The 57,671-nt window shown below is 71.4% G+C and carries 46 protein-coding genes, 2 pseudogenes and 1 riboswitch (1 of these 49 only partly in view); of the genes and pseudogenes, 26 read left to right on the top strand and 22 right to left on the bottom strand.

Annotated elements, in window-relative coordinates; genetic code table 11:
- Nucleotides 1-71 carry the final stretch of a hypothetical protein gene (locus tag OG2516_RS13535; protein ID WP_007256263.1) on the top strand. It extends 181 nt beyond the left edge of the window, so the window shows 71 of its 252 coding nt (coding positions 182-252); its start codon lies off the left edge, out of view; its stop codon occupies nucleotides 69-71.
- A 43-nt stretch (nucleotides 72-114) separates the two neighbouring features.
- Here the strand turns inward: OG2516_RS13535 and OG2516_RS13530 are convergent, their stop codons facing one another.
- The 15 genes from OG2516_RS13530 to OG2516_RS13460 all read right to left on the bottom strand — a co-directional run bounded on the left by OG2516_RS13530 (nucleotide 115) and on the right by OG2516_RS13460 (nucleotide 15,859).
- Nucleotides 115-654, bottom strand: a complete 540-nt coding sequence (locus OG2516_RS13530; protein ID WP_007256262.1) for a hypothetical protein — start codon at nucleotides 652-654, stop codon at nucleotides 115-117.
- 101 nt (nucleotides 655-755) lie between these two features.
- Nucleotides 756-2,783, bottom strand: coding sequence for a M3 family metallopeptidase (locus tag OG2516_RS13525; protein ID WP_007256261.1), 2,028 nt, complete (start codon nucleotides 2,781-2,783; stop codon nucleotides 756-758).
- Between the two features lie 57 nt (nucleotides 2,784-2,840).
- Entirely contained in the window at nucleotides 2,841-3,635 is a 795-nt protein-coding gene (locus OG2516_RS13520; protein ID WP_007256260.1) for an amino acid ABC transporter permease, read from the bottom strand.
- Between the two features lie 100 nt (nucleotides 3,636-3,735).
- Complete coding sequence (locus tag OG2516_RS13515) at nucleotides 3,736-4,539, bottom strand: transporter substrate-binding domain-containing protein (RefSeq protein WP_007256259.1); 804 nt, start codon at nucleotides 4,537-4,539, stop codon at nucleotides 3,736-3,738.
- A gap of 29 nt (nucleotides 4,540-4,568) precedes the next feature.
- Nucleotides 4,569-5,642, bottom strand: coding sequence for a HesA/MoeB/ThiF family protein (locus tag OG2516_RS13510; RefSeq protein WP_007256258.1), 1,074 nt, complete (start codon nucleotides 5,640-5,642; stop codon nucleotides 4,569-4,571).
- On the bottom strand, nucleotides 5,639-6,100 hold the full coding sequence (gene dut, locus OG2516_RS13505) for a dUTP diphosphatase (protein WP_007256257.1): 462 nt from the start codon (nucleotides 6,098-6,100) through the stop codon (nucleotides 5,639-5,641). Before dut ends, OG2516_RS13510 begins: the two co-directional genes overlap by 4 nt.
- Nucleotides 6,101-6,136: 36 nt before the next feature.
- On the bottom strand, nucleotides 6,137-7,342 hold the full coding sequence (coaBC, locus tag OG2516_RS13500; RefSeq protein ID WP_007256256.1) for a bifunctional phosphopantothenoylcysteine decarboxylase/phosphopantothenate--cysteine ligase CoaBC: 1,206 nt from the start codon (nucleotides 7,340-7,342) through the stop codon (nucleotides 6,137-6,139).
- A gap of 70 nt (nucleotides 7,343-7,412) precedes the next feature.
- Nucleotides 7,413-8,453, bottom strand: a complete 1,041-nt coding sequence (locus OG2516_RS13495; RefSeq protein WP_007256255.1) for an ABC transporter ATP-binding protein — start codon at nucleotides 8,451-8,453, stop codon at nucleotides 7,413-7,415.
- A gap of 4 nt (nucleotides 8,454-8,457) precedes the next feature.
- Complete coding sequence (locus tag OG2516_RS13490; RefSeq protein ID WP_007256253.1) at nucleotides 8,458-9,297, bottom strand: carbohydrate ABC transporter permease; 840 nt, start codon at nucleotides 9,295-9,297, stop codon at nucleotides 8,458-8,460.
- Entirely contained in the window at nucleotides 9,297-10,232 is a 936-nt protein-coding gene (locus tag OG2516_RS13485; protein WP_040615862.1) for a carbohydrate ABC transporter permease, read from the bottom strand. Before OG2516_RS13485 ends, OG2516_RS13490 begins: the two co-directional genes overlap by 1 nt.
- Nucleotides 10,229-11,500, bottom strand: a complete 1,272-nt coding sequence (locus OG2516_RS13480) for an ABC transporter substrate-binding protein (protein WP_007256251.1) — start codon at nucleotides 11,498-11,500, stop codon at nucleotides 10,229-10,231. Before OG2516_RS13480 ends, OG2516_RS13485 begins: the two co-directional genes overlap by 4 nt.
- A gap of 68 nt (nucleotides 11,501-11,568) precedes the next feature.
- Complete coding sequence (locus OG2516_RS13475) at nucleotides 11,569-12,714, bottom strand: PLP-dependent transferase (RefSeq protein ID WP_007256250.1); 1,146 nt, start codon at nucleotides 12,712-12,714, stop codon at nucleotides 11,569-11,571.
- Entirely contained in the window at nucleotides 12,711-13,397 is a 687-nt protein-coding gene (locus OG2516_RS13470) for a FadR/GntR family transcriptional regulator (RefSeq protein ID WP_245544322.1), read from the bottom strand. Before OG2516_RS13470 ends, OG2516_RS13475 begins: the two co-directional genes overlap by 4 nt.
- Before the next feature lie 164 nt (nucleotides 13,398-13,561).
- Nucleotides 13,562-14,491 carry an NAD(P)H-dependent flavin oxidoreductase gene (locus OG2516_RS13465; RefSeq protein WP_007256248.1) on the bottom strand — a complete coding sequence of 310 codons (930 nt, stop codon included), beginning with the start codon at nucleotides 14,489-14,491 and terminating at the stop codon, nucleotides 13,562-13,564.
- Between the two features lie 147 nt (nucleotides 14,492-14,638).
- The gene (locus tag OG2516_RS13460; RefSeq protein WP_007256247.1) at nucleotides 14,639-15,859 is read right to left on the bottom strand and encodes a DEAD/DEAH box helicase; all 1,221 of its coding nucleotides are present in this window, start codon (nucleotides 15,857-15,859) and stop codon (nucleotides 14,639-14,641) included.
- Between the two features lie 356 nt (nucleotides 15,860-16,215).
- On the opposite strand from OG2516_RS13460, the gene OG2516_RS13455 reads away from it, so the two are divergent.
- From OG2516_RS13455 to OG2516_RS19075, 5 genes are all read left to right on the top strand, one after another.
- Nucleotides 16,216-17,331 (top strand): iron-containing alcohol dehydrogenase, encoded by a 1,116-nt coding sequence (locus OG2516_RS13455; protein ID WP_007256246.1) that lies wholly within the window; start codon nucleotides 16,216-16,218, stop codon nucleotides 17,329-17,331.
- 13 nt (nucleotides 17,332-17,344) lie between these two features.
- Nucleotides 17,345-17,764 (top strand): VOC family protein, encoded by a 420-nt coding sequence (locus OG2516_RS13450; protein ID WP_007256245.1) that lies wholly within the window; start codon nucleotides 17,345-17,347, stop codon nucleotides 17,762-17,764.
- Nucleotides 17,765-17,799: 35 nt separating this feature from the next.
- The gene (locus tag OG2516_RS13445) at nucleotides 17,800-18,090 is read left to right on the top strand and encodes a cupin domain-containing protein (RefSeq protein ID WP_007256244.1); all 291 of its coding nucleotides are present in this window, start codon (nucleotides 17,800-17,802) and stop codon (nucleotides 18,088-18,090) included.
- 85 nt (nucleotides 18,091-18,175) lie between these two features.
- Nucleotides 18,176-19,270: a Gfo/Idh/MocA family protein gene (locus tag OG2516_RS13440; protein WP_007256243.1), complete on the top strand. Its 1,095-nt coding sequence runs from the start codon at nucleotides 18,176-18,178 to the stop codon at nucleotides 19,268-19,270.
- Between the two features lie 85 nt (nucleotides 19,271-19,355).
- Nucleotides 19,356-19,877: an invasion associated locus B family protein gene (locus OG2516_RS19075; RefSeq protein ID WP_007256242.1), complete on the top strand. Its 522-nt coding sequence runs from the start codon at nucleotides 19,356-19,358 to the stop codon at nucleotides 19,875-19,877.
- Between the two features lie 87 nt (nucleotides 19,878-19,964).
- On the opposite strand, the gene OG2516_RS13430 is transcribed toward OG2516_RS19075, so the two are convergent.
- On the bottom strand, nucleotides 19,965-20,450 hold the full coding sequence (locus OG2516_RS13430; protein ID WP_007256241.1) for an invasion associated locus B family protein: 486 nt from the start codon (nucleotides 20,448-20,450) through the stop codon (nucleotides 19,965-19,967).
- A 216-nt stretch (nucleotides 20,451-20,666) separates the two neighbouring features.
- Between OG2516_RS13430 and OG2516_RS13425 the strand changes: the two genes are divergently transcribed.
- On the top strand, nucleotides 20,667-34,619 hold the full coding sequence (locus tag OG2516_RS13425) for an inverse autotransporter beta-barrel domain-containing protein (protein ID WP_040615857.1): 13,953 nt from the start codon (nucleotides 20,667-20,669) through the stop codon (nucleotides 34,617-34,619).
- On the opposite strand, the gene OG2516_RS13420 is transcribed toward OG2516_RS13425, so the two are convergent.
- The 3 genes from OG2516_RS13420 to OG2516_RS13410 form a co-directional block, all read right to left on the bottom strand.
- A complete protein-coding gene (locus OG2516_RS13420; RefSeq protein WP_007256239.1) occupies nucleotides 34,616-35,959 on the bottom strand; it encodes an MATE family efflux transporter in 1,344 nt (447 codons plus the stop codon). The two genes, OG2516_RS13425 and OG2516_RS13420, sit on opposite strands and share 4 nt — an antisense overlap.
- 87 nt (nucleotides 35,960-36,046) lie before the next feature.
- Nucleotides 36,047-36,544, bottom strand: coding sequence for a PaaI family thioesterase (locus OG2516_RS13415; RefSeq protein WP_156799382.1), 498 nt, complete (start codon nucleotides 36,542-36,544; stop codon nucleotides 36,047-36,049).
- Entirely contained in the window at nucleotides 36,541-36,987 is a 447-nt protein-coding gene (locus OG2516_RS13410) for a PaaI family thioesterase (protein WP_007256237.1), read from the bottom strand. Before OG2516_RS13410 ends, OG2516_RS13415 begins: the two co-directional genes overlap by 4 nt.
- Nucleotides 36,988-37,094: 107 nt before the next feature.
- On the opposite strand from OG2516_RS13410, the gene OG2516_RS13405 reads away from it, so the two are divergent.
- The 9 genes from OG2516_RS13405 (at nucleotide 37,095) to OG2516_RS13365 (ending at nucleotide 46,157) form a co-directional block, all read left to right on the top strand.
- A complete protein-coding gene (locus OG2516_RS13405) occupies nucleotides 37,095-38,240 on the top strand; it encodes a putative manganese transporter (protein WP_007256236.1) in 1,146 nt (381 codons plus the stop codon).
- 58 nt (nucleotides 38,241-38,298) lie between these two features.
- Nucleotides 38,299-38,664 (top strand): MerR family transcriptional regulator, encoded by a 366-nt coding sequence (locus tag OG2516_RS13400; RefSeq protein WP_040615855.1) that lies wholly within the window; start codon nucleotides 38,299-38,301, stop codon nucleotides 38,662-38,664.
- Between the two features lie 257 nt (nucleotides 38,665-38,921).
- Complete coding sequence (locus tag OG2516_RS13395) at nucleotides 38,922-39,317, top strand: MerR family transcriptional regulator (protein ID WP_007256234.1); 396 nt, start codon at nucleotides 38,922-38,924, stop codon at nucleotides 39,315-39,317.
- A 37-nt stretch (nucleotides 39,318-39,354) separates the two neighbouring features.
- Entirely contained in the window at nucleotides 39,355-41,133 is a 1,779-nt protein-coding gene (locus OG2516_RS13390; RefSeq protein ID WP_007256233.1) for an acyl-CoA dehydrogenase, read from the top strand.
- A gap of 31 nt (nucleotides 41,134-41,164) precedes the next feature.
- Nucleotides 41,165-41,377 carry a hypothetical protein gene (locus OG2516_RS13385; protein ID WP_007256232.1) on the top strand — a complete coding sequence of 71 codons (213 nt, stop codon included), beginning with the start codon at nucleotides 41,165-41,167 and terminating at the stop codon, nucleotides 41,375-41,377.
- Nucleotides 41,378-41,651: 274 nt separating this feature from the next.
- Nucleotides 41,652-42,287, top strand: a complete 636-nt coding sequence (locus OG2516_RS13380) for a glutathione S-transferase family protein (RefSeq protein ID WP_007256231.1) — start codon at nucleotides 41,652-41,654, stop codon at nucleotides 42,285-42,287.
- On the top strand, nucleotides 42,284-43,495 hold the full coding sequence (locus tag OG2516_RS13375; RefSeq protein ID WP_007256230.1) for an acetyl-CoA C-acetyltransferase: 1,212 nt from the start codon (nucleotides 42,284-42,286) through the stop codon (nucleotides 43,493-43,495). Before OG2516_RS13380 ends, OG2516_RS13375 begins: the two co-directional genes overlap by 4 nt.
- Nucleotides 43,495-43,965 carry a cupin domain-containing protein gene (locus OG2516_RS13370; RefSeq protein ID WP_007256229.1) on the top strand — a complete coding sequence of 157 codons (471 nt, stop codon included), beginning with the start codon at nucleotides 43,495-43,497 and terminating at the stop codon, nucleotides 43,963-43,965. Before OG2516_RS13375 ends, OG2516_RS13370 begins: the two co-directional genes overlap by 1 nt.
- Nucleotides 43,962-46,157 (top strand): 3-hydroxyacyl-CoA dehydrogenase NAD-binding domain-containing protein, encoded by a 2,196-nt coding sequence (locus OG2516_RS13365; protein ID WP_007256228.1) that lies wholly within the window; start codon nucleotides 43,962-43,964, stop codon nucleotides 46,155-46,157. The genes OG2516_RS13370 and OG2516_RS13365 overlap by 4 nt, the downstream gene beginning before the upstream one ends.
- Here the strand turns inward: OG2516_RS13365 and OG2516_RS13360 are convergent.
- Together OG2516_RS13360 and OG2516_RS13355 are read right to left on the bottom strand one after the other, a co-directional pair.
- Complete coding sequence (locus tag OG2516_RS13360; protein ID WP_007256227.1) at nucleotides 46,124-46,801, bottom strand: sulfotransferase family 2 domain-containing protein; 678 nt, start codon at nucleotides 46,799-46,801, stop codon at nucleotides 46,124-46,126. The two genes, OG2516_RS13365 and OG2516_RS13360, sit on opposite strands and share 34 nt — an antisense overlap.
- Nucleotide 46,802: 1 nt before the next feature.
- A complete protein-coding gene (locus tag OG2516_RS13355; RefSeq protein WP_007256226.1) occupies nucleotides 46,803-47,663 on the bottom strand; it encodes a hypothetical protein in 861 nt (286 codons plus the stop codon).
- 150 nt (nucleotides 47,664-47,813) lie between these two features.
- Here OG2516_RS13355 and miaB point away from each other — a divergent pair, with 150 nt between their 5' ends.
- The 10 genes and pseudogenes from miaB (at nucleotide 47,814) to OG2516_RS13310 (ending at nucleotide 56,894) form a co-directional block, all read left to right on the top strand.
- Entirely contained in the window at nucleotides 47,814-49,127 is a 1,314-nt protein-coding gene (miaB, locus tag OG2516_RS13350; protein ID WP_007256225.1) for a tRNA (N6-isopentenyl adenosine(37)-C2)-methylthiotransferase MiaB, read from the top strand.
- Nucleotides 49,128-49,366: 239 nt separating this feature from the next.
- A complete protein-coding gene (locus tag OG2516_RS13345) occupies nucleotides 49,367-49,924 on the top strand; it encodes an OmpA family protein (protein ID WP_425357552.1) in 558 nt (185 codons plus the stop codon).
- A gap of 13 nt (nucleotides 49,925-49,937) precedes the next feature.
- Nucleotides 49,938-50,237 (top strand): hypothetical protein, encoded by a 300-nt coding sequence (locus OG2516_RS13340; protein WP_007256223.1) that lies wholly within the window; start codon nucleotides 49,938-49,940, stop codon nucleotides 50,235-50,237.
- Between the two features lie 147 nt (nucleotides 50,238-50,384).
- Nucleotides 50,385-51,395, top strand: a complete 1,011-nt coding sequence (locus OG2516_RS13335) for a PhoH family protein (RefSeq protein ID WP_007256222.1) — start codon at nucleotides 50,385-50,387, stop codon at nucleotides 51,393-51,395.
- A 9-nt stretch (nucleotides 51,396-51,404) separates the two neighbouring features.
- Nucleotides 51,405-51,896: an rRNA maturation RNase YbeY gene (gene ybeY / locus OG2516_RS13330; RefSeq protein ID WP_007256221.1), complete on the top strand. Its 492-nt coding sequence runs from the start codon at nucleotides 51,405-51,407 to the stop codon at nucleotides 51,894-51,896.
- Between the two features lie 52 nt (nucleotides 51,897-51,948).
- Nucleotides 51,949-52,854, top strand: a complete 906-nt coding sequence (locus tag OG2516_RS13325; protein ID WP_040615851.1) for a hemolysin family protein — start codon at nucleotides 51,949-51,951, stop codon at nucleotides 52,852-52,854.
- Nucleotides 52,854-54,377: an apolipoprotein N-acyltransferase gene (gene lnt / locus OG2516_RS13320; protein WP_007256219.1), complete on the top strand. Its 1,524-nt coding sequence runs from the start codon at nucleotides 52,854-52,856 to the stop codon at nucleotides 54,375-54,377. Before OG2516_RS13325 ends, lnt begins: the two co-directional genes overlap by 1 nt.
- An 11-nt stretch (nucleotides 54,378-54,388) precedes the next feature.
- Nucleotides 54,389-54,437: riboswitch (SAM-SAH riboswitch) on the top strand.
- A gap of 4 nt (nucleotides 54,438-54,441) precedes the next feature.
- Nucleotides 54,442-55,608, top strand: coding sequence for a methionine adenosyltransferase (metK, locus tag OG2516_RS13315; RefSeq protein WP_007256218.1), 1,167 nt, complete (start codon nucleotides 54,442-54,444; stop codon nucleotides 55,606-55,608).
- Nucleotides 55,609-55,624: 16 nt separating this feature from the next.
- Nucleotides 55,625-55,720, top strand: a pseudogene (locus OG2516_RS19645) (AAA family ATPase); the annotation flags it as partial.
- Nucleotides 55,721-55,874: 154 nt separating this feature from the next.
- Nucleotides 55,875-56,894: a hypothetical protein gene (locus OG2516_RS13310; RefSeq protein WP_007256216.1), complete on the top strand. Its 1,020-nt coding sequence runs from the start codon at nucleotides 55,875-55,877 to the stop codon at nucleotides 56,892-56,894.
- Between the two features lie 28 nt (nucleotides 56,895-56,922).
- Here the strand turns inward: OG2516_RS13310 and OG2516_RS13305 are convergent.
- Nucleotides 56,923-57,671, bottom strand: a pseudogene (locus OG2516_RS13305) (hypothetical protein); the annotation flags it as partial.

Below are 57,671 nucleotides of genomic sequence, written 5' to 3'. Positions count from 1 at the left end.
CGCTGGCCGACGAGTTGCACCGCATCGACGAGGAAGCCGACCGCATCCGGCGCGAACACGCCGCCGGCTGACGCGTCCGGGCCCTCGGGGACGGCAAGGGCCCGGACCGATCCCTCACTCGCTGCCGGTGGTCGGGTCGGTGAGGAACAGGAAGTCTTCGCCGGGGGCCGCCGAGTGGCATGCGATGCAGCCGGCGTCGGCGCCCTTGCCGACGAGACCGGCCAGCGCCATGCCGGCCGGGTTCTGGTCGAGCGTGCCGTCTGGCAGGTACTTGGCGTAGAACCAGTTGTTGGTGTCCGGATCGTAGCCCGCCTCGCGCTGGAACATGATCGTGACCGCGCCGAGATGCTCCTCGGGCGCCGCGAGGACCTCGTCGGCGCTGACCCCTTCGGGTCCGTAGTTGCGCTTGATGATGAGCTGGCCGGTATGCCCGTCGACGGTCGCCTCGGTGTAGTAGGTCTCGAGCATCATGCCGTGCGGATCGGTGCCCGGGTAGGGATGCGACATCACGGCCCCCTCCCCGGCAAAGCCGCTATCGATCATCTGCGCCCAGATCTGGGCGGCGTAATCCTGGTCGGCCTCGGTGCCCGCTTGCTGGGCGATGGCGGTGGTGGCGAGCGCGCCGAGAGCGGCGGCGGCGATGAGCGTGCGCATGGTGATCCTCCCTGGGTGGCAAGACCATCACATGCCGCCCCCCGCCTCACGGTCCAGTCACGAGCCGGAGACCTCACGCAGACGTCGCTTGCTGTAGCAATTCACGCGGCGTCCGCCAGCCCCCGCCCCTTGAGCAACGCCTCGACGCCCGGCATCCGGCCGCGGAAGCGCTGGTAGAGCTCCGCCGCCTCCGCCGATCCGCCGGCCGAGAGCACGTGCGTCTCCAGCGCCTTCGCCATCTCCGGGTCGAACGGCCCGCCCGCCTCCTTGAACGCCTCGAACGCGTCGGCATCCATGACCTCCGACCACATGTAGCTGTAATAGCCGCAGGAATAGCCGTCGCCGGCGAAGACGTGGGCGAAGTGCGGCGTCGCGTGGCGCATCCCGATCGCGTGGGGCATGCCGAGCTCCTCGAGCACCTCCGCCTGCCGCTGCATCGGGTCGGCCGGCGCCTCGCCGTCGTGGAAGGCGAGATCGACGAGCGCCGAGGCGAGGTACTCGACCGTCTGGAAGCCCATGTCGTAGGTCGCCGCGCCGAGCACCTTCTGGAGCATCTCCCCGGGCATCGCCTCGCCCGTCTCGGCGTGGGTGGCGTACTCCGTCAGTACCTCGGGCACCTCGAGCCAGTGCTCGAAGAGCTGGCTCGGCAGCTCCACGAAGTCGCGCGCCACCGAGGTGCCCGAGACCGTGGCGTAGGTGACGTCCGACAGGAGCTGGTGCAGCGCGTGGCCGAACTCGTGAAACAGCGTGCGCGCGTCGTCCCAGGACAGCAGCGCCGGCGCGCCCTCGGCGGGCCTGGCGAAGTTGCACACGTTGAGCACCAGCGGGCGCACCTCTCCGTCGAGCCGCGACTGGTCGCGCATCGTGGTGCACCAGGCGCCCGAGCGCTTGCCGCTGCGCGCGAAGTAGTCGGCGATGAACAGGCCGACGTGCTCGCCGTCCCGCCGCACCTCCCAGGCGCGGCAATCGGGGTGGTAGTGCGGCACCTCGGCGGGCGCGAACTCCAGCCCGAACAGGCGGTTGGCACAGCCGAAGGCCGCCTCCACCATCCGGTCGAGCTGCAGGTAGGGCTTCAGCTCCGCCTCGTCGAGATCGTGCTCCTCGCGCCGCCGCTTCTCCGAGTAGTAGCGCCAGTCCCACGGCTCGAGCGGCCCCGCCTCGCCGTCGGCATGGAGCATCGCCGTCAGCCGCACCTCGTCGGCCAGGGCCGCCGCCCGCGCTGGCTGCCAGACCCGCATCAGCAGCTCGCGCACCGCCGCCGGGGTGCCGGCCATCTCGGTCTCGAGCTTGTAGTCGGCGAAGCTGTCGTAGCCGAGCAGCCCCGCCCGCTCCTCGCGCAGCGCGAGGATCTCGGCGGCCAGCGCCCGGTTGTCGGTCTCGCCGCCGTTGGCCCCGCGTGCGCTCCACGCCTCCCAGGCGCGCCGGCGCAAAGCGCGCAGCGGCGAGAATTGCAGGAACGGCACGATCAGCGAGCGCGACAGGGTGATGACCGGCCCGTCATGGCCGTTGTCGCGCCCCGCGGCCCGCGCGGCGGCGACGAGGAACGGCGGCAGCCCCTCGAGCTCGGCCTCGTCGAGCTCCATGTACCAGCCGCGCTCGTCGGCGAGCAGGTTCTGCGTGAACGCCGTGCCCAGCACTGACAGCCGCGCCTTCACCTCCGTCAGCCGCGCCTCCGTCGCCCCCTCAAGCCCGGCCCCGGCGCGCACGAAGCCGCGCCGCACCAGGTACAGCACCCGCGCCTGCTCGTCGCTCAGGCCGAGCTCCTCGCGGTCCTGCCACAGCGTCTCGATGCGCCGGAACAGCGCCTTGTCCGAATGGATCGCCGACGCGTGGGCCGAGAGCTTGGGCGACACCTCGCGCATCAGCGCCTCGCGCGCCTCGTTGCTGTCGGCCGAGGCGGCGGCGAAGAACGCGCCGAGCACCCGGTCGAGATCGCGCCCCGACCGCTCCAGCGCCTCGATCGTGTTGGCGAAGGTCGGCGCCGCGTCGCTCGCCGAGATCGCCGCCACCGCCGCCCGCGCCGCCTCCATGCCGGCATCGATCGCGGGCGCGAAGTCGGAATCGTCGATTTGCTCCCAGGGCGGCACCCCGAACGGCGTGTCCCAGGTCTCGAGCAGCGGGTTGGTCATGTGATCGGCCTCCGTTTCGGCGGCGAGCCTAGGCTCCCTGCCGCCCGGCCGCCACCCCTAGCCCGGGTGGCTCCGCCGCAGCCGCCGCTCCAGCCGGCGCAGCAGCAGCGACAGCGAGATCGTCATCACGAGGTAGATGAAGGCGACCATGTTGTAGGTCTCGAAGTAGCGGAAGTTGCCCGCCGCGGTGACCTTGCCCATCTGCGTGACGTCGGCCACGCCCAGCACCGAGACCAGCGAGGAATCCTTCACCATCGCCACGAAGTCGTTGCCCAGCGGCGGCAGGATGCGCCGGAAGGCCTGCGGGAAGACCACGTGGCGAAAGCGCCGCCACGGCGACAGCCCCAGCGCCTCGGCCGCCTCGACCTGCCCCTCGTCGACGCTCTGCAGCCCGGCCCGGAACACCTCGGCGATGAAGGCCGAGTAGCCGATGCTCAGTGCCATCGTCGCGCGCCACACGAACGGGAAGTCGCGGGTCCGCACCGGCTCCAGCCCGATCCGCGCGCCGATCTCGTTCCACCCCGCCACCAGCGCCGGCGCGAGCACGAAGGCGACGTAGAGCAGCAGCACGATGATCGGCACGCCGCGCACGATCTCGATGTAGAATCGCGCCGCCTGCCGCAGCGCCAGGTGGCGCGACAGCGACGCCATCGCCAGCCCGAGCCCCATCAGGCTCGCCAGCGCGAAGCCCGCGAGGGTCACGATTACCGTGATCCGCACCCCCTTGGCGAGCGCGTCGAGCACCTGCAGGTAGATGTCGGTGCTGGCTATGCGCCAGCAGAACCACAGGCCCAGCGCCACGACGAGCACCAGCCAGTACGGAAAATCCCGATCCGCCGACGGCCGCGCCATCAGTGCCTCGCCCTGTCTCTGTCCTGGAAATATCCCGGGGGGTGCGGGGGGCAGCGCCCCCCGCCGGGTCGGCGCGCCTCGCGCGTCGACCCGCTCCGGCTCACCCGCCCATCTTGTAGTCGAGGAACCAGCGCTGGTTCAGCGCCGCCAGCGTCCCGTCGGCCTCCATCGACGCGATCGCCGCGTCGATCGGCGCGACGAGGTCGGATCCCTTCGGGAAGATGAAGCCGAACTGCTCGGTGCCGAGCGGCTCGCCGACGATCTTCAGCGCCCCCTCCGAGGCCGCCACGTAGCCCTCGCCCGCGGTCCCGTCGGTGAGCACCATGTCCACGTCCCCCGCCCGCAGCGCCTGCACGCCCGCGCCGAAGGTCTCGAACAGCGCCACCCGCGGGTTCGCCTCGTCGCCGTCGAGCAGGTCGTAGACGGCCACGTAGAACGGCGTCGTCCCCGGCTGCGCGGCGACCAGCAGGTCGTCGTCGGCGGCGAACGAGGCGGCGTCGGCGAAGCGCTCCTCGTCGCCGCGCACCAGCATGACCATCTGGCTGGTCATGTAGGGGGCGGAGAAGTCGACCACCTCGGCCCGGTCCTCGCGGATGGTGATCCCGGTCATGCCCATGTCGTACTGGCCTTCCGAGACCGCCGGGATCATCGCGTCCCAGCTGGTGGTCTCGTAGACGACCTCGATGTTGAGCCGCTCGGCGATCTCGGCCATCGCGTCGTACTCCCAGCCCACGGCCTCGCCGCTCGACGGCTCGACGAACTGCAGCGGCGGGTAGGCGTTCTCGGTGGCCACGACGACCTCGCGGCCGCCGAGGTCCGGCAGGTCCTGCGCGGCGGCGGGCCCGGCGAGCCCCGCGAGTGCGGCCGCGGCGGACAGCGCGGCTATGGCGACGTACTTCTTCATCTCAGGTCCCCCTGTTGGTTACCGGCTGATTATGACCCGTCCGCCTGCCCCTGCAAGGGCGCGCAGACGGCGCAGCCCGGGCGCGGCGCGACGGCGATGGTGCGGGTCTCGGCGTAGAGCGCGTCGTAGATCATCAGCCGCCCGCGCAGGCTCTCGCCCGCTTGCGCCAGCAACTTGACCGCCTCCACCGACATCATCGCCCCGACCACCCCGGGCAGCGGCCCCAGCACCCCCGCCTCGGCGCAGGACGGCGCCAGCCCCGCCGCCGGCGCCTCGGGGAAGACGCAGGCATAGCACGGCGCCCCCCGCGCCGGGTCCCAGACCGAAAGCTGCCCCTCCCACTGGCTCAGCGCGCCGCCCACCAGCGGCACCTTGGCCGCCGCGGCGGCGGCGTTGACGAGGTAGCGGGTGGCAAAGTTGTCGCTGCCGTCGAGCACGAGGTCGTATTCACCGATCAGCTCCGCCGCGATCTCCTCGGTCAGCCGCCGGTTGTAGGGCCTGACGGTGATGAACGGGTTGAGCCGCGTCATCGCGTCGGCGGCGGAAAACACCTTGGCCCTGCCGATGTCGTCGTCGCCGTGGATCACCTGCCGCTGCAGGTTGCTGCCCTCGACGACGTCGTCGTCGATCACGCCGATGGTCCCGATCCCGGCGGCGGCGAGGTACTGCAGCGCCGGCGCGCCGAGCCCGCCGGCGCCGACGACCAGCACCCGCGCCCGCGCCAGCGCCTTCTGGCCCGGCCCGCCGATCTCGCGCAGCACCATGTGGCGCGCGTAGCGGCGCAGCTCGGTCTCGCCGAACGTCCCCGGCGCGGCCGCCGCCGCCACCTCCGCCTCGGCCGTGCCGGACCGCGCCCGCCCCTTCAGCAGCGCCACGAAGCGCCAGTAGCCCGCGCCCAGCGCCAGCACCCCGAGCAGCACCAGCCAGCGCGCCGCAGAGCCGCCCGTCGCCTCGCGCAGCACGTGCCCCTCGGGCAAGACCACCTGCAGCGCCAGCACCGCCACCAGCAGCAGCCCGACCATCGCCACCCGCGCCGCGCGCGGCGCGCCGGCGAGCGTGGCCACGCCCCAGAGCGCCCCCGCCAGGGCGAGAACCCCGATCACCCGCGCCCGCCCGTCGAGCCGAAGCCGCCCGCGCCGCGCGCGCTCTGCCCGAGCGCGCCCGCCTCGAAGCGCGCCTGCACCACCGGCGCGACGACGAGCTGCGCGATCCGGTCGCCGTGGCCGACGTGGAACGGCGCGTCGCCCGCGTTGAGCAGGATCACCCCGAGCGGCCCGCGGTAGTCGCTGTCGATGGTGCCCGGCGCGTTCGCCACCGTCACCCCGTGCTTCAGCGCCAGCCCCGAGCGCGGCCGCACCTGCACCTCGAAGCCCTCCGGGATCTCCATCGCCAGCCCCGTCGGCACCAGCGCCCGCGCCCCCGGCGCAAGCCAGATTCCCGCGCGCCCCGCCTCGGGAAAGTTGGCGCAGACATCCGCCCCCGCCGCCCCCGCCGTCTGGTAGGCCGGCGGCGGCAGGTTCCGGTCCGCCCCTTCGAGCCAGGCGATCACGATCGAGGTCATGCGTGCCCCCGCTTCATCTGGCCGCAAATATGCACGTCACGCCGCCCCGACCGGGCCGAGCGCTCGGGCGACGCGCTCCGCGAGCCGCCGCGCCACCGCGTCCTTGCCCATCCGCTCCCACGCCTCAGCGCCCTCGTCGGTGATCAGCGTCACCGCGTTGTCGCGCCCGCCCATGATGCCGGTCGCGGGCGACACGTCGTTGGCGAGGATCCAGTCGCACCCCTTGCGGGCGCGCTTGGCGGTGGCGTTCTCCACCACGTTCTCCGTCTCGGCCGCGAACCCGACGACGAGCCCCGGCCGGTCCGGCCCGGCGGCGACCTCGGCGAGGATGTCCGGGTTCTCCTCGAGCGCGAGGTCGGGCAGGCCGTCCGGGGTCTTCTTGATCTTCTCGGCCCGCGCCGTCTTCATCCGCCAGTCGGCGACGGCGGCGGCGAAGATGGCGGCGTCGGCGGGCAGCGCCTCGTGCACCGCGGCGCGCATCTCGGCGGCGGTGTCGACGGCGACGACCTCGACGCCGGCGGGTGGCGGCACCTCGGCGGGGCCGGTGACGAAGATCACCTCCGCGCCCAGCGCCGCCAGCGCCGCGCCGATGGCCGCGCCCTGGGCGCCCGACGAGCGGTTGGCGATATAGCGCACCGGATCGATCGGCTCGTGCGTCGGCCCCGAGGTGACGACGATGCGCCGCCCCCGCAGCGGCCCGTTGCCGAGCGCCGCGGCGATGGCGTCGACGATCTCGAGCGGCTCGGCCAGGCGCCCCGGCCCGTACTCGCCGCAGGCCATGCCGCCCTCGTTGGGGCCGACCTGCAGGATGCCGTCGGCGGCGAGCGTCGCGGCGTTGCGCCGGCAGGCCGGGTGCTGCCACATCCGCACGTTCATCGCCGGCGCGATCAGCACCCGCTTGTCGGTCGCCATCAGCAGCGTCGAGGCGAGGTCGTCGGCCTGCCCGGTCGCCATCTTCGCCATCAGGTCGGCCGTGGCGGGCGCGACGACGACGAGATCGGCGCTGCGCGACAGCTCGATATGGCCCATCTCGGCCTCGGCGGTCAGGTCGAACAGCTCGGTGAACACCTTCTCCCCCGCCAGCGCGGCTACCGACAGCGGCGTCACGAACTCCGCCCCCGCCCGCGTCAGCACCGGCGTCACCGCCGCGCCGCGCTCCGTCAGCCGGCGGATCAGGTCGAGCGCCTTGTAGGCGGCGATGCCGCCGCCGATGATGAGTAGGATGCGCTTGCCTGCGAACATGGGGCTGCCTCGTCGATGCCGGCCGACGCTAGCCCTCCCGGCGGGGGTTCTCAAGGGAGCGCCGCCGGCGCTACAGGCGGCCGCCCCCCGCGTCGAAGGCATGCAGGCGGCCGTCCTCGGGCGCGAGCTCGATGACGGCGCCGGGGGACAGGTCGACGTTGCCGTTGACCCGGGCGAGGAGCGGTCCGACGCCGGGAACCTCGCAGAACAGGTTGGTGTCCGAGCCCAGCCGCTCCACCACCTGCAGCTCCGCGCGCACGCCGGGCACGCCGGTCGGGGCGAGCGACAGGTGCTCGGGGCGGATGCCGAGCTCGACCGTCCCCGGCGGGGCCGGCCAGAGCGTACCGTCGCCGAGCCGCAGCCCGCCGCCCTCGGCGGTGCCGGCGACGAGGTTCATGGTCGGCGAGCCGATGAAGCCGGCGACGAAGCGGTTCGCCGGGCGGTCGTAGAGGTCCATCGGGCTGCCGACCTGCTGGATCAGGCCGCCGTTCATCACCACGATCCGGTCGGCGAGCGTCATCGCCTCCACCTGGTCGTGGGTGACGTAGACCGTCGTGGTGCCGAGCCGCTGGTGCAGCCGGGCGATCTCGAGGCGCATCTCCACCCGCAGCGCCGCGTCGAGGTTGGAGAGCGGCTCGTCGAACAGGAACGCCTTCGGCTCGCGCACCAGCGCCCGCCCCATCGCCACCCGCTGGCGCTGCCCGCCCGAGAGCGCCTTGGGCAGCCGGTCGAGCAGCCGCGTCAGCCCCAGCGTCTCGGCGGCCTGGCCGACGGGGCCGACGCGCTCGGTCTTGGGGCGGCGGGCGATCTCCATCGGGAAGCCCATGTTGCGGGCGACCGACATGTGCGGGTAGAGCGCGTAGGACTGGAACACCATCGCGATGTCGCGGTCGCGCGGGGCGACGTCGTTCATCCGCCGCCCGCCGATGGTGAACTCGCCCGCACTGATCGGCTCGAGGCCGGCGATCATGCGCAGCAAGGTGGACTTGCCGCAGCCCGACGGCCCGACCAGCACGACGAACTCCCCGTCCGCCACCTCGAGGTCGATGTCGCGCAGCACCTCGGTGCGGCCGTAGGACTTCGCGACGCCGGAAAATCTCATGTCCGCCATGGCCTTACCCCTTCACCGCGCCGGAGGTGAGGCCCTGCACCAAGTAGCGCTGGATGAAGGCGAAGAACAGGCACGAGGGGATCAGCGCCAGCACACCGGCGGCCATCATCTGGCCCCAGTCGACCGAGAACTTGGACACGAACGACAGCAGGCCCACAGGGAATGTCATGGTACTCTCCGATTTGACCAGCATCAGCGCGAACAGGATCTCCGACCAGGCGGCGGTGAAGACGAAGCCGAGCGTCGCGCCGAGGCCCGGCAGGGTCAGCGGCAGGATCACCTTGCGCAGCGCCTGCGCGCGGGTGCAGCCGTCGATCATCGCCGCCTCCTCGAGATCCTTGGGGATCCCGTCGAAGAACGACTGCATCAGGAAGGTGGCGAAAGGAATGTTGAAGGCGGTGTAGACGACGATCAGCGAGGTCAGCGTGTTGAGCAGGCCGAGCGAGGCGACGATCCGGTAGATCGGCGCGATGATCATCAGCAGCGGGAACATCTGGGTCAGCAGCAACAGCGCCGCCACCAGCCGCTTGCCGCGGAACTGGAAGCGCGAGAAGGCATAGCCCCCCGCCCCGGCGATGGCGGCGCAGATCGCCGCGGTCGACAGCGACACGATCACCGAGTTCATGAAGAAGATCATGAAATCCGACCCGAGCACCGCGCGGAAGTTGTCCAGCGTCGCCGCCGAGGGCCACAGGCGGGTGCCCTCGCTGTAGATCAGCCGCTCGGGCGTCATCGCGATCTTGACCAGCCAGTAGAGCGGGAACAGCGCGAAGGTCACGTACCCCGCGAGCGCGAGGTATTTCCCCGCCGTGAGCAGCGGGCGGCGGCGTCCGACGGCGGCCATCAGGTCCGCACCAGCTTGGAGCGCACGAACAGCAGCAGCGTGGCGTAGATCATCAGCAGGATCAGCAGCGCCACCGCGATCGCCGATGCGTGGCCGAAGTCGAGCTTCCGAAAGGCGGTGGTGAAGATGTAGGACGACAGGATCTGCGTCGAGTTCGCCGGCCCGCCGCCGGTCATCACGTAGATCAGGTCGGCGAAGTTGGCAATCCAGATCGCCCGCAGCATCACCGTGATCGCGATCATCGGCCCGAGGAACGGCAGCGTGATCTTGGTGAACTTCTGCCACGCGCTCGCCCCGTCGATCTCGGCGGCCTCGTAGAGCTCGCCCGGGATCGACGACAGCGCCGCCAGCAGGGTGATCGCGAAGAACGGCACGCCGTACCAGACGTTGGCGAGGATCGGCCCCCACAGTGCCGTCTCGGGATTGCCGAGGATGTTGTAGGGCTCGTCGAGGATGCCGAGCGCGAACATCCAGTGCGGGAACGGCCCGATCACCGGGTTGAACAGCCAGGAGAAGTTGAGCCCGATCAGGAAGGTCGGCACCGCCCACGGCAGGAAGACGAGCGCCTGCACGAGCTTCTTGCCCACGAAGGCGGTGTTGAGCAGCAGCGCGAGGCCGAGCCCGAGGAAGAACTGGAAGAACAGGCTGGCGAAGGTCCAGACCAGCGTGTTGTTGAGCGAGCGCCAGAACTTCGCGTCGCCCCAGAGGTCGCGGTAGTTGGCCAGCCCGACCCACTCGGCGTCGTTCGGGCGCAGCAGGCTGAACTCGCGGAACGAGTAGCCGATGCCGATGCCCAGCGGCACGATGATGACGAGCCCGATCAGCGCGAGCGCCGGCCCGAGGTAGAGCCACGGCTCGACCGCGAGGTGCACGTAGCCGCGGCTGAGCCGTCCCCGGAGCGATCCGGGGACGGGAGTTGGCAGATGGGTGGTCACTGGCCGCCGGCCGCCTGGTACTTGGCGTATTCCTCGGTGAGGAAGTCGCCCCAGATGTTGGCGAGTTGCTCGGCCGTAATCTCGCCGAGCAGGGCCTGCTGCGCCGTCTCGATGGAGAGCGAGTCGGCGAAGTAGCCGTAGCCCTCGAGGTAGGACGGCACTATCAGCGGCCTGTAGGTGTCGGGGTCGTTGAGCGTGTCGAACCAGCCGGCGAACTGCTCGGTCTGGAAGTACGGATCCTGGTCGGCCCCCTCGTGGATCGGGATCACGCCGACGCGCTGCGCCCAGGTCGAGTTGCTCTCGGGGCTCGAGAGATGCGCGACGAGGTCGAAGGCGGCGTCGGGATGCTCGGTGGCCTTGAAGATCGACCAGCCGGCATAGCCGATCGTCGGGAAGGCGTGGCCGCCCGGCCCGGTCGGCATCGGCATGACCGCGAAGCTCTCCGGGTCCATCCGGTCGGCGATACCGATCAGCGCGTCCGGGTCCTGGTCGAGGAAGGCGCAGGTGCCCGAGTAGAAGCCGGCGACGATCTCGTTGAAGCCCCAGTTGACGCTGTCGCGCGGCGCGCCGCCCGACTGGTAAAGGTCGATCATCATCTGCAGCCCCTCGACGGAGCCGGGCTCGGTGATGGTGGACTGCCCGGCGTCGGTGAAGAACCGGTCGCTGTCGTTCATCGTGGCGGCGAACATCAGCCAGCCGTTGGTGCCGCCGGGCCCGCCGCGCAGGCAGTAGCCGGACTTGCCGTCGAGCGCGCTCACCGCCTCGGCCGCGGCGACAAACTCCTCCATCGTCTCGGGCGGCGACTCGACCCCCGCCTCCGCGAGCAGGTCCTTGTTGTAGAACATCGCCCGCAGGTAGAAGCCGTAGGGGATCATGTTGAGCTCGCCCGACGCGGTCATCGAGCCCATGTTCACCGTCTGGTCGGTCAGCGTCTCGCCGTCCTCCCACGCCGCCACCATCGGCCCGAGGTCGACGAGCTGGTCGGCCCCCGTGTAGAGCGCCATCCACCGCTCCGGCATCTCGACGACGTCGGGAATGTCGCCGCCGGCGACCATCGTGGCCAGCGTCTCGAACGCCTGGCCCCAGGGCAGGCTGACGATCTCGACGCTGTGGCCGCTCTCCTCCTCCCAGGCCCCGACGAGGCTCTCGAGCACCTCGGTGCGCTCGGGCGAGGTGATCACCTCGACCAGCGTCAGCTCCTCGGCCCCCGCCATTCCGGCGCCCAGCGCCAGCAGCGAGGTTCCCGCGATCAGTCTGTGCAGTTTCATCCGTATCTCTCCCTTCGGTTGGTCGTTGCGGCCTCTTCGCGGGCCCTGCTCGGTGGTCCCTCCGCCAGTCACACCGCCCCCTCCAGGGCGGCTTCGAAATCGCTCCAGAGCTCCTCGGCGTCCTCCAGCCCCAGCGACAGCCGCACCAGCCGCGGCGGCACGCCGAAGCGCTGCGCGGCGTTCTTCTCGCCCGCCTGCCCCAGCGAGATCGCCGCCGGCACGACGAGGCTCTCGAACCCGCCCCAGCTGACGCCGAGCCGGAAGTGCTTGAGAGTGTCGGCGAAGCGCGGGATGTCGACGCCCTCGGCCAACTCGATCGACAGCAGCCCCGAGCGCCCGTTCAGGCCCGGCACCGAGTTCGGCCCCGGCGAGCGCACCTTCGTCACCTCCGCCCGGCCCGCGAGGCGGTCGACGAACAGGTTCGCCGTCGCCTCGTGCATCCGCATCCGCGGCACCAGCGTGCGCAGGCCCCGCACCAGCAGCCACGCCTCGAACGGCGCGAGCTTGGCGCCCACCAGCGGCAGGCTCAGGTCGCGCAGCCGCGCGATCAGCACCCGGCTCGCGACGACGACGCCGGCGACGGTGTCGGAATGGCCCGAGATGTACTTCGAGGCCGAGTGGATCACCATGTCGATCCCGAGGTCCAGCGGGCGCTGGTGCAGCGGCGTCGCCCAGCTGTTGTCGATGATCGTCAGCACCCCCTGCGCGCGCGCGTTGGCGGCGACGCGGGCGAGGTCGACGACCTCGAGCATCATCGTCGTCGGGCTCTCGAGGTAGGCGATGTCGTAGCCCGCGAGCAGGTCGGGATCGTCGGCGAAGGCCTGGACGGGAAAGTACTCCACCCGCACGCCCGACGGGATCAGCATCCGCTCGATCAGGCGGTAGGCGTCGGGGTAGACGTGCTCCACGCAGGCCACCCGCATCCCCGGCTTCGCCAGCGCCAGCAGCGCCGCCGAGATCGCGCCCATGCCCGAGGCGAAGGCCACCGCCGCCTCGCCGCCCTCGAGATCGGCCATCATCTCCTCGAAGCAGGCGACGGTCGGGTTCTGCACCCGCGTGTAAAGCGGCTCGTCGCTGGCCCCGGCCATGCGCGCCGCGAAGGCGGCGTAGTCGTCGAAGGTGAACAGCGAAGTCTGGTGGATCGGCGGCGTCACCGAGCCGGCGGACTCGGCCCAGGGCCGGGCGAGGCGGGTGGCGATCGTGGGCTTGCTCATGCCGACGCCTCCACCACCGCGCGCGCCGCCGCCGCGGTCTCGTCGAGGATCTCGGCCATCAGCCGCGCGCCCGCCTCGGCGTCGCCGCCGGTCACCGCGCCGGCGAGGTCGCGGTGCAGCGGGATCGTCTCGGCGCCGAGCTGCGGCATCCCGAAGGGTGCCTCGTAGACCTCGTTGAAGGCGCGCTGGAGCTGCACGATGAGCTGCCCGAAAAGGGGGTTGCCCGTCGCGTCGTGGATCGCGGCGTGAAAGAGCGCGTCGGCCGCGCGCCAGTCCTCGCCGGCCTCCCAGACCGCCATCAGGTCGAGCATCCGCGCCGTCACCCGGTCGCGCGCCGTCGGCGTCGCCTCGAGCGCGGCGATGCGCACCGCCTCGATCTCGAGCGGCCGGCGCACCGCGAGCGTCCGCAGCAGGCTCTCGGCCTCGACCGACACCGCCAGCGGGATCGCCATCGTCCGCCCGGCCACCGGCGCGGTCAGGATGGTGCCGCCGCCCCGGTTGCGGCGCACGATGCCCATCCGGCTCCAGCCGGTCAGCGCCTCGCGCAGCTTGGCGCGGCTGACGCCCAGCGTCTCGGCGATCTTCACCTCGGGCGGCAGCCGGTCTCCCGGCTCGAGCCCCGCCTCGACGATCAGCGCCACGAGGTCCTCGACCACGTCCCGCCCCGATCCGCCTGCTTTCACCCGACCATCCATGGCGCCAACCTGCCCGAATGTCCGACAAAGTCAATTCCTTTGCCGGACAATCTGACAATCACGCACCGCGCCCCCTCCTCTGTTCTGCAAATATCTTCGGGGGTCCGGGGGCAGACAGCCCCCGGCGCTCGCCGCCGGCGCTCCGGCCGCCGCTACCGCGCGAACGGATCCCCCGCCGCCGCCTGCATCGCCGCCCGGTACTCCGCGGCGAGCCGCTCGCAGAGCTCCGCCACGGAGGGCACGTCGTCGATCCCCCCGACCCCCTGCCCCGCCGACCAGACCCGGCTCCAGGCCTTCGCCTCCTTCTCGAGGTTCATCCGCCCGGCCGGCGGCAGGTGGTCGGGGTCGAGCCCCGCCGCCTCGATGGAGGGGCGCAGGAAGTTGGCGGCGACGCCGGAGATGGCGGGGGTGTAGAGGATGTCCCTGGCGCGGGCGGCGAGGATCATCTGCTTCTGCGCCTCGGGCACCATCGCCTCGCGGGTGGCGATGAAGCGGGTGCCGAGGTAGCCCATGTCCGCGCCCATCAGCCGCGCCGCGGCGACCTGGGCGCCGGTGTTGAGCGCGCCCGACAGGACCAGCGTGCCGGCGAAGACCTGCCGCAGCTCGGCGAGCAGCGCGAACGGGCTGATCGTGCCGCCGTGCCCGCCCGCGCCGGCGGCGACGGCGATCAGCCCGTCGACACCGGCGGCGGCGGCCTTCTCGCCGTGGCGGCGGTTGATGACGTCGTGGAAGACGACGCCGCCATAGCCCTGCACCTCGGCCACCACCTCGCGCGCGGCGCCGAGCGAGGTGATGACGAGCGGCACCCTGCGGCGCACCACCACCTCGAGATCGGCGGCGAGGCGCGGGTTGGAGCGGTGGACGATGAGGTTGACGCCGTAGGGCGCGGCGCCGGGCGCGCGGCGGGCCTCGATCTCGTCGAGCCAGGCCCCGAAGCCGTCGGTCGTGCGCTGGTTGAGCGCCGGGAAGGTGCCGACGACGCCGTTGTTGCAGGCCTCCACCACCAGGTCGGGGCCGGAGGTGAGGAACATCGGGGCGGCGATCGCCGGCAGCCGCAGGCCGCTCCAGTCAGGCAGCGGCATCGGCGGGCTCGGAATGGCGGGACATCGGCGGCTCCTCCTGCTGGCAACGGGAGTAGCCCGGCGGCGGCAGGCGATCAATCCGCGCCGCGGCGTCCCGCCGGTGGCAACGTCGGCTGCCTCCGGCGGGATATTTTCAGGACAGAGGGGTCAGGCCGCCTTGCGCGCCGGACGGCGGCTGCGACGGCGGCGGGGCGGCTGCTGACCGCGGGGCTTGCCGGGCTTGCCGCCGCCCGCCACCTGCCAGGGGCTGCCGCCGGCGATGGCGATCGGCTTGCCGAGAACCTTCTCGATGTCGCGCAGCTCGCCCATCTCCTCCTCGCCGCAGAACGCCACGGCCCGGCCGTCGGCCCCGGCGCGCGCGGTGCGGCCGATGCGGTGGACGTAGTTCTCGGGCACGTTGGGCAGCTCGTAATTGTAGACGTAGCCGACGCCGGGGATGTCGATCCCGCGCGCGGCGACGTCGGTCGCCACCAGCACCCGCACCTTGCCCTCGCGGAAGCCGTCGAGGGCGCGGTTGCGCTGGCCCTGGCTCTTGTTGCCGTGGATCGAGGAAGCGGCGAAGCCGGCCCGGTCGAGCTGCTTCATCAGCCGCTCGGCGCCGTGCTTGGTGCGCGCGAAGACGAGCGCGCGCTCGTCGCGGTGCGCGTCGAGCAGGTCGATCAGCAGCGCCTGCTTGGCGTCCTTGGCGACGAAGTGCACCGACTGGTCGACCTTGTCGGCCGGCTTGCCGGGGGGCGAGACCTGCACCCGGACCGGGTCGGTCAGGTAGGCGCCGGCGATCTCCGACATCTGCTTGGGCATCGTCGCCGAGAACAGCATCGTCTGCCGCTCCTTCGGCAGCAGCGGCGCGATCCGGCGCAGGGCGTGGATGAAGCCGAGGTCGAGCATCTGATCGGCCTCGTCGAGCACCAGGTAGCGGGCCTTGCCGAGGGTCAGCGCCTTGCGGTCGAGCAGGTCGATCAGCCGGCCGGGCGTGGCGACGAGGATGTCGGTGCCGCGGCGCAGCGCGTTGGCCTGCGCGTTGATCGACTTGCCGCCCACGACGAGCCCGATGCGCGGGCTGCCGCCGTTGCCGGCGAAGGCGCGCAGCGAATCGACGATCTGCGCGGCGAGTTCGCGGGTCGGGGCGAGGATCAGCGCGAGCACGGTGTTGGGCGCGGCGTGGGTGCCGGCGGCGGTCAGCGCCTGGATCAGCGGCAGGCCGAAGGCGGCGGTCTTGCCGGTACCGGTCTGCGCCAGCCCGAGCACGTCGCGGCCCTCGAGCGCGTGCGGGATCGCCTGGGTCTGGATCGGGGTCGGCGCGGTGAGGCCCTGCTCGGCGAGGCGGGCGGCGAGGCGGGGCGACAGCCCCAGGTTTTCGAACGTCATAGATACTTCCTTACCGGACATCGGTCCGGGTCGCGCCGGCCTTTCGGCCTGGTGGCGCCGGGGTCCGCCATGGCGACGCCCGGGCGGCCTCATTGCCGCGCGAGCCGCTCACGGGCGGCGTCCCCCTCGCGTGATGCGGGAAACTGTGGGTCGAGGCGGATCGCGCGGGCTCTTCTTCAGCGGGCCCGCCTGCTCACGCGGCAGCGCGTCGACGTGCACTGCACATGCGCACCGCGTGCACCGATGTCAACGCCCGCCGTGCCCGACGCCGCCGAATCTGCGTTAACGTTAATACTGTTGTTGCGGCCGCCGGACGTTGCGCTAGGGTGACGCCGCGAGCCGCAGGGAGGGCGCGGATGGGCCGGATCAGCTACCTGACGAACATCGACCTCGGCCCCGGCGCGGCCGCGGGCCTGCCCGCCGCGCTGGCGGAGCTCGGCGTCGCGCGTCCGCTCGTGATCGCCGACCACGGCATCGCCGCCGCCGGCCTGCTCGAGCGCGTCGCCGGGCCGCTCGCCGCACCGGCGTTCCTCGACGTGCCGACCAACCCGACGGAGGAGGCCGCGCGCGCCGCGCTGGCGCTCTACCGCGCCGAGGGCTGCGACGGCATCGCCGCCATCGGGGGCGGCTCGCCCATCGACCTCGCCAAAGCCGTCGCCCTGCTCGCCACCCACCCGGCGCCGCTGGCGCAGTACGCCGTCATCGAGGGCGGGCTCGACCGCATCGGCCCGGTCGCGCCGCTCGTCGCCGTCGCCACCACCGCCGGGACCGGCGCGGAGGTCGGGCGCGCCGCGCTCATCACCCTGTCCGACGGGCGCAAGCTCGGCCTCATCAGCCCGCACCTGATCCCGCGCCGCGCCATCGTCGACCCGGAGCTGACCCTCGGCCTGCCGCCCCACCTGACCGCCGCCACCGGGCTCGACGCGCTGTCGCACTGCATCGAGACCTACCTCTCCCCGCGCGACAACCCCGTCGCCGACGCCATCGCGCTCGACGGCGCGCGCCGGATCATGGCCGCCCTGCCCCGCGCCCACGCCGCGCCCGGCGACCTCGCCGCCCGCAGCGAGATGGCGACCGGCGCGCTGATGGGCGGGCTGGCGTTCCAGAAGGGCCTCGGCGCGGTCCACTCGCTCAGCCACGCGCTCGGCGCGCTGCGCGAGCTGTCGCTGCACCACGGCACGCTCAACGCCATCCTGATGCCCCACGTGATGCGCTACAACGCCCCTGCCGTCGCCGACAAGCTCCCCCGCCTCGCCGCCGCGCTCGGGACCGAGGGCGACATCGCCGCCGCGCTCGATGCGCTGAACCGCCGCCTCGCCCTCCCGGACGGGCTCGGGGCGCTCGGGGTGACGGAGGCGCATGTCGACCGCGTCGTCGCCGGCGCGCTCGCCGACCACAGCCACGCCACCAACCCGCGCGACATCGACGCCGAGGGCTACCGCGCCCTGCTCGCCGCCGCGCTCCAGCCCTGAAGGACCCCCGCCCATGATCAAGCTCAAGCAGCTCGCCCACGTCTGCATCTTCGCCCACGACCTCGACGCCACCCGGGCCTTCTACGAGGACGTGCTCGGCATGAAGACGGTGTTCGACTTCACCCGCGAGGGCCGGGTGTTCGGCTTCTACCTCGCCATCGGCGGGCGCAGCCACGTGGAGGTCTTCGAGGCGTCCGGGGCGGCGCGCGGCGACAGCCGGCCGATCGACCACATGTGCCTCGAGGTGGAGAACATCCTCGACGCCGCGATGCACATCCGCGGCAAGGGCGTGGAGGTGACGGAGCCGACGAAGGGGGTGGACGAGACCTACCAGGCCTGGGTCACCGATCCGAACGGGGTGAAGATCGAGCTGTTCGAATATACCGACCGCAGCGCGCAGTTCACCGGTGGCGATCGCGAGGCGAACTGGTAGGATCGCCGCGCAGCCGCCCCCGCCCCGGAGACGCCATGAGCGATTACGTCCCCGCCGAGGTCACCGTCTTCGCCGACGACGACCGTGTCCGCGTCACCCGCTTCCGCTTTCCGCCGCGGGGCGAGACGGGCTGGCACGTCCACGCCCACGCCTACGTCGTCACCCCGACGGTGGGCGGCGTGCTGACGATGGTCGACGCCGAGGGCAACGCCACCGAACACACGCTGACGACCGGCGAGGCGTATTACCGCCCCTCCGGCGTCGCCCACAACGTCGTCAACCTGAGCGACGCCGTCGTCGAGTTCGTCGAGACGGAGATCAAGTAACCTTCCGCGACCGCGCGACGGCAGGCTCCCGGCGACGCCGGCGGGCGGCACCGCGCGGCGCGTCACCGTGATGAGGAGACACGTCTTGGACAAGAAAATCGGCATCGGCATCGTCGGGCTCGGCAACATCTCGGGCGCCTACTTCACCGCCGCGAAGCACTTCCCGGTGCTCGACATCCGCGCGGTCGCCGACCTCGACCAGTCCCGCGCGGAGGCCGTCGCTGCCGAGCACGGCGTGCGCGCGGTGCCGCTCGACGCGATGTTCGACGATCCCGACGTGGACATCGTGCTCAACCTGACGATCCCGCGCGCGCACGTCGAGGTGGGCCTGCGCGCGATTGGCGGCGGCAAGCACGTCTATTCGGAGAAGCCGCTGGGCATCGACTTCGCCGAGGCGAAGACGCTGATCGAGGCCGCCGACGCCGCCGGGCTGCGGGTCGGCTGCGCGCCCGACACCTTCCTCGGCGGCGCGCACCAGGCGGCGCGGGCGCTGGTGGACGCCGGCAGGATCGGCACGCCCGTGGGCGGCTCGGCGACCATGGCCTGCCCGGGCCACGAGCGCTGGCACCCGGCGCCCGGCTTCTACTACGACATCGGCGGCGGCCCGATGCTCGACATGGGGCCCTACTACATCACCGACCTCGTCAACCTGCTCGGCCCGGTGGCGGCGGTCAGCGGCTTCGCCACCACCCCCCGCGCGACGCGCACCATCGGCTCCGAGCCGCTCAAGGGCACGTCGATCGAGGTGAAGGTGCCGACCCACGTGACGGGGATGCTCGAATTCGCCTCGGGCGCGGTGGTGCAGATGCTGATGACCTTCGACGTGGAGGGCACCCGCCACCCGCGCATCGAGCTCTGGGGCACCGACGGCGTGCTCTCGGTGCCCGATCCGAACCGCTTCGACGGCGCGCCCGAGCTGCTGCCCGCGCACGGCGCGTGGGCCGAGCAGGAGGTGACCCAGCCCTTCGGCGACGGCAACTACCGCTCGCTCGGCCTCGCCGACATGGCGCACGCGATCCTCGAGGACCGGCCGCACCGCGCCAGCGGCGCGCTCGCGCTGCACGTGCTCGAGGTGATGGAGAGCATCCTGCGCGCCTCCGAGGAGCGCCGGGTGATCGCCCTCACCACCAGCTGCGCCCGCCCCGCGCCGCTCGCCGAGAGCGCCATCGCCGGCGCCTGAGCCTCCCGACCGGCCGCGCCCGGCGTTTGCCATGCGCCGGGCGAGCCGCTAGACCTGTCGTCGGTCCAACAGGAGGCAGGTCCAGATGTCAGTTACTTACGCCCGCTCGGCCCTCGCCGCGCTGCTCCTTCTTCCCGCCTCCGCCGGCGCCGAGCCGCAGGTCGGCGACCGCTTCGGCGACTGGTCCTTCGAGTGCACCGCGCAGTCCGCCACCCGCATCGATTGCGGCCTCGCCCAGCTCGTCGTGATCGCCGAGAGCCGCGAGCCGATCGCCCGCTTCCGCATCACCGGCCCGGCCGAGCCCGCCGCCGAGGACGCGGCCGCCACGCCGGGCCAGCTGTCGGTGCTGCTGCCGCTCGGGCTCGACCTGCAGGCCGGCGTCACCGCCAGCACCGACACCGGCACCACACTGCCCCTGAGCGTCGCCACCTGCGTCCAGCAGGGCTGCCTGCTGACCGCGCCCGTCACCGACGAGATCGTCGCCGCCCTGCGCGAGGGGGCGCAGATGAACGTCGGATTCGCGCTGTACGGCAACGGCCAGTCGCTCGAGATCGCCGGCTCCCTCGCCGGCCTCGACGCCGCCTTCACCGAGACCGGCTGGTACTGAGCGCCGCGCCGCGCCCCTCTCTGTCCTCGCAATATCCTCGGGGGTCCGGGGGCAGACAGCCCCCGGGGCCGCCGCCGGGCGCGCGGCCTACTCCTCGCGCGCCAGCCGGGCCACGGCGGCGGTGAAGCCGAGCAGCGAGGCCGGGATCTCGGCCTCCTCCCCCTGCAGCGTCGTCACGCGCACGTTGAAGGCGTTGCCCGCGCGCATCGCGTCGACGGCCGGCTCCGGCAGTGGCAGCGCCACGTAGACGCCGTTGCGGTCGCTGGTCTGGAACGGCGCCGCGCCGGCGTCGGCGCCGTCGATGTCGAAGCGCACCCCCGCCGCGAGGTCGAGCCCGTGCGGCAGCGCCATGAGCATCGACAGCCCCGCCCCGTCGGGCGAGGGGCGGATCACCAGCGACAGGATCGTCTCGCCGGTACCGGGCTCGAGCAGGGTCTGCGACATCTGGCACCGCATCCCCTCGCCTTCGCTCTCGGCCTGGCAGACCACCGCCCAGTCGCGCAGCTGTGCGGCGGCGCCGGTGGCCAGCAGGCAGAGCGCGAGCGGCAGCAGGAGGGCGCGGCGGGCGGACATGAGCGGCAGGGAAGCGGAAGGGCGCGGCGCAGTCAAGCAGGCGGCGCGCGCGGTCGGCAGTCCGACCTGTGGCGCATCGGCATCGGTTCCCGCAGAACTGGATTTTTGCCTTCACTTGCCGCGACGGCATGTGGTCTCCGTTGAAGATGCATGCGGATTTCCGCAGTCTGCCGGGGGGATTAGGGGTTGCAGGGGAACAGGGACCGGACGACGTCGATGATGCGCAAATCGCGCGCGGCCGGGCGACGCCGCAAGCAGGACAAGCGCCAACCGTCGGTCCCGCCGCTCCCCGCGCCGCCGCTGAAGCTGCACATCTCCCGGGTGCTCCACACCTCCACGGCGCTGACGCTGGCGACGTCGCTGTCGGTGCTGGCGATGTCGGGCCGCGCGGCGGCCGACGATATCTGGCAGCCCTCCGTCGGCGTCGCGACCGACATCGGCCCCAACCGCGCGCTCTCCGAGCTGCGGGTGTTCTTCCCGGTCCTGCAGGACGCCGACAGCCTCTACTACGTCGACCTGCGCCTCGATCAGCGCGGCGGCGGGCTCGGCTCCTACGGGGTGGGCACGCGCCACATCGTCAACAACGACCTGATCCTCGGCGGCTACGCCTTCTACAACAACGAGCGCGTCGACGGCCGCACCTTCCGCGGCTTCTCGCTCGGGGCCGAGGCGATGACCGCGGAGTGGGACGGGCGCGTCAACGTGCACATCCCGCGCAGCGAGGACGAGGTCGGCTCCGTGCTCGGCGGCGCCTCGGCGCTGCAGATCGTCGGCAACACCCTGCAGGGCGATTTCGACGTGGTCGCCAACCGCACGCTCTACGCCGTCGACGCCGAGATCGGCCGCCGCTTCGACGGCATCGCCGGCCCCGGCTCGTCGCTGCGCCTCTACGGCGGGGCCTACCACTATTTCAACGACGGCGGTCCGGAGGCCGACATCACCGGCGCGCGCGCCGGCTTCGAGTTCGAGTTCCGCGAGCCCGACCGGCGCGACGCGCCGCGCGTCACCGTCGGCGCGAGCGTCAGCCACGACAACCACAACGACACCCTGACCACCGCCCATCTCGGCCTGACGATCCCGCTCGGCGGCATGGCCGCCGCCGAGAGCGGCACCAGCCGCGGCAACGTGCGCGTCAGCTCGCAGAACCGCCCCGGCAGCGGCGCGCCCGGCGCGATCCCGCAGGCGCTGCTCGAGCGGATGAACGCCCGCGTGCGCCCGCTCGGCATCGTCACCGTCACCCGCACCGAGGAGCTGACCGCCCCGATCCTCGATCCCGAGACCGACCGCAGCATCGGCGCGTTCTACTTCGCCGACGACGACAACAGCCGCGGGGCGGGCACGCTCGAGGATCCCACCACCCTCGCCCACGCCACCCGCGCGGCGGGCGAGGACGGGATCGTCGTCGCGCTCGAAAACGGCGACGGCACCATCCGTTCGGCCGGCGTCACCCTCGCCGACCGGCAGACGCTGATCGGCGGCGGCGGCGAGATCACCGTGAAGGTCGGCGACGCGCTGATCGATTTCGACCTGCCCGGCCGCGCCGGAACCATCGAGGGCGTGGACGGCCACAACGCCATCAACCTCGCCGACGGCAACCTGATCGCCGACGTCACCATCACCGGCGACGGCGGCGGCATCTTCGGGCGCGGCATCGACGGCGCGACCCTGCGCAACGTGACGATCCGCGACACCGGCGGCACGGGCCTCGAGCTGCGCGACGCGCGCGGCACCGTCACCGGCTCCGGCCTGTCGATCATCGACGCCGGCGGTGACGGGCTGGTGGTCGGCGGCGGCAGCGTCAGCGTCGACCTCGACGCCGCCTCGAACATCGAGCACGTCGGGACCGGCGCCGCGGTGCGCGTCGAGGACGGCCATTCCGGCGCGCTCGACTTCGCCGGCGAGCTCTTCGCCTCGGCCGGCGCGGGCCTCGTCTTCGACGACGCCGACGGCATCTACGACTTCACCGGCGAGGTGCTGCTGGCGGAGACCGAGCGCGGCATCGACATCCGGGGCGGCTCGAGCGGCATCTTCGCGTTCGGCGACGACACCCTCATCGCCGACACCACCGGCCCCGCCATCGACATCCGCGGCGACGGCGCCAGCGCCCCGACGCTGAGCTTCTCCGGTCTCGCCACCACGCTCTCCACCGCCGTGCGCATCCGCGACACCGCCGCCGCGGGTTCCGGGCTGCTGTTCGGCGGCGTCATCGACGGCGAGTCCGTCGAGCTGTCGAACGTCGACGGGGACGTCGCCTTCGCGAGCGTCGTCCTGTCGCGCCTCGAGATCACCGGGGGCAGCGGCCACTACACGATCCGTGACGCGCTCGTCGCCACCGACGACGGCGACACGATCAGCGTCACCAACAGCAGCGCCACGGTCGACTTCGACGGCGTCGTCACCCATGTCGGCGACGGACGGCTGCTGACGATCACCGGCAACGACGGCGCGACGCTCGACTTCGGCGGCGCCTTCTTCGGCGCGGGCACGGACGGCGGGCTGCTCGTCTCGGACAACACCGACAGCACGCTCGGCTTCGGCGACGTCGCGCTCGGCGATGCGCTCGACCCCGCCACCGGCGGCGGCATCACGATCACCGGCAACAGCGGCGGCAGCATCGGCTTCGACAGCGTCGAGATCTTCACCGCCGACACGCCCGGACTCGTCGCGCGCGACAACAGCGCCGCGCTCTCCATCGCGGGGGGCGGCATCGACACGACCGGCGCCGCCGCGCTCAGCCTGACGGACACGACCCTCGGCACCGTCACCCTCGACTTCGTCGCCGCCAGCGGCGGCAGCGGCGCGGGGATCGGCCTCGACGGGGTCACCGGCGCCGCCCTCACGGGGGAGTCGGCCGTCCTGCGCATCGACACGCTCACGATCACCGACAGCGGCGCGGAGGGCGTGCGGATCGACGGCGGCGACCTCACCGTCGACCTCGGCGACGCCACGATCACCGGCAGCGCCGACGGCGGCCTGCGCGTCACCGACGTCGCCGAGGGCGCGACGGTCGGCATCGGCGGCACCGGGCTCGCCATCACCGGCAACAGCGGCAGCGGCATCACCGTGACCGGCAACGCCGGCGACGTCGCCATCACCGCCCCCGTCACGCTCGCCGACAACAGCGGCATCGGCATCGACCTCGCCGGCAACGCGGGCGGCGTCACCTTCGGCGACGTGGACATCACCCTCGCCGACGGCGACGGCCTGCGCGGCGTGGAGGTCTCCGGCACCAACGACGCGATGACCTTCGGCAGCGTCACCATCGCCGAGGTCGGCGCGGGGGCCGGACAGGTCGGGTTCGACCTCGCCGGGGCCACCCTCACCGGGGCCACCGGCCTCACCGCACTCGAGATCACCGGGCCCGACAGCTCGACCAACTCGGTGGGCATCGACCTCACCGGGCTGCAGGGCAACCGGGACGTCCGGCTCGGCGACACCGACGCCGGCGGCGCCTCGAGCCGGATCGAAGGGCTCCACCGCGGCGTCGTCATCGACGAGACCGCGCTGGTCCAGTTCACGTTCGGCGACGGCGAGAGCACCGTCGACATGGGCTCCGTGATCGACGTCAACGGCCAGGCCGACGCGGCCGTCATCGACGCCCCCGACGGCACCCACGCCGCCTCGTTCTTCGACTTCTCCGACGTCACCGTCGGCGCGCGCGACCTGTCGAACTTCCCTGTCGTCAGCGACCTCACCCTCGTCAGCGAGACCGGCGGGCTCATCGCCGCCGGCACCCACGGGCTGTCGAGCGACGTGGTCACGATTTCCGTCGACGAGGCGCTGGCGCTGGACAACGACGGGCAGACCTTCGTGCTCATCGCCCACGACGCGAGCGGCGAGATCAGCGTCGCCGGGGCCGGTTCCGACAACCTGAGGGGCTTCGCGCTGAAGCAGGGCCAGAGCCTCTACGGCCTGAGCAACGGCAACAGCGTGGTGCTCAACCCGAACCAGCCGGTCAACATCCGCGGCACCCTCGGCGGCACCGGCGGCACGCTGACCCAGAACGACGCGACGCTGGTGTCGGGAATCGGCACGGTCGTCTCGACCACGACGGGCGACCACACGATCGGCTCGCTGAAGATCGCCAGCGACATGAGCACGGGGATCCGCCTCGACGGATCGGCCGGAGCGGTCACGATCCGCGACGTGGACATCGAGGACGGCGGCGCCTTCAGCACCGGCCTGGAGGCCTTCCAGAGTTCCTCGGCCCTCCGCGGCATCGACCTCGACATCGCCGACCAGTGGACCGGCATCAACCTCCGGCGATCGACCGGCGCGGCACAGTTCGACGCCGACAGCTCGGCCAGCGAGTCGAGCATCAACGTCGTCTCGCTCATCGATGGCTCGGGCGACGTCACCTTCGACGGCACGATCACGAAGACCGACGCGTCCCTCGGCGGCGGCATCGGCATCTTCGACTGGAAGGGCGGCTCGGTGACGTTCGGTGGCGAGATCGACGTCGTGGGCCGGTCGGGGGTGCTGATCTCGCAGAGCGATCCGGTCAGCGTCGCCTTCACCGGCCCGCTGTCGGTGGCCAGCGAGGACCTGGAGGCCTTCAAGGCCACGGGCCCCGTCACGCTCACATCCACCGGCGTGGCGCACCTGTCGTCGGTGGACGCGACCGGCCTGACGCTCGACGGAGTCACCATCGGCGCGGACGGCTTCGGCGTCACGAGCCTGACCACCGCCGGCGGCACCGGCCTCCTGGTGAGCGACACCACGGGCGCGCTCACGGTGGGGTCGGTCGATATCGCCTCCGGCGACGACCCCGGCATCCTCGCGTCGGGCACCGACGCGTTCGACCTGGCCATCGGCGGCGGCTCCGTCGTCACCGGCGACGCCGTGGCGCTCGACCTGCGCGACATCGACGTGGACGTGACGCTCGACGCGGTCTCGGCGACCAATGTCGGCCTCGGCTCCGTGCGGCTGTTCGATCTCGACGGCAGCCTCTCGATCCTCGGCGGCACCCTCGAGACGACGAACGGCCCGGACGACGTCGACAGCATCGAGATCGCGCAGACGGTCGTCGGGCGCGACCTCGACCTGACGCTGGCCGACATCGTCGTCACGCAGGATCCCGGCCCGACCACCAGCGAGATGGCGGGGATCGTGGCGGAGACCACGGGCGGCACGCTGACCCTCGCGCTCGGCGATCTGACCATCGCCGCCGGGCACCTGGGCCTCGCCCTGAGCAACGAGACCGCCGACACCTCCGCCCTGACCGTGACGGAGATCGGCGACCTCACGATCGGCAGCAGCGTCCTGGACGCCATCTTCAGCGGCGTGCACCTCGACGCCGATCCGTCGACGGACGGGGCCCAGAGTGTCGACGCCGGGACGTTCGTCTTCGGCAGCGAAACGGACAAGGTCGGCGAGGGCTTCTTCATCCTCGCTCCCGGATCCCAGAGCACCGGTGCGCTCCGGATCGCCGACCTTCAGGTCTGGGCCGCGGGGACCGCGGTGCTGGTCGGCGGGTCGGCGGGGCTGTCGTTCAGCACCACCACCGGCACGCTCGACGGCAGCCTCGGGCTGATCGGGACGAGCGGAAACATCACGCTCGCCTCCGTCACCGCCGACGACGCGACGCTGACGCCCGTGAGCGGCGATGTGCAGCTGCAGCGCGGCGCGATCGGCAGCTTGCACATCTCCGGAGGCGCAGATCACACCATCGGCGCCACCCTCGGCAACGCGACCGACGAGGCGGCACTGGAGATCTCCGACACCACCGGCGGCACCATCACCGTCAGCGGCCCGATCAACGACCAGAGCAGCACGGGCGCCGGCCGCGGCGTCGTGCTGAGCGGCCTGGCGAACACGACCGTCAACATCGGCACCCACGCCTCCCTCGTCGGCGGCACGTTCGAGATCGCCGACAGCGCCACGTCGAGTGTCACGACCGCCGGCATGGGCATCAACGGTGTCGGGACGGGCAAGACCGGGATCGTGCTGAACGGCGCAATCGGCACCGTCACCTTCGGCGGCTCGACCTTCGTCACCGCGAGCGGCGGTTCGGCTGTCGGCTCGACCACCGGCAGCATCGACGGCAGCGTGAGCTTCTCCGATCTCCGGCTCCAGCTCCCGACCGACGACAGCACCGGCCTGGACCTCGCGGGCGTCACCCTCGACGGCACGCTGAGCACGCAGACCTTCACCGCGAGCGGCAAGACCGGCGGCAGCGGCATCGTCGCGGTCGACCTCGCCGGCGCCGTCACCGGCAGCACCGCCCTAGTCCAGCTCGGCGCGACCGCCGGCGCGACCGTCACCTCCAACGTCAATGTCGGCGTCGCCTTCGACAGCGCGACCAACATCAACTTCACCTACGGCGACGGCGACGCGACGAGCCGCGATTCGGTCCTCGCCAGCCCGGTGCAGATCTTCGCCGAGAACGCGCCGCTCGGCGGCAGCTACGACTTCACCGACGTCGACTTCACCCGGACCCACCGGGCCGGCGTCAGCCGCACCCCGACCAACGTGTTCCCCTCCGCCCCCGTCGTCTTCGTCGCCGCCAACCCGACGGGCGACGGCTCGGGCCGCGACCAGTGGAACCTCACCACCATCGACCAGGCCGACGCCATGAGCGGCGTGCTGACCTTCGTGCTCGTCAACGACGGCAGCCCGATCAACGACCGGAGCGGCTTCAGGCTCGACGCGGGCCAGCACATCGACGGCTTCGGCAACGGCAACGAGGTGACGGGCGGCCTGCGCATCCCCGAATCGTTCACCGGCGTGCCGGGCGCGGAGGGCACGATCAGCGACCCGACCGGCAACGGTGCGGCGACGCTCATCAACACCAGCCTCTCGGGCAACTCGGTCTTGTCGCTGGCCGGCGAGAACAGCGTCGCCAACGTGCGCATCGAGTACACGTCCGGCTCGAACGGGGCGGCCATCGACGCCACGACCGCCACCGGCGCGATCCGGCTGGGCAGCGCCGAGGGGGCGCTCGTCGTGGCGCATTCCGCCGGCTCCAACGCCACCGGCATCAACGCCGCCGACAGCTCCGCCCAGCTCACGCTGGCGGACGTCGACATCACCGGCGGCTTCATGACCGGCCTCGCGCTCAACCTGCGCACCGACGCCTCCGGCAGCTTCGACGCCGACCAGCTCGACATCAGCGGCGCGAGCACGGGCCTGCTCATGACGGGCAGCACCCGGCCCGTCACCTTCGGCGGCGAGGACCACGACCGGATCGCGATTTCCGGCACCAGCCGCGCCGCGGTGCTCGATGGGACGGGCGCCACCCTGCTCACCTTCACCGACGATACCACCTTCAGCGGCGCCCAGGGGGCGACGCTCGAAGTCTCGGGACAGGTGAACGCCAGTTTCGCCGGCACGTTGAGCCAGTCCACCTCGACCGGCCTCGCCTACATCCTCGACGTCGCCGACCACTCCGGCACGCTCGACTTCGAGGCCGGCTTCACGATCACCGCCTCCGACGGCGCCGGGGTGCGCTTCGCGCAAGCGAGCGGCACCTACAATCTGCTCGGCTCGATGGGCCTGAGCGGCGGCGCGGGCCTCCTGATCCGCAATTCGGACGGCACGTTCGGGTTCGGCGACGGCGCCACCATCACCAATCCGACCGAGGCGGTCCGCATCACCGGCAACAGCGGCGCGACCGTCACCTACGACGGCACGATCTCCCAGACCGGCGGTGCGCCGGCGCTCTCCGTGGCCAACAACACCGGCGGTGCCGTCACCTTCGGCGGCCGGATCACGGCGGACGTGAGCGGAAGCAACGGGATCGAGATCGACACCAACACCGGCACCGTGACGAGCTTCACCGGCGGCCTCGACATCACCGCGAGCGGCGGCGACGCCCTGAAGGTCAGCGCGGGCGGCACCGTCTCCGCCAGCGTGCCGACCGGCGGCGCCAACAGCCTGAGCGCGACGAACGGGCTGGCGCTGAACCTCGTCGACACCGCCATCGGCGCACCCGGGCTCGCCATCGGCAGCGTCACCGCGAGCGGCGGCGAGCACGGCATCGAGATCGTCGGGGCGAGCGGCAGCGGGATCACCCTCGGCGCGGGCAACGCGCCGGTGACTATCTCCGACACCACCGGCACCGGCATCGAGCTGCGCGACAACAGCGCCGCCATCGACATCGTCGGCCCGGCCACCGTGACCGGCGCCGGCGCCAACGGCGTCCTGCTCTCCGGCAACACCGGCACCATCGACATCCGCGACCTCACCGTCAGCGGCGCCGGGCAGACCGCGCTGAACATCGGCAACTACACCGGCAACGACGGCGCGCTCAGGTTCGGCAGCGTCGACATCACCACCGGCGGCTCGTCCACCGTGGGCGGCATCATGCTGGCGGCGCCCGGGGCGCTCGACGTCACCTTCGAGGACCTCGATATCGCCGTCACCCGCGATAACCAGACGGCCTTCGCCGTGCTCAGCGGCTTCTCCGGCAGCGTCATCGCCACCGACTTCGACGCCACCTCCACCGGCGCCGACACCATCGCCGTCAACCTCGCCGCCGCGACCGGCGGCGGCAGCCTCACCCTCGGCGACAGCGACGCCTCCGGCGCGAGCGCCAGCATCGGCGCGGGCTTCGCCACGGGTGTGCGCCTCGGCACCGGCACCGACCTCGCCTTCGTGTTCGGCGACGGCGAGACCGGCGTCGACCAGGGCTCCAGCATCGCCGCGACCGTCGCCATCGACGCCGGCAGCGCCCCGGCCTCGGGCAGCTATGATTTCCAGGACGTCGCCTTCGCCAACGGGCCCGGCACCGGCTTCGGGGTGGGCGAGGTCTACTGGGTCAGCTCCCAGGGCGGCGACGCCTTCGGCAGCGACGGATCGGGTCGCGATGCCACCAACGCCGCGCGGCTCGGCGACATCGAGCCGCTGCTCGCCGTCAACGACGTGGTGATCGCCGTCGACGACGGCGGCACGATCAGCGCCGGCGCGACCAACGGCGACAACACCTTCACCCTGCTGAACGGCGTGCAGCTGCTCGGCTTCGGCGACGGCGCGGGCGGCTCGCAGGCGGTCAACGTGCGTCTGAACGGGCCGGCCAACATCCTGCTGCCCGACAACGCCTACACCATCGCCGCCCCCGACAGCCGGGGCGCCGCGACGCTGACCACCACCTCGGGCGCGACGGTCGTGACCCTCGCCAGCGAGCGCAACCGGATCGCCGGGCTGACCTTCGACGGCAGCTCGTCGGCAGCGGGGGCCGTCGTCGACGCGGGCGGCGCGAGCGACACGCTGCTCGAGACGCTCGATGTCAGGAACTTCACCGGCACCGCCATCGAGATCACCCCCTCGACGCGCACCACCATCCGCGACGTGGACTTCTCCGGCAACGGCAGGGACATCCTGCTCAACGCCGCCGACAGCACCCTGTCGGGCATCACCGGCACCGGCGGGATCGAGCTGCACAACACCACCGGCAGCACGGCCCTGACCGACGTCAGCCTCGACGGCGGCGGCCTCGACCTCACCGGCGCCGGGGGGACGATCACCGGCTCGAACGTGGACATCCGCAACGCCGCAACCGGCCTCTACATCTCCGGCAACACCGCCACCGTCACGTTCGACGCCGCAAGCTCGATCGCCGGAAGCGGCAACTCCGCCCTCGTCACTTTGGGATCGCACGTCCTCACCTACGCAGGAACGATCGACCACGCCGGAACGAGCGACGCCGTCTCCCTCACGGACGGGAACGCGACATTCACCGGCTCGCTGACCACCGTCGGCGCCGGCGGGATCAACGTCACGCGCGGGCAGGCCACGTTCAGCGGCGGCATCGACATCTCGTCCGGCGGCAGGCACGGCGTGGTCAGCGACGGCACGCTGACCATCAACGGCTCCAGCGCAAACAGGATCGCGACCACGACGAACACCGCCTTCAGCGTGACGGGCACCATCGACGTGACGCTCGACGAGGTGACGCAGACGGCCGGCACCTCGGACGCGATCTCGCTGAGCAACGTCGACGGCACCTTCAACTTGACCACGGCCACCATCGTCCAGACCGCGACCACGGCCGTCTCCGGCATCAGGATCGCCCAGGGGGACGTGACGCAGACCCGGTCCGTCGCCGTCGGACTCGGCCTGCTCGACATCACCCAGGCGCCCTCGGCGCCCGGCGCGCAGTACGGCATCCTCGCCCTCGTCGAGGATGACGACAGACTCACGCTGAACGTCCAGAACTCCACTTTCGAGACCGACGAAGCGGCGATCCACGCCGTCAACTCCGGCACCGGCGCGCTCACCGTCACCAGCCTGCGCAACAACAGCCTGCGGGGCAGCGACAGCGTCGCCGGGTTCAACGACGGCTTCCATTTCGAGGGGGTCACCTTCGACAGCGAGCCCGAGACCGTCGGGATGCAGGCGGTCGATGGCGGAACGTCGGGCGTGCTGACCGGCGTGGCGGAGAATTTCCTGCGGATCCTTCAGCCCACCACCGGCGGCAGCCTCCGCTTCGCTGAGGTCGGGGCGCGGACGAGCGGGCAAGCGTTCCAGGTCGATGCGGAGCACTTCACCCTCAACATCGTCGGTGGCTTCGTCGATGGCGGCGGGATCGACATCATCGGGTCCGGCGCCGGCACGACATTGAACGCGACCTTCAGCGGGATCGATACCACGCGCCCCGTGCTGCTCCGGAACCTATGGGGCAGCCTGTCGGTCACCAACGAGATGCGCCTCATCGCCCCGGAGACGATCTCGGGCACGACCCGCACCACCACCACCGCCCTCACCATCGCCGACTCCGCCCTCGCGGTGACGATGGGGGGCTTCTCGACCGGAACGTCCGGTGGCGGCGCGGGAGAAACCAGCGGCCACCCGACGGTCGGTCTGCACCTGCGCGACAACACCGGCAGCTTCACCGTCACCGGCACCGCCGACATCAAGCTGACGCTGGAGGAAGGCGTCATCCTCGACTCCGCAGGAACGGTCGACATCAACCAACTGGTGCTCTGGCCGGCGGACGAGGTCGACGACGCCACCGTCAATGCCGCGCTGCCGGTCTCCAGCGGGGTGCGCATCACGGGCATCGTCAACCGTCCGATCGACATCGGCGCGCTGATCATGAGCAACCAGTTCAGCCGGGACGGGACCGTCGGCCTCGACCTCGCCGGCGCCACCGTCAACGACGACATCACCATCGGGTCGCTCGACCTTTCCGGGGGAGCCCGCCTCATCGCCGACACCGTCGGCATCGATCTCTCCGGCGCCACCGGCAGCGGGACCGTCAGCGTCGGCGCCGCGGACGGGCAGAGCGCCGACATCGGCGGGACCTATGCGGTCGGCGTGCGCACCTCGGCGGCGACCGACCTGGCCTTCCAGTACGGCGACGCCGAAGGCGACGTGGACAAGGTTTCCGGGATCGGGGCCACGATCCAGCTCGACCTGCCGGCGGCGCCGGCGGGCGGCAGCTACGACTTCCGCGACGTCGACTTCGGCGCCACCCCGCGGCTCGTCCTGCCGAGCGACGGCTCGAAGGTGTTCGTCGCCGCGACCGCGACCGGCGACGGCTCGGGCCGCGACGTCGACAACCGCGCCAGCATCGCCACCGCCGACGCGATCACCGGCAGCGGCGTCACCTTCGTGCTCATCGACGACGGGGCGGACATCGTGCGCTCGGGCGGCTTCACGCTCGAGAACGGCCAGAACATCGACGGCTTCGGCAACAACAACAGCATCTCGGTGACCACCGCCGTGCCGAGCAACTTCCTCGGCGTGACCGGTGGCGGGACGGTCACGGTCACCGATCCGGGCAACGGCGCGGCCACCCTGGACAACGACCAGGTCTTCGGCAACGCCACGACCGTGACCGCGGCCGGCAACAACAGCATCACGAACGTGATCCTGAAGACCGCTGCCGAGGCCATCAAGGTCGCCGACCTGGCGACGGGGGAGCACCTCGTCCTCGGCGCGCCGAACCAGCCGCTCGTGATGACCGCGAGCGGCCGGGCGACGGCGCTGCTGGTGGAGGGCGCGAGCGGCGGCAGCCTCACGATCCACGATCTGCAAGCGCCGCAGACCGGGCAGATCACGTCGCTGAGCCTGGCCAGCGCCACGGCGCTCACGCTCGACGTCAACCGGCTCGTCGGTGGCGCCGTCAAGTTGATGTCCGGCTCCGCCAACCTCGACATCGCGACCGGGGCCGGCGACGAGCTGAAGGCGACGGACTTCGTCATCAACAATCAGACCGGCACCATCCGGATCGGCAACGGGACCATGTCCACGACCTTCGCCGATGCCGCGGTCGCGTCGCTGTACAACGTGGCGGCCGTCACGATCGACGCGGCCATCACGTCGAGCGCTCCGGCGGCGTTCCTGCGGATGAGCGGGACGGGGAACATCACCTTCGGCGAGACGATCACCAACACCGGGGGCGGACGGATCGCCATCGGCGTGTCGAGCGTCCCCTTCACCGGGACTGCCAGCTTCGCCTCCCCCGTCACGCTCTCCGGATCGGGCTCGCGGATCGACGTCGCCGGCGGTTCGACCGGCACCGTCACGTTCGCCAGCGGCTCGTCGGTGAACAGCACCGGCGGGTCCGCGGGCATCCACATCGGCAGCAACGCCGCCGCGGCACCGACCTTCACCTTCAACGGCAGCGTCACCACGTCCGGCCTGTCGGGCCTCGTGGCGAGCCTCAACGGCGGCCAGGTCACGATCAACGGCCCGATCAGCGCCAATTCCGGCGCCAACGACGCGATCGACATCACCGGCGGCGGGGCCGTCGCCCTGACCGGCGGTCTCGACCTCGACGTCAGCACGGGCACCGCCCTGAGCGCGTCCAGCAACGCCACCCTGACCGCGACGGGCGCGGGCAGCACCATCGACGTCTCGTCGACGGGCCGGGCCGTCGACATCAAGAACGCGACGTTCGGCACCGGCGGCGTCACGTTCCAGCAGATCAACCAGACCGGCGGCACCCACGCCATCGTTCTCGAGAACACCGGCACCAGCGGCAGCTTCTCCGTCACCGGCGACGCCGGGTCCGCGAACAACGGCTCGGGCGGCCTGATCCGGCAGACCGGCGCGCAGGCGATCCTGCTGACGAACACCTACGGCCCGAGCTTCGACCAGCTCGACCTGACCGACAACGGCATCAGCACGAGCTTCGGCACAGGCAGCCAGCTTCATGCGATGAACGTGACGGGGCTCGACTACAGCAACGCGACGATCAACGGCGCGACCACGTCCGGCATCTACGTCGGCGACGAGATGTTCAAGCTGGTGAGCCCGTTCGGCAGCTCGTCGATCAGCAACGTCAGCTTCGAGGAGACGAACGGCAACGCGATCTATGTCGTGAAGGGTATCGCGGGCAGCAGCGGGCCGGATGTCCTGACGATTTCCGGCGTCGACGTGTCGAGCTTCGGCAGCAACGGCCAGTACGCGATCTACGCGGACACGGCAGGCACCGCGTCGCTCGGTGTCACTGTCACCGGCGGCTCCCTGACATCGGCGAACAGTTCGATCGGCGGGATCTTCGCCAAGGCGCGAGGCCAGTCGGATCTCGACTTGACGCTCAGCGGCGTCACGCTCAGCCGCTCCAACAGTGCCCCCTGGCTGGTGGAAACGCTGGTCCAGGACACCGCCACGCTCGGCTTCGAGCTCAGCGGAGGCAGCCTCACCGGGGCCGGCCTGCGCCTGCGCAACGAGGGAAGCCGCTCGTCGCTGGTTGCTCTCGTGGACGGGGCTTCGATCAGCGTCGCCGGCGGGCGCGCGATCGACGTCTTCGGCAACAGCGACAACCAGCAGAACGGCACGGACATCATTGTCCGGAACACGACGATCAGCGGTCCGTCGGCACCGTCTCCTGCCACCGCCATGTCGTTCACCTTCACCGGAAACAGCGACGCGCGCCTGGAGATAGACAACAACGACATCACTACGGAATTCCTCGAAACCATCGACGTCTTTGGGAAAGCGGGCACGACCCTGAACGCCACCATCACCGACAATACGATTGTCCCAAGCACGGTAACTGACAGTATCTATCTGCACACCACCAACGGGGCGATCTGCGTCAACGTCTCGAACAACTCGATGACGACTATCGGTTCCGCCACGCTGTTCAACAATAACGGAACTTATAGGATCGCTGGAACTGAAGCGGACCTCCATGCGACCAACACCAACATCATCCTGTCCGTCCTTGGGGAAGGCGCTTCCTACGAAGCGACCTGCGTCCTGCCCGTCCTCCCCTAGGCCTCCGCCTCCCGCTCCAGGGCGGGGTAGCGCAGGGCGAGGGTGAGGCCGCGGACGGCGAAGCTGAGCAGCAGGCCGAGCCAGAGACCGTGATTGCCGAAGGCCCACATCAGCGGGTAGATCGCGGCGAAGTAGGTGGCGGCGGAGACGACCATCATGTCGCGCATGTCGCCGGTGCGGGTGGCGCCGATGAAGATGCCGTCGAACATCCAGGCGGCGACGCCGACGACGGGCGCGGCGACCATGTAGACGAGGTAGCCCCGCGCCGCCGCGCGCACCTCGGGCGCCGTGGTCAGCACGTCGATCACCGCGCCGCCCGCCAGCGCGAACACCAGCGCCAGCACGAGGCAGATCCCCGCCGCCCAGGCCGACGTCAGCAGCGCCCCCCGCCGCAGCGCCGCCCGGCGGCGCGCGCCCAGCGCCTGCCCCACCAGCGCCTCGGCCGCGAAGGCGAAGCCGTCGAGCGCGTAGGAGGTCACGTAGAGGAACTGCAGCAGGATCTGGTTGGCCGCCAGCTGCACGTCGCCCATCCCCGAGCCGAACAGCAGGAAGCTGACGAAGATCGCCTGCAGCAGCACCGAGCGGATCAGGATGTCCGAATTGACCTGTGCCATCCGCTTGAGCCGCGCCCGGTCGAACACCCGCGGCCAGTCGCGCCAGGCCGGGCGGGCGAAGGCGTCGCGGCAGAGCCACAGGCCGAGGCCGAGGCCCGACCATTCGGCGAGGAAGGTGGCCACGGCGACGCCGTTGACGCCCCAGCCGAAGCCGAGCACGAACAGAAGGTCGAGGACGATGTTGAGGCCGTTCATCCAGAGCTGGATCGCCAGCACCGCCCGCGTCCGCTCCAGCGCGATGAGCCAGCCGGTGATGCCGTAGAGCGAGATCGCCGCCGGCGACGACCAGACCCGGATGCCCATGTAGCCGCGCGCCAGCGTCTCGACCTCCTCGCTCGCGGGGGAGACGAGGAAGGCGCCGGCGAAGAGCGGCCATTGCAGCAGGATGATCCCCGCCCCCGCCGCCGCGCCGACGATCAGCACCCGGCTCAGCAGCGCCGCGACCTCGCCCGCCTCGCCCCGGCCCTCGGCCTGCGAGGTGAGCCCGGCGGTGCCCATGCGCAGGAAGCCGAACACCCAGTAGATCGCCGTCAGGATGATCGCGCCGATGCCGACCGCGCCGATCGGGGCCGCCGCGCCGAGCTGGCCGACGACGCCGGTGTCGACGATCCCGAGGATCGGCACCGTGGCGTTGGACAGCACGATGGGCAGCGCGATGGCGAGCACGCGCCGGTGCGTCACCGCCCGCTCGGGCGGCGGCGCCGGATCGGGCGCGGCGGCGCTCATGGCGCGGCGGAGCGGGAGCGGACGGTCATGGCGCGGGCTCTCTGGTCGGGGCGGGTGCCCGACTTGTCGCGCCGCCCTCTGCGGGGGTCAATCGCCCGCGGGCGGCGGCATCAGGAAGTGCCCCGTCGCCTGCGCGAAGAGCCGCTCCCGGTTGTCCTGCCAGCCCTCGACATGGACGCTCGCGTAGCGCCGCCCCGAGCGGTTGACCCGGGCGCGGGCGTAGGCGTCGCGCGGCAGGCCGGTGCGCAGGTAGTCGACGGTGAAGTCGATGGTCTTGGGCCAGCGCGGCGGCTCGGGCGGCTCCGGCGGCGGGCCGGTCTCCATGCGCTCCCACATCAGGCTCCAGGCCAGCACCACCAGCGCCGTCGTCTCGAGGAACGCCGCCGTCACGCCGCCGTGGATCGCCGGCAGCGCCGGGTTGCCGATCAGGTGGTCGGCGTAGGGCAGCAGCGCCGTCAGCTCGTCGCCGCGCCGGTCGAAGCGGATGCCGAGGAAGCGGACGTAGGGGCTGTGCGCCACCAGCGCGTCGAGCGCGGCATCGCGGCGCTGCTTGACGACCTGCACCGGCTCCGGACGCGGCCTCACGTCGCCACCTCGCCGCGCAGCCCGTCGACGGTGAAGGCCCCGGCCGCCGTCGCCACCGGCCGCTCCGCGTCACCGTCGCGGGCGACGGCGCGCACGAAGGCGACGGAGCGGGTGATGTGGTAGCATTCGGCCTCGGCGACGATGGTTCGGCCAGGCGTCGCGGCGCGCATGTAGTCGATGCGCAGGTCGAGCGTCGCGGTGCTCCCCGGCCCGCTCGGATGCGCCATCACCGCGGTGCCGCTGCAGGTGTCCATCAGCGCCGACACCGCGCCGCCGTGGATCACGCCGGTCTCCGGGTCGCCGACGAAGCGGGTGTCGTAGGGCATCTCGATCACCGCCGTCCCCGCCCCCAGCGCGGTGAGCTCCATTCCCAGCGCGCGGGCATGGGGCAGCGCCGCGAGGAACTGGCGCGCCAGCGCGAGCTTGTCGGTGTCTTGCGGCATCGCCTACTCCCCGTTTCCGCAGGCCAAGGAACGCACTTGCCAGAGCCGGTGCAAGTGCTATATGTGCAATTGCGAATTATTCGCAATTGCATCGGGGAGCTCTGCAGATGACCGCCACCACCGACCCGACCGTCGCGCTCGCCGCAACCGGCCGCTCCGGGCCGTTCCGGCTCCGCCGGCTGGCGGTGGCGAGCCTGCTGCTGGTGCTGGCCGCGGCGCCCGGCGGCCTCGGCGCGCTGACCCGCGAGCTGATGACCGACGCCTACATCGCCGTCTCCGCCTTCGTCGCGGCGACGCTGCTGCTGTTCTACGGCGCCGAGCGCGTCTTCAACTTCGAGATTGGCGCCAAGCTGCGCACCGCGCGCGGCTGGCAGGTGCCGATGGCCGCCCTGCTCGGCGCGACGCCGGGCTGCGGCGGCGCGGTCGTGGTGGTGGCCGCGTATTCCTCGGGCAACGTCGGCTTCGGCGCGGTGGTGGCGACGCTGACCGCCACCATGGGCGACGCCGCCTTCCTGCTGATCGCCACCCGCCCCGACGCCGCGGCCGTGGTACTGCCGCTGTCCTTCGCCGTGGGCATCGTCTCGGGCTGGCTCATCGACGCCTTCGGCCCGAAGTTCCTCGTGGCCAACCCCAGCGCCGCCTGCGACCTCGCGCCGCGCATCGGCAAGGTCCGCCTGCGCGACTGGGCGTACCTCGCCTGCGCCATGCCCGGCCTCGCCCTCGGCATCGCCCAGCTCGCCGCCGTCGACACCGCCGCGCTCATCGGCGGCGAGACCGAGACCGCCATCGCCCTCACCGGCACCGCCATCGGGCTGTTCATCTGGGCCACCTCGCGCATCGCCGCGATGACCAACGCCGCCGACCACCCCGTCACCCGCATGGCGGAGGAGACGGCGTTCATCTCGGTCTGGGTGATCGGCGCCTTCCTGCTCTACGACTACGCCGTGGCCTACGGCGGGCTCGACCTCGAGGCGATGTTCGCCACCGTCGCCCCGCTGCTGCCGCTGATCGCGATCCTGATCGGCTTCGTGCCGGGCTGCGGCCCGCAGGTGCTGGTCTGCACGCTCTACCTCAACGGCCTCGTGCCCTTCGCGGGCCTGATCGGCAACGCCATCTCCAACGACGGCGACGCGCTGTTCCCCGCCATCGCGCTCAACCCCAGGGCGGCGGTGTGGGCGACGCTGTTCTCCGCCATCCCGGCGTTCATCGTCGCCTACGCCTTCTACTTCCTCGCGCCCGGCTTCATGAACTAGGAACGTTGCGACCGCTTCTGAAGCGTCTTACCTATGGGAAGGGGCATTAGGAGGCAGGATGACTCAACGGCTCAGTTTCAAGGAGATGTGCGAGCGTTTCGACGTCACCCCGAGGACGCTGCGCTACTACGAGTACATCGAACTGCTTTCGCCCGAGCGCGAGGGCCGGTCGCGATTCTACGGCCCGCGCGAGTTCGCGCGGATGACGCTCATCCTGCGCGGGCGCAAGTTCGGCTTCCCGCTCGAGGAGATCCGCCAGTGGCTGCAGATCTACGAGCACGAGGGCACCGAGGCGCAGATGCGCGACTGGATCGTCCGCGCCGACCGCCAGCTCAAGGAGCTGGAGGAGCAGCGGCGCCAGATCGAGGACACGATCCGCGAGCTGAAGGAGCTGCGCGACGAGACCGTCGGCACCCTCGGCTGACGCGAGCGCGCCAGCAACCCGCGCGGGCATGCGCCGCGGCCGCCTCGCGGCTAGCGAGAGATGCGCGCCGACAGCGCCCTTCCGCTAGGGCATAACAAAATTGCCAAGCATTCGACCGGGATTTTCCTGTCGTTTCGTCAATTGACGAGTGACGCCGCGTCGACTTCACGCTCGCGAAAGCTTCGCTTGTGTCGCGCGTCCCGCTTGGTCACTTGCCCTTCCGTAATTCCGCTCACGGACAAGATGAGGCAACGAGAATGACCGAAGACACGATGACGATCCGCGAGATGTGCGACACGTTCGAAGTGACGCCGCGGACGCTTCGCTTCTACGAGGCCAAGGAGCTGCTCGCCCCGATCCGGCAGGGGCAGAAACGGCTGTTCACCCGGCGCGACCGCGCCCGGCTCAAGCTGATCCTGCGCGGCAAGCGCTTCGGCTTCAGCCTCGAGGAGATCCGCCAGCTGCTCGACCTCTACGACGCGGGCGAACGCGAGACCCAGCTCGTGCGCACCTACGAGATCGCCCAGCAGCACCTGCGCGAGATGGAGACGCAGCGTGACGACTTGAACGAAGCGATCCGCGAGCTGAAAGTGCAGCTCGAGTGGGGAGCCCGTGAGCTCGACAAACTGAACGTGAAGCCGGCCGTGGCCTGACGCGCGAGGTCGGCAGGGACAGGAGAGACCTGAACACATGCCGACCTACACGCCGCCCGCCCGCGATCTCGACTTCGTGCTGCACGACCTGCTCAAGGTCGGCAGCCTCGACATCCCCGGCTACGACGAGCTCGACCGCGACACCACACGCGCGATCCTCGACGAATCCGGCAAGCTCGCGGCGGGCGTGCTGGCACCGCTGAACCAGGCCGGCGACGCGGTGGGCTGCACCTTCGAGAACGGCGTCGTGCGCACGCCCCCCGGCTTCGCCGACGCCTACGCCCGGATGCGCGAGGGCGGCTGGATGGGCCTCGACGCCGACCCCGAGTACGGCGGCCAAGGCATGCCCTACCTGATGAATTGCGCCACCGGTGAGATGTTCCTGTCGGCCAACATGGCCTTCAACACCTACCAGGGCCTCACCCACGCGGCCTATTCCACGATCCACGCCCACGGCACCGACGCCCAGAAGACGACGTGGCTGCCCAACATGATCTCGGGCCAATGGTCGGGGACGATGAACCTCACCGAGCCGCAATGCGGCACCGATCTCGGGCTGATCCGCACCAGGGCCGAGCCCGCCGGCGACGGCAGCTACCGGATCACGGGGCAGAAGATCTGGATCTCGGCCGGCGAACACGACCTCACCGAGAACATCGTCCACCTCGTGCTGGCCCGCATCCCCGGCGCGCCCGAGGGGACGCGCGGGCTGTCGCTGTTCATCGTGCCGAAGTTCCTGCTAGACGACGACGGCCGGCCGGGCCCGCGCAACGCGGTGAGCTGCGGCGGGGTCGAGCACAAGATGGGCTTCCACGGCAACGCCACCTGCGTCATCAACCACGACGGCGCCACGGGCTACCTGCTCGGCGAGGAGAACGCCGGCATGCGGGCGATGTTCACGATGATGAACGAGGCCCGCATCGGCGTCGGCCTGCAGGGCGTGGCGCAGGCCGCCGTCGCCTACGAGAACGCCGCCGCCTTCGCCCGCGACCGCCTTCAGGGCCGCGCGCTGGCCGGCGCCGCCGCGCCCGAGCGGCCCGCCGACCCGATCATCGTCCACCCCGACGTGCGCCGCAACCTGATGGACCAGAAGGCCTTCGTCGAGGGCGGACGCGCCTTCCTGCTCTGGGGCGCCTCGCTGATCGACCGCGCCCACCGCGGCCGGGATGCCGACGCCGAGGGGCTGGTCTCGCTGCTCACGCCGGTCATCAAGGGCTTCCTGACCGACAAGGGCTTCGAGACGACCGTGCTCGCCCAGCAGACCTTCGGCGGCGCCGGCTTCGTGCGGGAGACGGGCGTCGAGCAGTTCGTGCGGGACGCGCGGATCACCATGATCTACGAGGGCACCAACGGCGTGCAGGCGCTCGACCTCGTCGGTCGCAAGCTCGGGGCGGGCGGTGGCAAGTACATCATGGCGTACTTCGAGCTGATCAAGACCTGGTGCCGCGAGGCGGCGGGCGACCCCGACTTCGACGCCGCCTTCGTCGAGCCGCTCAAGACGGCGTCCAAGCAGCTCCAGCAGGCGGGCATGTACTTCATGCAGCAAGGCGCGACGGCGCCCGAGAACGCGCTCGCCGGGAGCTACGACTTCCTGCACATGATGGGCCACGTCTCGGTCGGCTTCATGTGGGCGCAGATGGCGCAGGCCGCCCGCGCCGCGCTCGCCGCCGGCGAGGGCGACAGGGCGTTCTACGAGGCGAAGGTCGCGACGGGGCGCTACTACATGGCCCGCCAGCTGCCGATGGTCGCCACTCACCTGGCGCGGATCGAGACCGGGGCCGAGCCGGTGATGGCGCTCGACGCGGAGAGCTTCTAGGCTCTCCCCGACGTCCGATCCCGGAGGAGACATGCCCAAACGCTTCCGCCTGACCCGCCGCTTCCCCGTCGCGATGACCGAGGATGCCTACCGCCGCCTGCGCCGCTTCTCCCGCGAGGCGGGGCTCGACGAGGGCGAGGCGCTGTCGTTCCTGTTCGAGCACTTCGACAGCGTGATCGACGAGGACACGTTCACGCACCGGCTGCGGCTGTTCAACTCGGAGCTGGAGGCGCGGAAACGGTGAGCGGAGCGCGGGCTGAGGCGGACGGCCGTGCATATTTGGGGCCAGATGAAGACCAGGCCATCACCCCGCCCCCGCCCGGCCGAGAACGGCGGGGACGGAGACGGGGCTTCACCTGGCGCGGTCATCGGCTTGCCAGCCTGTACCGCGGGACCCACCCTCGCCGATTAACCTTAACGGGCGGTAAAGAGGCGCGGCGCTATCGCTTCATCTGGCCAAAAATATGCACGGCCGAACGCCCACCCCCTGCCCCGACACTCCAGAAGAAGGCGCACACATGAGACTCCACTGCTTCGGCGAGAGCGGCAACGCCTACAAGGTCGCGCTGATGCTGAACCTGACCGGCGCGGACTGGGAGGCGGTGCCGGTCGGCTTCTTCGGCGGCGCGACCCGTACGCCCGAGTTCCGCGCGCTCAACGCCATGGGCGAGGTGCCGGTGCTCGAGGATGGCGCGGTGACGCTCAGCCAGTCGGGCGCGATCCTCGACTACCTGGCCGAGAAGACCGGCCGCTTCGGCGGGCGCGACGCGGACGCGCGGCGCGAGGTTCTGCGCTGGCTGCTGTTCGACGCGCACAAGCTCTCGGGCCTCGCCGGGCCGCTTCGCTTCAACATGAACTTCCTGCCCGAGGCCAGGCGCAGCGCCGAGATCAACGGCTGGCTCGCCGGCCGGCTCGCGGCGGCGCTCAAGGTGCTGGAGGCGCACCTGGAGGGGCGTGACTGGATCGCGGGGCCGGAGGCCACCCTCGCCGATTTCGCCTGCTGCGGCTATCTCTTCTACGAGGAGCCCTTCACCTTCGCCCGCGCCGAGTGGCCGGCCATCGACGCCTGGCTCGGCCGGCTCGAGGCGCTGCCCGGCTGGGCCCATCCCTATGACCTCATGCCCCGGGCCTTCCCGCCCAAGGAGGAGACATGACCGACGCCTACATCTTCGACGCCATCCGCACCCCCCGCGGCAAGGGCCGGCCCGACGGCAGCCTGCACGAGGTCACCTCGGTGCGGCTCTCGGCACAGGTGCTCGACGCGCTCGCCGCGCGCAACGGGCTCGAGGGCCACGCGGTGGAGGACGTGATCTGGGGCAACGCCACCCAGGTCAAGGAGCAGGGCGGCTGCCTCGCGCGCACCGCGGTGCTGGCCTCGTCGCTCGACCAGCGCATTCCGGGCCTGTCGATCAACCGCTTCTGCGCCTCCGGCCTCGAGGCGGTGAACCTCGCCGCCAACCAGGTCCGCGGCGGCGCCGGCGGCGGCTACATCGCCGGCGGGGTCGAGTGCATGAGCCGGGTGCCGATGGGCTCGGACGGCGCCGCGGTGGCGGTCGATCCGAGCGTGGCGATGGAGCATTACTTCGTGCCCCAGGGCATCAGCGCCGACATCATCGCCACCGAGTACGGCATCAGCCGCGACGACGCCGACCTCTACGCCGTCGAGAGCCAGAAGCGCGCCGCCCGCGCCTGGGAGGAAGGGCGCTTCGCGCGCTCGGTGATGGAGGTGCGCGACGTCAACGGCCTGTCCATCCTCGAGCGCGACGAGACGATCCGTCCGGGCACCGACATGCAGGCGCTCGGCGCGCTGAAGCCCGCCTTCAAGGACCAGGGCGAGGTCATGCCCGGCTTCGACAAGGTCGCCTTGATGAAGTACCCGCATCTCGAGCGCATCAACCACGTCCATCATGCCGGCAATTCCTCGGGCATCGTCGACGGCGCCGCGGGCGTGCTGGTGGGCAGCCGCGAATGGGGCGAGTCGCGCGGGCTGACGCCACGGGCGCGGATCCGGGCCACCGCCAAGATCGGCACCGACCCGACGATCATGCTCACCGGCCCGGTGCCGGTGACCGAGAAGATCCTCGCCGAGGCCGGCATGACGATCGGCGACATCGACCTGTTCGAGGTCAACGAGGCGTTCTCGGCGGTGGTGCTGCGTTTCATGCAGGCCTTCGACGTCGACCACGGCAAGCTCAACGTCAACGGCGGCGCCATCGCCATGGGCCACCCGCTCGGCGCGTCGGGCGCAATCATCCTCGGCACGCTGCTCGACGAGCTCGAGCGCACCGGCCAGCAGACCGGCCTCGCCACCCTCTGCGTCGCCTCCGGCATGGGCGCCGCCACCATCGTGGAGCGGGTCTGATGACCGTGATCCGCAAGGGCAGCGTCGAGACGGTGCGCCACGAGTCGCGCTACCCCGCGCCCCACACCCTGCCCGGCCACCTGGAATGGGAGCCGCTGTCGGATGCCGGCGGGCTGACCCAGTTCGGCGCCGCCCACGAGACGCTGCTGCCCGGCACCCAGTCGAGCCTGATGCACTGGGAGAGCGACGAGGACGAGTTCCTCTACATGCTCGAAGGCCGGCTTACCGTGATCGAGGACGGCGCACAGACCGAGATCGGCCCCGGCGACGCCTGCGCCTGGAAGGCCGGCGTCGCCGTCGGTCACTGCCTGCGCAACGACAGCGACGCGCCGGCCCGCTACCTGATCGTCGGCAGCCGCCGGCGCGAGACCAACGTCGCCACCTATCCCGGCCTCGACCTGCTGGCGACGCCCGAGGGCTTCACCCGGCTCGACGGCACGCCCTACCCGAAGAAGGACACGAGCTCATGACCGACTTCCGCATCGAGCGCGACGGCGACGTCGCGGTGATCGTCTGGGACGCCGAGGGGCGGTCGATGAACGTGATGACCCGCGACGCCTTCGCCGCGCTCGACCGGCTGGTCGACGAGGCGCTGGCCGACGACGGGGTGCGCGGCATCGTCATCACCAGCGCCAAGAAGGACTTTGCCGGCGGCATGGATCTCGGCGTGCTGGCGAGCGTGCGCGACCAGGCCGGCGAGGCGCCGGCGCAGGCGCTGTTCGACTTCACGATGTCGGGCCACGCGGTGCTGCGCAAGATCGAGCGCGCCGGCATGGACCCCAAGACAAACAAGGGCGGCAAGCCCGTCGCCTGCGCCCTGCCCGGGACCGCCGCCGGGATCGGCACCGAGATCGCGCTCGCCTGTCACCGCCGGTTCATGGCCGAGGGCAAGGGCAAGGTCGGCCTGCCCGAGATCAAGGTCGGCCTGTTCCCCGGCGCCGGCGGCACCACGCGCTACTCGCGCATGGTCGGCGCGATGGCGGCGGCGCCGGTGCTGCTCGAGGGGCGGATGCTCGACGCCAAGGCGGCCAAGGCGGCGCAGCTGGTGGACGAGGTGGTGCCGGCCGACGCGCTGCTCGAGCGGGCCAAGGCCTGGGTGCGCGAGGCCGGCGACGGCGACATCGTCAAGCCGTGGGACCAGAAGGGCTGGAAGATGCCCGGCGGCGCGCCCTACCACCCGGCCGGCTTCATGACCTTCGTCGGCGCCAGCGCGATGGTGAACCACCAGACCCAGGGCGTGTACCCCGCCGCAAAGGCGCTGCTCTCGGCGATCTACGAGGGCGCGCAGGTGCCCTTCGACACCGCTTTGCGGGTCGAGGCGCGCTGGTTCACCAAGGTGCTGATGGACCCGACCTCGAGCGCGATGATCCGCGCGCTGTTCCTCGACAAGCAGGCGCTCGAGAAGGGCGCCAACCGGCCCAAGGCGCCCGATCAGAGCGTGCAGCGGCTGGGCGTGCTCGGTGCCGGGATGATGGGCGCGGGGATCGCGCTGGTCGCGGCGCAGGCCGGGATCGAAGTGGTGCTGCTCGACCAGAGCCGGGAGGCCGCGGAGAAGGGCAAGGCCTACAGCCAGAGCTATGCCGAGAAGGGCGCCAAGCGCGGCAAGACCACGCCCGAGGCCGCCGAGGCGATGCTGGCGCGGATCACGCCGACCGACCGGGTCGAGGACCTCGCGGGCTGCGACCTGATCGTCGAGGCGGTGTTCGAGGACCCGAAGGTGAAGGCCGAGATCACCGCCCGCGTCGAGGCGGTGATCGGCGAGGACTGCATCTTCGCCACCAACACCTCGACCCTGCCGATCACCGGCCTGGCCAAGGCCAGCGCGCGGCCCGAGCAATTCATCGGCATCCACTTCTTCTCGCCGGTGGAAAAGATGATGCTGGTCGAGATCATCAAGGGCCGCGAGACCGGGGACCGGGCGGTGGCCAAGGCGCTCGACTTCGTGCGCCAGATCCGCAAGACGCCGATCGTGGTCAACGACGCGCGGTTCTTCTACGCCAACCGCTGCATCATCCCCTACCTCAACGAGGGCGCGCGGATGGTGACCGAGGGGGTGCCGCCGGCGCTGGTGGAGAACGCCGCCAAGCTGCTCGGCTTCCCGCTCGGCCCGCTGCAGCTGATCGACGAGACCTCGATCGACCTGGCGGTGAAGATCTCGGCCGCCACCCGCGCCGCGATGGGCGACGCCTACCCCGCCGACATGGCGCCGGTGGACGACCTCATGGCGTGGCTCGCCGGCGAGGGCCGGCTCGGGCGCAAGGCGAGGGCGGGCTTCTATGCCTACGACGACGCCGGCAAGCGCACTGGGCTCTGGCCCGGCCTCGCCGAGCGGCACCCGCCCGCGGCCGAGGCCGAGCTGCTCGACGTCCAGCACCGGCTGCTCTTCGCGCAGGTGCTCGAGGCGGTGAAGGCGCTCGAGGAGGGCGTGCTCACCGACATCCGCGAGGGCGACGTGGGCGCGATCCTCGGCTGGGGCTTCGCGCCGTGGTCGGGCGGGCCGTTCTCCTGGCTCGACATGGTCGGCGCGCCCTGGGCGGCGGAGCGTTGCGACCAGCTCGCGGCGGCCTACGGCGAGCGCTTCGCCTGCCCGGCGCTGCTGCGCGAGATGGCCGAGAGCGGCGCGCGCTTCTACGACCGCTTCGGAGCCGCCGACGCGGCCTGATCGAAGCGGTAGCCGAAGCGGGCGATGTCGGCGGCGCAGAGCTCGCCGACGAGCGCGGCGTCGGCGTCAGAGTAGAGCGGCCGCCAGTCGCGCGGCCGCGCGCTGGCGTTGGCGCGGGGCATGTCGAGCAGGAAGCCGAGATGCGCCTCGAGCGGCGCGGCATCCTCGGCGAGGTGTTCGAGCCGGAGGAACAGGTCGGCCCGCTCCCGCCCGGCGCCGTCGGTGACGTAGCTGCCATAGGGCGCGGCGGCGATGGAGCGGCGGGTGTGGTCGGCGTTGAGGAAGCCGGAGAAGTCGTGCGCGGCGGCGAGCCGCACCGCGGGGTGATCGAAGCTCTGCGCGCGCAGCCAGTGGTAATAGCTCACCAGCCGGTCCCACGGGTTGCGCACCAGCGTGAAGACGAACAGTTCGTCCAGCTCGGCGCGGGTGTAGAGCCCCTCGGCGTCGGCCAGCGTGGCGTGCTTCCACAGCCGCCCTGCCGTCCTCACCCCCGCCAACCGCCTCTTGCGCCGCCGCGCCTTGGGCGTGTCGCCCACGAGCACATCGTCCGCCATCGCCCGCGCCTCGAGCGCCAGCGCCATCGCGGTGCCGCCGGTCTTGGGGATGTGCACGAACAGGTAGCGCCGCCCGCGTGACAGGATCATCTCAGAACCACTGCCCCGGCTCCATCAGCCCGAGATCGAGGAGCTGCTGGGAGTGCCAGTCGAAGCGGATCGAGTTGTGCCACCAGAAGGTCGGGATGTCGAAGGTCGAGCCCGGGTTGCGCTTGAGCGCCTTGGCGGTGCGGAAGGAGCAGACGGCGGCCGTCAGGCTGTGGTGCCACGGGCAGGCGTAGGTGTTGTACTCGGGGATGTTGAACGTGTGGTCCTCGTCGAGCTTCAGCCCCTTGGCGGCGCGGAACAGCGCCACCCGGTCGATCCGGCGGCGCACCGGCGGCACGTGCTCCTCGAAGCGCCAGCGCAGGCCCCCGAAGAAATCCATCTGCCGCTCGATGTCGTTGTTCCACCGGTCGCGCCGCACCAGCGCGTAGTAGCCCGACTTGTCGAGGTGGGCGTTCTCGATGGACACCGCGCCGGGATGGGCGGCGAGATCGGCGGCGTAGAGGTCGACCACGTAGCACATCGCCGTGTCGCGCCGCTCCTCGGTGACGAAGGTCGTCGCCTCGCCGACGGTGCGGTATTCGCAGAACGGGTAGAACAGGTACTCGGCGTTGTAGCCGTAGTAGAACCACGTCCCCACCGGCGCGGCGGCGATGACCGGGTTGACGATGTTGGTCAGCGCCCGGTCCTCGAGCGTGTCGTGATCGACCCGGTGGATGCGCGCCGCGAGATCGTCGGGCACCTCGAGCCCGGGCGGCGCGAACAGCACCACCGAACGGAAGCCGCGCGCGAGGTGGTGGCGTAGGGTGCTCGCCACCTCGACCTCGTCCTCGGCGATCAGCAGCGCCACCGGCCCGCGGGCGAGCGCGTCGGAGGCGAGCAGCGATCTGAGGTCGGCGTGGCGCATGTCCGCTCCTGTCCGTCGGGCCGCGAAGCTGCCGCCGAATGGCGGCGCTGGCAACCCGCTGCCCCGTCCTCGCGCATTTTCGTCGCCATCGCGTGAACGGCGCGTCGCACCAGTTCCCAGCCTGCGCGAACTCTGCTAAGGCCCGCGCCCATGACCGATCATGCCCCCAAGAAGCTGTTCATCAAGACCTACGGCTGCCAGATGAACGTCTACGACAGCGAGCGCATGGCCGAGGCCCTGGGCGGGCGCGGCTATGTCGAGACGCAGGTCGCCGAAGAGGCGGACATGATCCTGCTCAACACCTGCCACATCCGCGAGAAGGCGGCGGAGAAGGTCTATTCCGAGCTCGGCCGGCTGAAGCCGCTCAAGGCGGAAAAGCCCGACCTGAAGATCGGCGTCGCCGGCTGCGTCGCCCAGGCCGAGGGTGAGGAGATCATGCGCCGCCAGCCGCTGGTCGACCTGGTGGTCGGCCCGCAGAGCTACCACCGGCTGCCGGCGATGGACGCCGCGCTCGCCACCGGGGGCAAGGCGCTCGACACCGATTTCCCCGCCGAGGACAAGTTCAGTGGCCTCGCCGCTCGGCCCAGGGCGCAGCGCGGGCCCACCGCCTTCCTGACCGTGCAGGAGGGCTGCGACAAGTTCTGCGCCTTCTGCGTCGTCCCCTACACCCGCGGCGCCGAGGTCTCGCGGCCCGCCGAGCGGGTCGTCGACGAGGCGCGGGCGCTGGTCGAGGCGGGGGTGCGCGAGATCACCCTGCTGGGCCAGAACGTCAACGCCTACCACGGCCACGAGGGCGGCCTCGCCGGGCTCGTGCGCACGCTGGCCGCGATCGACGGGCTCGAGCGGATCCGCTACACCACCAGCCACCCCAACGACATGGACGACGCGCTGATCGCGGCGCACGGCGACTGCCCCGAGCTGATGCCCTACCTGCACCTGCCGGTGCAGTCGGGCTCGGACCGCATCCTGAAGGCAATGAACCGCAAGCACACCGCCGAAGCCTACCTGCGGCTGATCGAACGGCTGCGCGACGCCCGCCCCGACCTGGCGCTGTCGGGCGACTTCATCGTCGGCTTCCCCGGCGAGACCGAGGCCGACTTCGCCGACACGATGGGCCTGGTCGAGGCGGTGGGCTACGCGCAGGCCTACTCGTTCAAGTACTCCACCCGCCCCGGCACCCCGGCGGCGGAGAAGCCGCAGCTGCCCGGGGACGTCATGTCCGATCGGCTCGCCCGCCTGCAGGCGCTGCTCAAGGCGCAGCAGACCGCCGCACAGGAGGCGATGGTGGGCCGCGAGGTGGGCGTGCTGTTCGAGAAGCCGGGCCGGCTGCCGGGGCAGATGGTCGGCAGGTCCGACCACCTCTGCGCCGTCCACGTGGAGGCGCCGGAGGCGCTGAAGGGCGAGATCGCACGGGTCAGAATCACCGCCTCCGCGCCGAATTCGCTGGCCGGCACGCTGGCCTGACGGCACGGCCGGGGCCGGCACGCGACTTCGCCGCGCTTAACCATTTCGCCTCGCGGGCGCGCCAAAGCCACCAGATGCTCCCGGCTGTTTCCGCATCTTCCACAATATGTGGCGGAAACGCCTTCCATTGTGGCAAAATTTTGCTAAGCTTTTTAACGTTATGCGACGCAAGTCGGCTGGCTGACGCCGCTGCCCGAGACGGCCGGTCCAGCAGGGGAATCAAGACAGAGGACGTAGCATTGGCCAAACTTAAATTCGGACAGGCCGTGACGGCGCTGGGGGCGTTCGCGTCGGCCATCGTGGTCGGCATTTCGCTGACCGGCACGCCGGCGGACGCGCAGGAGATTTACCGCCCCGGCATCTGGATCGACCCCGACGGGTGCGAGCACTGGGCGATGGACGACGGTGCCGAGGGCTACATGAGCCCCCACCGCACCCGCGACGGCCGCCCGGTCTGCCACCGCAGCGAGATCTGCGGCGTGATGCCCAACGAGCAGCTCTTCGCCACCGACAGCTACCGGATCAGCCATGCCAACAAGCAGCGGCTGGCCCAGTTCTTCCAGCAGGCCAACGCCTTCGGCTACCTGATCTACGGCCACACCGACGAGCGCGCCTCCTACGAGTACAACGTGCGTCTCAGCGAGAACCGCGCCCGCGCGGTCGCCGAGGTCGCCGCCTCCGTCGGGGCCCGCATCGTCGACGTGAAGGGCTTCAGCGAGTCGCAGCCCCGCGCCGAGGGCAGCAACCCGGCCGCCTGGCAGCAGAACCGGCGCGTCGAAATCTACTGCCTGCGCTGAGAGGATCGAAGCGATGAACAAGTTCAAGGTACTCGGCCTCCTGGCCCTCGGCACCGCCGCCACGGCCTGCAGCCCGGTCGGCCCCGACAAGTCGTTCGACCGCGGCATCAACAGCCATGACCTGTCAACCATGGTCGCCGGCGTCTGGGTCGACCCGGAAGGCTGCGATCACTGGATCATCGACGACGGCGTCGAGGGCTACCTCTCCGAGCGGCTCCAGCCCGACGGGACCCCGGTCTGCTCCGGCGTCGCGGCCCCGACCACGGTCGTCGGCCCGTTCAAGAGCGGCTCGCCGATCCCGGACCCGCTCTGACGCCTCCGGCAGCGTCTCAAGTCCCAAAGAGGCCGCGGCATTGCCCGCGGCCTTTTTCGTGACATTTCCTCCGATGGGCTCCACGCGCCTTGCGCCGCTCTGCGCGAGTTGCGAACATGACCCGAGGCCCGAGAGCAGGAGAACCTATTGGCCACCACCACTCTGCCCCCGTCCGCCGCCCCGCCGCTTGCCGAGACGGTGCTCGAGTTTCCCGACAACTACCTGCTGATCGACCTTTGCGGCGAATACGACCGCAATCTCACCGACATAGAGGAACGTCTCGCGGTGCAGATCCTGCGCCGGGGCAACCAGCTCTCGGTGCTGGGCGACCCCGACTCGCGCGCCCGCGCCGCGGAGATCCTGCAGGCGCTCTACAACCGGCTCGAGTCGGGCAAGGGCGTCGAGCCCGCCGACATCGAGCGCGAGGTCCGCATGGGTCCCGCCGCCGAGCCCGCCGCCGACCCGGGCGGCGAGGAGCAGATCGAGATGTTCCAGGGCGGCCCCGTCGAGATCAAGACCCGCAAGAAGCTGGTCGAGCCGCGCACCGACGCCCAGAAGGCCTACGTCAAGTCGCTGTTCGACAACGAGCTCGCCTTCGGCATCGGCCCCGCCGGCACCGGCAAGACCTACCTCGCCGTCGCCGTCGGGGTGAACATGTTCATGCAGGGCCAGGTCGACCGGATCATCCTGTCGCGCCCCGCCGTGGAGGCGGGCGAGAAGCTCGGCTACCTGCCGGGCGACATGAAGGACAAGGTCGATCCGTACATGCAGCCGCTCTACGATGCGCTGAACGACTTCCTGCCGGGCAAGCAGGCGGCGAAGCTCATGGAGGAGAAGCAGATCGAGATCGCGCCCCTCGCCTTCATGCGGGGCCGCACCCTGAGCCGCGCCTTCGTGGTGCTCGACGAGGCGCAGAACGCGACGACGATGCAGATGAAGATGTTTCTCACCCGCCTCGGCGAGGGCTCGCGGATGGTCATCACCGGCGACCGCTCGCAGGTCGACCTGCCGCGCGGGGTGTCGTCGGGGCTGGCCGACGCGGAGCGGCTGCTCAAGCACATCCCGAAGATCAGCTTCAACTACTTCACCTCCAAGGACGTGGTCCGCCATCCGCTCGTGGCGGCGATCATCGAAGCCTACGATGCCGACGAGGCCTGAGACCGTCCGATGAGCGTCGATGTCATCGTCGAGGAGGCGCGCTGGGAGGCCGTCGGGCTGGCCGCGCTGGCCGAGCCCGCCGTGGCCGCGACGCTGGAGCGGCTCGGCCTCGACCCGGACCTCTACGAGGTGACGCTGCTGGGCTGCGACGACGCCCGCATCGCGGCGCTCAACGGCGACTTCCGCGGCAAGCCCGCGCCGACCAACGTGCTGTCGTGGCCCTCCGAGGAGCGCGGCGCGCGCATCGCCGGCGAAACTCCGCTGCCGCCGGAGCCGACCGACCCCGAGCTCGGCGACATCGCCATCGCCTACGAGACCTGCGCGCGCGAAGCCTCGGAGGCCGGCAAGCCCTTGGAAACCCACGCGACCCACCTGATCGTGCACGGCACCCTGCACCTGCTGGGCTACGATCACGAACGCGACGGCGATGCCACGCTCATGGAAGGTCTCGAGGTGGAGATACTTGGCAAACTCGGTCTGCCGGACCCATATGGTATGTGAAACGAAGCGGCGCGCGGTGTTCGATCCGCGCCCCGCACAATGGTAGGAGACGATGTCAGATACTGCTGAGGGCTCGCAAGCGGCTGCGCAGCGCGCGCAACCCGGCCCGGCGGACGAAGCGCCGCAACCCGACCCGCCCCGCGGGTTCTTCACGAGGATATTCGACGCCTTGAGCCCGGCCGACGAAGACCACGCCGACGCGCCGAGCAACGGTGCCAGCGAACCCGCGGCCGCGACCGCGCTGCTGGGCATGGCCAACCTGCGCCGGATGCGCGTCGAGGAGGTATCGATCCCGCAGGCCGACATCGTTGCCGTGCCGGTGACCACGACGAAGGACGAGCTCGTCTCGGTGTTCCGCGAGAGCGGCATGACCCGGCTGCCGGTCTTCGACGGCACGCTCGACACCCCCGTCGGCTTCGTCAACCTCAAAGACTTCGCCCTCAAGCACGGCTTCAACGGCAACGGGCACGAGTTCGACATCCGCCCAATCCTGCGCCCGCTGCTCTACGTGCCGCCCTCGATGCCGCTGGGCGTGCTGCTGCAGAAGATGCAGGCCGAGCGCATCCACATGGCGCTGGTGATCGACGAGTACGGCGGCACCGACGGGCTCGTGACGATCGAGGACCTGCTCGAGCAGGTGGTCGGCGACATCGAGGACGAGCACGATGTCGAGGAGGCCCGGACCTGGTCGCGCGAGCGCCCCGGCGTCTATCTCGCCCGCGCCAAGACGCCGCTGGACGAATTCGAGGCCGCGATCGGGATACCCCTGACCGATCACGAGGAGATCGACGAGGAGGAGATCGACACGCTCGGCGGCCTCGTCTTCATGCTGGCCGGCCACGTCCCCGCACGCGGCGAGATCGTGCCGCACCCGGCCGGGCCGGAGTTCGAGGTGATCGAGGCCGACCCGCGCCGGATCAAGCGGCTGCGGGTGCGGTTGCCGACGGCGGAGCACTGATGATCCAAGCCATCGCGGCCCGGCGCGCCGACCGCGCCCGGACCTGGCTTGCGCCGCTGGCGCTCGGCGGCGCGGCGTCGCTCGGCCAGGTGCCGTTCGGCCTCTGGCCGCTGACGCTGCTGGCGCTGGCCGGCATCCTCCATCTCGGCCTCACCGCCCCCACCACCCGCGCCGCGCTGATCCGCGGCTGGATGGCGGGCTTCGGCTACCTGCTGGTGGGCCTGCACTGGCTGGTCGAGCCGTTCATGGTCGACGCCGCGCGCGACGGCTGGATGGCGCCGTTCGCGCTGGTGCTGCTGTCGGGGAGCCTCGCGCTCTACTGGGGCGTCGCCTTCCTCGCGGCACGCTTCGGCGTCTTCGCGCTGGCGGCGGCCGTCACGGCGGCCGAGTACGCGCGCGGGCTGCTGTTCACCGGCTTTCCATGGGGCCTGCCCGGCCACGTCTGGATCGACACGCCCGTCGCCCAGCTCGCCCGCCTCGCCGGGCCGCACGGGCTGACGCTGCTGACCCTGTTCCTCGCCGCCCTGCCCCTCGCCCTGCCCCGCCATCTGCCCCGCTACGCGCCGCCCCTCGTCGCGGCGCTCGCCGTCGCCGCGGTCTACGGCGCCAGCGCGCTCTGGTCGTCGGCCACCCCCGCGCCCCGCGCCGGGGCGGACGCGCCGCTGGTGCGCATCGTCCAGCCCAACGCGCCGCAGGACGAGAAATGGCAGCCCGGCAAGGCCGACCTGTTCTTCCGCCGGGCGCTCGACCTGACCGCCGAGGACGCGGCCCGCCCCGACCTTGTCGTCTGGCCCGAGACCTCGGTGCCCTATTTCTACGAGTACGCTCCCGAGGCGCTGGAGCAGGTCGCGGACGCCGCCGGCGGCGCGCCCGCCGTGGTTGGCATCCAGCGCTACGAGAACCCGCGCTACTTCAACTCGATGATCCTCGTCGGCCCCGACGGCGCGGCGCAGTCGATCTACGACAAGGCCCACCTCGTGCCCTGGGGCGAATACGTCCCCTTCGCCGACCTGCTCGGCCGCTTCGGCATCCACGGCCTCGCCGCGCAGGACGGCGGCGGCTACACTCCCGGCGAGGCGGGCGACCAGATCGTCATTCCCGGCATCGGCAACGCGCTGCCGCTGATCTGCTACGAGGGCATCTTCGCCGCCGAGATCAACGCCGCCGATCCGCGCCCGCGCCTGCTGCTGCTCATCACGAACGACGCCTGGTTCGGCGAGTTCGCCGGCCCGCAGCAGCACTTCGCCCAGGCCCGCCTGCGGGCCATCGAGCAGGGCCTGCCGATGGTGCGCGCCGCCAATACCGGCATCTCCGGCCTCATCGACGCGCGCGGCGGCGTGCTCGAGACGATCCCGCTCGGCGTGGCCGAGGCGCGCGACGTGGCCCTGCCCCCGGCCGCCGCGCCGACGCTCTACACGATCGTCGGCGACTGGCTCGCCCTCGGCGTCATTGCCGCCACGCTCCTGCTCGGTCTGCTGCGCCGCCGCCGGTGGCGGCTTGACCCGGCCGACGCCGCGGCATAGGCGCGTAACGTTCGCTGTCACAACGGCTTCCTGGCGTGGCGGTAAGATCCCAATGGAGCGTCAAATGTCCCGAAACAACTACACCTTCACCTCCGAGAGCGTCTCGGAGGGCCACCCGGACAAGGTCTGCGATCGCATTTCCGACGCCGTGCTCGACACCTTCCTCGCCGAGGAAGCCAACGCCCGCGTCGCCTGCGAGACCATGGCGACGACGGGCATGGTGGTGATCGGCGGCGAGGTCGGCCTGTCCGACACGGAGCGGCTGAAGTCCTTCATGGGCAACATCAGCCAGATCGCGCGCGACTGCATCCGCGACATCGGATACGAGCAGGACAAGTTCCACTGGAACACCTGCCACGTGCTCAACTTCCTGCACCAGCAGTCGGCCCATATTGCCAAGGGCGTCGACAAGGACGGGGCCGGCGACCAGGGGATCATGTTCGGCTACGCCGTCGACGAGACGCCCGACCTGATGCCCGCGCCGATCCAGTACAGCCACGCGATCCTGCGCCGCCTCGCCGAGGCCCGCAAGAGCGGCGCCGAGCCCACGCTGCGGCCCGACGCCAAGAGCCAGCTGTCGGTGCGCTACGAGGACGGCAAGCCCGTCGAGGTGACGTCGATCGTGCTGTCGACCCAGCACGCCAGCGAGGCGCAATCCTCCGACGACATCCGCGCCATCGTCGAGCCCTACATCCGCGAGGTGCTCCCGGCCGACTGGCTGACCGACAACACCGAGTGGTGGGTGAACCCGACCGGCACCTTCGTCATCGGCGGGCCCGACGGCGATGCCGGGCTGACCGGGCGCAAGATCATCGTCGACACCTACGGCGGGGCCGCCCCGCACGGCGGCGGGGCCTTCTCCGGCAAGGATCCGACCAAGGTCGACCGCTCCGCCGCCTACGTCGCGCGCTACCTCGCCAAGAACGTGGTCGCCTCGGGCATGGCCCGGCGCTGCACGCTGCAGCTCTCCTACGCCATCGGCGTCGCCAAGCCGCTGTCGATCTACGTCGACACCCACGGCACCGGCGAGATCGAGGACGCGGCCATCGAGCGGGCGATCCCGCAGATCATCGACCTCACCCCGCGCGGCATCCGCGAGCACCTGCAGCTCAACCGCCCGATCTACCAGCGCACCGCCGCCTACGGCCATTTCGGCCGCGAGCCCGAGGCCGACGGCGGTTTCTCCTGGGAGAAGACCGACCTCGCCGAGGCGCTGAAGAAGGCCGTCTGAAGCGGCTCGGCTCCCGATGGAGCGGATCATGATCATCGGCGGGCCGGGGTCGGGCAAATCGACCCTGGCCCGTGCGCCCGGCACGCGGACCGGGCTGCCGGGGATCCACATCGGCCCTCCTGATGGCGCGCTCCACCCGACGAGCGGGGCCGAGATCGCCGCCTTCCTCGCCCGAGTCCGGGCGTGAGAGCGGCGCGCGCGCCCTGTCAATCCCGGCGGGCCTGTCCTATCAACGGAGAGATCCTGGAGGCAGAGCAGCCCGCCCGATGACGGCACTGACGAGATATGCCCGGCTCGAGAGCACCGGGCTGTGGCGGCCCGATCCCGAGGCCCAGCGGCGCGACGTGATCGTGTCGTTCGGCGACGCGACGCTCGTGCTCTCCGACGTGCAGGGCCGTCCCCTCACCCACTGGTCGCTGCCCGCCATCGAGCGGCTCAACCCCGGCGAGACGCCGCCGCTCTACGGGCCCGACCCGGACGGGCTGGAGAGCCTCGAGGTCGAGGACAGCGACATGGTGCAGGCGCTGGAGACGATCCGGCGCACCGTCGCCCGCGCGCGGCCGCGGCCCTACCGGCTGCGGCTGCTCGGCGTCGCCGCCTCGGTCGCGCTGGTGGGCGCGCTCGGGGTGTTCTGGCTGCCCAACGCGCTGATCTCGCAGTCGCTCTCGGCGGTGCCCGCCGTCAAGCGGACCGAGATCGGGGCCAAGCTGCTCGGCCACATCCAGCGCCTGACCGGCCCGAGCTGCCGCTCGCCGGCCGGGGTCGAGGCGCTGGCCAAGCTCGGGGCGCGGGTGTTCGGGCCGGACGCGGGCGGCCAGATCGTGGTGCTGCCGACGCAGGCCTTCGACGCGCTCTACCTGCCCGGCGGGATCATCGCGGTGAGCCGCGCCCTCGTGGAGGAGCACGAGGACCCGGCGGTCGTCGCGGGCCACGTGCTCGCCACCGCGGCGCAGGTGCAGCAGCGCGACCCGCTCGAGGCGGTGCTGCGCGACGCCGGGCTGCGCGCCACCTTCCGCCTCTACACCACCGGCGACGTCCCCACTGCCGCGCTCGTCCAACCCGCCGAGCGGCTGCTCGCCGCGCCGCCGCCGCCGCCGCCGGCCGAGGTTCTGGTGCCGCTCTTCGCGGCCGCCGAGATCGCGACCTCGCCCTACGCCTACGCGCGCGACGAGACCGGCGAGGAGACGCTGGAACTGATCGAGGCCGATCCCATGGCGGGCCGCCAGCCGCCGCTGATCCTGTCGGATGCGGACTGGATCGGGCTGCAGGGCATCTGCGGCCCCTGAGGGCGGTCGAACCGCCCGTCCCGGGGGCTCAGCGGAGGGCCGCGTAGCCCGCGCCGCCGACGAGGGCGAAGCCCGTCGCCGCGCGCGGCGCGGGGACGGCACCGCTCGTGAGGTAGGACGTGCCGCGGACGAGACCGCGGGCGGGATTGATGCGCCCGTCGTCCCAGACCCGCTCGTAGCCCGGGGGCGGGCTCGGGATCGTCGTGGTGACGGCGTTGGAGGCCGGGACCGGCTCGCGGAAGACAATGCGGCCGGAGGTCGAGAGGGTGGCGTCGGCGGCGCGGGCGGCGACGAGGGCGGAGCGGTACTCGCCGATCCCCTGCACCTGCGGACCGCAACGCACCGGGCGGCCCGAGGCGCCGAGGTATTGCTGCGCCAGCGGGCTGACGTTGCTGCAGCCCGGCGAGGCGGTGACGGTGCTGTCGACGGCCGTCCCGGCGGCCACCGGCGCGGCGGCGGCGCGGACGGTGCGCGGACCGGAGACCGGCGCCGGGCCGGGGGCGATGATGCGCGGCGCGCTGGCGACGGTGGTGGTGGCCGGCGGAGCGGGCTGTGCGGGGCAGACGACGGGCTCGCCGGTGGCCTGGTTGACGTAGGCGATGCCGGTTTCGGCGATCCAGCGGCAGACCTGGCTGCGCGAGGCGCGGATCGGGCCGGATCCGGCGACGGGCGCCTCGGTCGTGGCGGTGGCGCGCGCGATGCGCACCGGCGCGGCGGGCGCGGCGGCGGCGGGCGGGGTGACGCTGGCGACCCGCGCCTCGCCGCCGCCGCAATCGA

The organism is Oceanicola granulosus HTCC2516 (assembly GCF_000153305.1).
Taxonomy (GTDB): domain Bacteria; phylum Pseudomonadota; class Alphaproteobacteria; order Rhodobacterales; family Rhodobacteraceae; genus Oceanicola; species Oceanicola granulosus.
The sequence above is the reverse complement of the archived record's forward strand: the minus strand, read 5'-3'. Positions and strand labels throughout refer to the sequence as shown.

Excerpts from the sequence above, each read along its gene's own strand:
- OG2516_RS13420 (WP_007256239.1), bottom strand. The coding sequence starts at position 35,959 with ATGAGCGCCGCCGCGCCCGATCCGGCGCCGCCGCCCGAGCGGGCGGTG.
- OG2516_RS13340 (WP_007256223.1), top strand. The coding sequence starts at position 49,938 with ATGAACAAGTTCAAGGTACTCGGCCTCCTGGCCCTCGGCACCGCCGCC.
- OG2516_RS13465 (WP_007256248.1), bottom strand. The coding sequence starts at position 14,491 with ATGCCGCTGCCTGACTGGAGCGGCCTGCGGCTGCCGGCGATCGCCGCC.
- OG2516_RS13325 (WP_040615851.1), top strand. The coding sequence starts at position 51,949 with ATGTCAGATACTGCTGAGGGCTCGCAAGCGGCTGCGCAGCGCGCGCAA.
- ybeY (WP_007256221.1), top strand. The coding sequence starts at position 51,405 with ATGAGCGTCGATGTCATCGTCGAGGAGGCGCGCTGGGAGGCCGTCGGG.
- OG2516_RS13405 (WP_007256236.1), top strand. The coding sequence starts at position 37,095 with ATGACCGCCACCACCGACCCGACCGTCGCGCTCGCCGCAACCGGCCGC.
- OG2516_RS13355 (WP_007256226.1), bottom strand. The coding sequence starts at position 47,663 with ATGCGCCACGCCGACCTCAGATCGCTGCTCGCCTCCGACGCGCTCGCC.
- OG2516_RS13515 (WP_007256259.1), bottom strand. The coding sequence starts at position 4,539 with ATGAAGAAGTACGTCGCCATAGCCGCGCTGTCCGCCGCGGCCGCACTC.
- OG2516_RS19075 (WP_007256242.1), top strand. The coding sequence starts at position 19,356 with ATGTCAGTTACTTACGCCCGCTCGGCCCTCGCCGCGCTGCTCCTTCTT.
- miaB (WP_007256225.1), top strand. The coding sequence starts at position 47,814 with ATGACCGATCATGCCCCCAAGAAGCTGTTCATCAAGACCTACGGCTGC.
- OG2516_RS13490 (WP_007256253.1), bottom strand. The coding sequence starts at position 9,297 with ATGGCCGCCGTCGGACGCCGCCGCCCGCTGCTCACGGCGGGGAAATAC.
- OG2516_RS13495 (WP_007256255.1), bottom strand. The coding sequence starts at position 8,453 with ATGGCGGACATGAGATTTTCCGGCGTCGCGAAGTCCTACGGCCGCACC.
- OG2516_RS13425 (WP_040615857.1), top strand. The coding sequence starts at position 20,667 with ATGATGCGCAAATCGCGCGCGGCCGGGCGACGCCGCAAGCAGGACAAG.
- OG2516_RS13380 (WP_007256231.1), top strand. The coding sequence starts at position 41,652 with ATGAGACTCCACTGCTTCGGCGAGAGCGGCAACGCCTACAAGGTCGCG.
- OG2516_RS13455 (WP_007256246.1), top strand. The coding sequence starts at position 16,216 with ATGGGCCGGATCAGCTACCTGACGAACATCGACCTCGGCCCCGGCGCG.
- coaBC (WP_007256256.1), bottom strand. The coding sequence starts at position 7,342 with ATGTTCGCAGGCAAGCGCATCCTACTCATCATCGGCGGCGGCATCGCC.
- OG2516_RS13410 (WP_007256237.1), bottom strand. The coding sequence starts at position 36,987 with ATGCCGCAAGACACCGACAAGCTCGCGCTGGCGCGCCAGTTCCTCGCG.
- OG2516_RS13375 (WP_007256230.1), top strand. The coding sequence starts at position 42,284 with ATGACCGACGCCTACATCTTCGACGCCATCCGCACCCCCCGCGGCAAG.
- OG2516_RS13385 (WP_007256232.1), top strand. The coding sequence starts at position 41,165 with ATGCCCAAACGCTTCCGCCTGACCCGCCGCTTCCCCGTCGCGATGACC.
- OG2516_RS13310 (WP_007256216.1), top strand. The coding sequence starts at position 55,875 with ATGACGGCACTGACGAGATATGCCCGGCTCGAGAGCACCGGGCTGTGG.
- OG2516_RS13390 (WP_007256233.1), top strand. The coding sequence starts at position 39,355 with ATGCCGACCTACACGCCGCCCGCCCGCGATCTCGACTTCGTGCTGCAC.
- metK (WP_007256218.1), top strand. The coding sequence starts at position 54,442 with ATGTCCCGAAACAACTACACCTTCACCTCCGAGAGCGTCTCGGAGGGC.
- OG2516_RS13395 (WP_007256234.1), top strand. The coding sequence starts at position 38,922 with ATGACCGAAGACACGATGACGATCCGCGAGATGTGCGACACGTTCGAA.
- OG2516_RS13530 (WP_007256262.1), bottom strand. The coding sequence starts at position 654 with ATGCGCACGCTCATCGCCGCCGCCGCTCTCGGCGCGCTCGCCACCACC.
- OG2516_RS13430 (WP_007256241.1), bottom strand. The coding sequence starts at position 20,450 with ATGTCCGCCCGCCGCGCCCTCCTGCTGCCGCTCGCGCTCTGCCTGCTG.
- OG2516_RS13400 (WP_040615855.1), top strand. The coding sequence starts at position 38,299 with ATGACTCAACGGCTCAGTTTCAAGGAGATGTGCGAGCGTTTCGACGTC.
- OG2516_RS13445 (WP_007256244.1), top strand. The coding sequence starts at position 17,800 with ATGAGCGATTACGTCCCCGCCGAGGTCACCGTCTTCGCCGACGACGAC.
- OG2516_RS13450 (WP_007256245.1), top strand. The coding sequence starts at position 17,345 with ATGATCAAGCTCAAGCAGCTCGCCCACGTCTGCATCTTCGCCCACGAC.
- OG2516_RS13370 (WP_007256229.1), top strand. The coding sequence starts at position 43,495 with ATGACCGTGATCCGCAAGGGCAGCGTCGAGACGGTGCGCCACGAGTCG.
- OG2516_RS13480 (WP_007256251.1), bottom strand. The coding sequence starts at position 11,500 with ATGAAACTGCACAGACTGATCGCGGGAACCTCGCTGCTGGCGCTGGGC.
- lnt (WP_007256219.1), top strand. The coding sequence starts at position 52,854 with ATGATCCAAGCCATCGCGGCCCGGCGCGCCGACCGCGCCCGGACCTGG.
- OG2516_RS13360 (WP_007256227.1), bottom strand. The coding sequence starts at position 46,801 with ATGATCCTGTCACGCGGGCGGCGCTACCTGTTCGTGCACATCCCCAAG.
- OG2516_RS13525 (WP_007256261.1), bottom strand. The coding sequence starts at position 2,783 with ATGACCAACCCGCTGCTCGAGACCTGGGACACGCCGTTCGGGGTGCCG.
- OG2516_RS13365 (WP_007256228.1), top strand. The coding sequence starts at position 43,962 with ATGACCGACTTCCGCATCGAGCGCGACGGCGACGTCGCGGTGATCGTC.
- OG2516_RS13460 (WP_007256247.1), bottom strand. The coding sequence starts at position 15,859 with ATGACGTTCGAAAACCTGGGGCTGTCGCCCCGCCTCGCCGCCCGCCTC.
- OG2516_RS13520 (WP_007256260.1), bottom strand. The coding sequence starts at position 3,635 with ATGGCGCGGCCGTCGGCGGATCGGGATTTTCCGTACTGGCTGGTGCTC.
- dut (WP_007256257.1), bottom strand. The coding sequence starts at position 6,100 with ATGACCTCGATCGTGATCGCCTGGCTCGAAGGGGCGGACCGGAACCTG.
- OG2516_RS13475 (WP_007256250.1), bottom strand. The coding sequence starts at position 12,714 with ATGAGCAAGCCCACGATCGCCACCCGCCTCGCCCGGCCCTGGGCCGAG.